The organism is Rhabdobacter roseus (genome assembly GCF_014202275.1).
GTDB classification, from domain to species: domain Bacteria; phylum Bacteroidota; class Bacteroidia; order Cytophagales; family Spirosomataceae; genus Rhabdobacter; species Rhabdobacter roseus.
In genome coordinates this window covers 253,614-309,802 of sequence record NZ_JACHGF010000004.1, presented here as the reverse complement: position 1 = coordinate 309,802, position 56,189 = coordinate 253,614, and the positions used below count along the sequence as shown (strand labels likewise).

The window sequence follows — 56,189 nt, the reverse complement described above, 5'->3', positions numbered from 1 at the left end:
CGGCGTGACGGGGACCGTCCACCTCAACTACTACCAGCAAGTACCCCAGCGGCGCTACGAATATACCTTTGAGCGGGCGCTCGTGGTGCTCGACTATTACGCAAGTACCCTCACCGTGCAGACGCCCGAAGGAAAAGAGGAATACGTGGCTGCCGACTTTGAGCGCAACGACCTGTTCCGGGAGCAACTGCTGGACTTTTTTAGACAAACCCAACTACCCCACCGCGCCGTCCTTTCCCAAAGGTACCTGCGCGAGTCGGAGGTACTTATTACCCAATGTACCCAATGAGCCATTCTGTAAGAGACAAAGTCATCTTTTTTACCGGTGCCTTCGGCCTCATTGGCCAGGAGGTGGCTACCTACTTCATGGAGCAGGGCGCGCGCGTGGTCTGGGCCGACCTGCGCCCTCAGAACGAGGTGATCCGGGTACTTCACGAGCGCTTCGACGAAGCTTCGTTCCTGGTACTTCCGCTGGATATTACCTCGCCCGAAAGCTGCCAGCAAGCCGTGGAGCAAGCCACGGGGTACTTTGGGCGCATCGACGTACTCGTCAACTGCGCCGCCATCGACGCCAAGTACGACGCCGACGCGCCCATGAACCAGAGCCGCTTTGAAAACTACCCCCTGGAAGCCCTCCGGCAGTCGGTGGAGGTGAACGTCATCGGGACCATCGTCATCACGCAGGAAGTGTGCAAGCAGATGCTCCGGCAGGGGCACGGCAACATCATCAACGTGGCCTCGACCTACTCGCTGGTAGCGCCCAACCAGAGCCTGTACGACTTCGGCCAGGGTACCATTCACTACAAGCCCGTCGACTACGTGGCTTCCAAGTCGTTCATTCCTAACTTCACCAGGTACCTGGCTACCTTTTATGCTTCGGAGAACATCCGCTGCAACGCCATTGCGCCCCACGGGGTACTTCACAAGCACGGCGAGGCCTTCCTGGAAAACTTTGCCCGGCTCTCGCCGATGGGACGCATGTGCGAGCGCGAGGAGTTGCGGGGGCCCTTCGAGTTCCTGGCCTCCGACGCCTCCAGCTACATGACGGGCAGCGTACTTACCGTAGATGGAGGCTGGACGGCATGGTAAGCATCAAGCTCTTCCTGACCGACGTGGACGGGGTACTTACCGACGGCGGCATGTACTACACCGAAAGCGGCGACGAATTTAAGAAATTCAATACCCGCGACGGCATGGCCTTCGAGCTGCTGCGCCAGGCGGGCATCAAAACGGGCATGATCACCTCCGAAAACACGCAGATCGTGGCACGCCGGGCGGCCAAGCTCAAAGCCGACTACCTTTACCAGAGCCAGCGCGACGGCGGTAAGCTGGCCGCCGCCGAAGCGATTTGCGCACAGGAAGGCCTTACGCTCCGCGAAGTAGCCTACATCGGCGACGACCTCAACTGCCTCGGCTTACTCCAACGGGTCGGTCTGGCCGCCTGCCCGGCCGACGCCGTCGAGGCGGTAAAGCAAGTACCCGGTATTTTTATCCTGGACAAAAAAGGCGGCGAAGGCTGCGTGCGGGAATTGGTAGAAAGAATTTTGACGACGCTATGAAAAGTACCCCCAAAGAGGAAAAATGGGATCTGGAAATTGAGCCCCTATCCGGGCTGTTTGATATCAACTGGCGCGAGCTCTGGCAGTACCGCGACCTGCTGGGGCTTTTTGTGCGGCGCGACATCGTGTCTACGTACAAGCAAACGGTACTGGGGCCGCTCTGGTTTTTTATCCAACCCATTCTCACCACCCTTATTTACGTACTTATCTTTGGCAACATCGCCGGGATCTCCACGGGTGGCGTACCCAAGGTACTTTTCTACCTCAGCGGCATTACCCTCTGGAACTACTTTCAGGAATGCCTGCTGAAAACCGCCAGTACCTTTTCACTCAATCAGAACCTCTTCGGTAAGGTGTACTTTCCCCGTTTGATCGCCCCCCTATCCATCATTATTTCCAACCTTTTCAAGTTCTTTGTCCAGCTCACGTTGTTCCTGGTTACCTGGGTTTATTTCTTAGTTAAGCCCACGAGTGATATAAACCCTAATAGTACCTTGCTGCTATTCCCGATTTACCTGTTGCTACTCTCGGGCCTGGGGCTAAGTTTTGGTTTACTCATTTCGTCTATGACTACCAAATACCGCGATTTGAGGTACCTGATTCAATTTGGCGTGCAGCTTCTCATGTACGCCACTCCGATCGTGTACCCGCTGTCCATCGCGCCCGAAAAGTACCGCTGGCTCATCCAGCTCAACCCCATCACTAGCATTGTAGAAGCTTTTAAATATTCTTTTCTGGGCGAAGGGTACTTTTCGGTAAGTGGTTTAGTTTATAGCTTTGTATGCATGCTCGTGACCCTGGCCGTCAGTATTTTGGTATTTAACCGGGTAGAAAAATCCTTTATGGATACGGTATAAAGGCCACGTAAAAAATCAACTCACAAAAAGGGCTATGCGGTTAATACGGCATAAACCCACAAAGAAATGTCAGATACGGTTATTCAGGTAGATACCATTTCCAAACTTTACCAACTGGGTGAAATCTCAACGGGTACCCTTAGTCGGGATGTATCCCGCTGGTGGGCGCGCGTACGAGGGCAGGAAGACCCCTTCCAGAAAATTGGCGAAGCCAACGATCGTACTATCAAAGGCACCAGCGACTACGTATGGGCGCTCAAGGACATTTCATTTGAAGTAAAGCAGGGCGAGGTACTTGGCATCATTGGCCGAAACGGCGCTGGCAAATCCACTTTTCTGAAAATTCTTTCCCGCATTACCAAGCCCACCAGTGGTCGTATCCGGGTCAAGGGCCGCATTGCTTCCCTGCTGGAAGTGGGAACAGGCTTTCATCCGGAGCTAACGGGCCGGGAAAACATCTTCCTGAACGGTGCCATACTAGGCATGACTAAGGCCGAAATCCGGGCTAAATTTGACGAGATCGTCGACTTTGCGGGCATTGAGCGCTATATCGATACCCCCGTAAAGCGGTATTCGTCGGGTATGTACGTGCGGCTGGCCTTTGCCGTAGCAGCTCACCTTGAGCCCGAAATCCTGGTCATTGACGAAGTACTGGCCGTAGGCGACGCCGAATTTCAGAAAAAATGCCTGGGCAAAATGAAGGACGTCAGCGAGCGAGAGGGGCGGACAATCCTCTTTGTAAGCCATGACATGAGCGCCATATCTACCCTTACGCAGCGAGCGATCCTGATGGACCACGGACAGGTGTCACACATAGGTACTACTCCAGAAACCATCAATGCCTACCTGAATCGCTATGTAAAAAAGAATCTTATCTACACCGCTCCACCCTCCGATAGCCGCCCCCAGATAATCCGGGCAGAAGTAAAAACCAATTTACCAAATAACCACCATACCTGCCTGGCTCCCCTGGTAGTAGAGATAGACGTTCATACGCCTTTTCCCCTGCGAGGGGCCAGTATTTCTTTTCAGGTAGTTAACAATCGTGATCAGCCAATCACCCACCTGTGGACGTTCGATTCGGAACGTCCTATGTGTCGGGAAGCCGGGATATATCAATTACGGTGCGATATTCAAGCTTTTCGAGTTTACATGGGCAATTATACGCTCAAAGTATACTTTTCAGGCCCCCCTGGCGGTGAAACTTACCAGATATTGGAATATATTTGCCCCTTTACCGTTGAAATGTTTGAACTGTACCGGGAATTCAAGTGGTACCCAGGCACCTGTACGTATCTGGAAAATGCAGAATGGGTTGTAAAAAAATCAGCAACAGGCTCTTCCCATTATCTCCTATGAAAAAATTGACAAAAAAAGTTCTGGAATTAATAAATTATCCGGTAGAAGAAAGCAAACCAATCCAAGAGCCAGTAGAGAATGAAACATCAGACCAAGAAAAAGATTATTGGTACTGGCTCTATTCTGATTTTACCTCTTTCGAAAAAGATATTATTCAGCAGGCTTTACCCTATACGATGACGAGCCAGGAGCGTCTAGTAAATTTAATTAGGGCTATAGAATACTTGGTAAAGCAAAAAATCGAAGGCGATTTTGTGGAATGTGGGGTGTGGAAAGGGGGTAGTTCTATGGTTATGGCTCTTACTCTGGCTAACCTCGGGGAAAAGACGAGAAATCTTCATCTATACGATACCTTCGATGGCATGAGCACGCCATCCGAAAAGGATGAATCCATAGATGGACAAAAAGCGGAAATCCAATTAAATGCTAGCTCTAAATCTATTTCCGACAGTGTTTGGTGTTACTCTGCTTTAGAAGAAGTTCAACAAAATTTGCTATCAACTGAATATCCTAAAGAAAATATACACTTTATCGAAGGGAAGGTAGAAGACACCATTCCCCATCATTTGCCCGATAAAATCGCTTTGCTAAGACTAGATACTGATTGGTATGAATCAACTAAACACGAGTTAAATCATCTATTTCCAAGATTAGTCCCAGGAGGCATCTTGATTATTGATGACTATGGCCATTGGAAAGGCTGTAGACAGGCAGTAGACGAATATTTTCAAGAGAATAATATACCTATTTTTTTAATGCGCATTGATTACACAGGCCGTATGGCCATAAAGATATAATATGGAAAATATCGATAAAGAAGTATTTTTAGCCCCCTCCATCCGGAAGCATTATATTTTGTATGTCATCCGGAAAGCCCTACTCAATGCTGTAACAGAAACTCTCCCCGTCTTAAAGGGAACATTGGTAGATATAGGATGTGGGATAAAGCCGTATCGCGAATATATTTTAGAAAATTCGTCTGTTACTAACTACATTGGCGTAGAATGGGAAGGAACTTCATATCATTTAAGGGTGAAGCCAGAGAAATATTGGGATGGCAAAACACTACCTTTTGACAACGAAAGCGTAGAAAGTTGTATGGCTACCGAGGTATTTGAACATTTATCAAACCCTGTGCAGGTTGGAAAAGAAGCCTACCGCATATTGAAGCCCGAGGGTGTTTTATTTTTAACCGTTCCCTTTTTATGGCCTCTTCATGAAGTACCCTATGATGAATATCGGTACACACCATTTTCAATAAAACGCATACTGATGGAAGCAGGCTTTGAAGAAAATAGCATATCTGTTAAAGCAACTGGAGGCTGGTATGCTTGTTTAGGGCAAATGATTTCCCACGTGTTTGGCATATACTTGCCGAAAGGATTATATAGAAAATGGCTCATACGGTTTAGTGTCCCATTGATAGAATGGCTTCAAAAAAAAGATCGTCCGCCCAAAAAATTCACAGATCATGTTATGCCGCTTGGGTTTAGTGTTATAGCAACTAAATAATTTTTGTCAGGGTAAGAGATGAATATACTTTTTGTAATTGACTGCTTAAACCTTGGCGGAGCACAAACTTTCTTGCTGCGCCTTGTAAGAGCCCTAGCTCCTAATCATAATATTATAATTTATGTGCTATACCCTAACGAGCGCGACAAGCAACTAGAGCAATCCTTTTTAAATGGCTTAAATGTAAAAATAGTATCTGTTTTCACCTATACTAAAATCTCGAATTGGCTTGTAGGAAAAGTAGGTAACGCCTTGTATAGATTGGGCTACAAAACTTTCCGAAAGGATATAACCGATAGACTTATCGTTAACCGCCTTAAGTTTATTATCCTATCTGAAAAAATAAATGTTATAAACTCTCATTTATTTGCGAGTGATTGGATGGTCTTTCAAATTATAAAAAATACAAACATTCGTTGGTTTGTATCTATGCATGGCTGCTATGAAACTTTTCTGCACGGTGGTTACTATGAAAAGTTTAAATTAGATTATATAGACCATGATTTTATTGAAAAATCCGAATGTGTTTTCAAAAGGGCCAATGGTATTATACTAGCATCCGATAAAAACAAAAAAATAAACAGCTACCTTTCTCAGGAAACAGTTAATAATGTCAAACAAAAAAAAATATACTATGGGTTTCAGCCAAACCATTTTGTAAAAAAAGAAAGAAGCGAATATAATATTCCAGGCGACAGGTTGATTTTCGGAATGGTAGCTCGAGGAATTAAGGAAAAAGGATGGAAATTTTTGCTTAATTCCTTTATGGGATTAATAAATGAAGGGTTTAGTAATATACATTTAATTTTGGTGTGCGATCGTACCCCATACATTGATGGCCTCAAGGAGGAATATACCCATGACAATATTCTATTTACGGGCCCCAGCTATAGCCCTTTAGAGTGGGTCCATTTGATGGATGTTACGATACTTCCTACCTATTTTTCTGGCGAAAGCCTACCTAATTCTGTAATTGAGTACTTATACGCAAACAAACCAGTCATTGCCTGTAATACGGGCGATATTAGTACTATGGTTTCTGATCAGGATGAAAAAGCTGGCTTTCTAATACCCCTTACCGAATCAAATAGACCTGACCAAGAGGCTTTAACGAGCGCTATGAGGGCCTATATTCTAGATCCTAATTTAAAAATAAAGCACGGGGAAATAGCTAAGGCGGCCTTTCAGAAATTTGATATGAATTATTGCGTAGAATCATACCTGAATTTTTTTCAGGATAAATAAATTTTCTATTCCATATCCAAGCGCAATTGGATGTTGAATTAAAGCGCAATCAATAGCTAAACTACTTCGAAAGAAGCCGGTCAAAGCTTTTCTGTCGAGCAACCAGGCTCGGCGGCAAATTTTATCTGCGTAAGTACTTATGTCTCAGCGCTCTTCCAAAAAAAAGATTCTACTTATTTTGTCCCACACGGGCGCTGGTGGTGATACCCAGGTACTTTTCAATCTCTTATCAGCCTTAGCGGCTTCTTCGTTAGAGTTTCATATACTCAGTCATCAACGTGGGGCTAAGCACGAATCATTTAGACAGTTTGGGGTACTTTATACTTTTCCGCTGGACGAGACATCCTGGCTTCGACGCCTTCTGCGGCGCTTCTTTATGCCCATTTTTGTAAGTCTGAAAAAGGTATATTGTCAGTTTCTTATAAAAAGGATAAATCCGGCCGCTATCTACATCAATACCATCAACGAACACGAATTTAGTCTGGCAGCCGTCCATTCAGGCAGAAAATTAGTAGTACATATTCACGAAATGGGATTTGTGGTTACTCAGCGTATGCGCAGCGAATGGGTAGATTTACTTTTGCACAAAGCCGATGTCATAATAAGTCCGGCACAGGCCGCTTTAAAATTTTACAGCACTGTATACGGCGTTGACGAGAATAAAATGACGATCGTACATGAAACGGTACATGATAGCCATGTTCGTCCCTCTCAACTTACTAAAAATACACTTTTAAAAGAGGGCATTGAAGCTGATACCCTCCTCATTGGCGGAGCGGGCTCCCTTATTTACCGGAAAGGTATAGATACCTTTATCCAAGCTTGCGCTTTATTAAAAGGAAAAGTACCTCACCAACCGTTTCAGTTTTTATGGCTCGGCGGTCAGCCAGGGGCCTCTCAAAACCACCCTTACTACCGGGCTTTGCTAAAAACGATTGAGCGCGAAGGGCTATCTTCCTACTTTCAGTTTTTGCCTTATACCTCAGAAGTTAATGATTTCTATAGCCAGCTGGATATATTTGTCCTGCCTTCCCGTATGGAAGCTTTTCCATTGGTGGTATTAGAAGCTTTTTTAGTGGAAAAACCCGTAGTAGCCATGGACGTAGCCGGCGTACGCGAGGTAGTAGATGCCGAGACGGGGTACCTGGTTAAAGACCGCACGCCCGAAGGGCTGGCAGAGGGGATTCTGTATTTTCTGGAAAGCGAGGAGCGGCGGCGGGAAGCGGGCCGCAAAGGCCGACAGCGCGTGCTGGAAAACTTCGAGGCACAGGTACAGGTAAAAAAGTGGTTTGACATTTTGAATCAGTTATGAAAATCGCCTTCGTCGTTTCTTTTTTCGATTTCCGTAACGATGTTCGGCGCGTGATTGCCGAAGTAGCCGCTCAACAGGAGGTCGTTGTGTTTTCCAAGGCCGAGCAGGCCGGAGTTATCCAAAAGTACATCCCTCCCCAGGTCGAATTTCGCCTCATTCAAGAACGCCAAAGTACCCCTTGGAATCGTTTTTGGGAGCGATTTTATTTGCTATTCAAACGATTACCCCAAAGTCGCTCCAACTTTTTTCTCATGGAGCTTTTCAAGGTTAGTAATAATCCCGACCCGGTCCAGCAAGCCAAAGGCCGACGGCTCCTCCAATGGATACAGCGGCTCCCTAAATTCCTTTCGTACGATACCTACCTGCGGCAACTGCGCTACCAGCAAGGTACTTTACTAGACGACATCGATCACTTTATCTGCTTTACGGCCATTGCTGATGACTACCTGCTGGCCCGCCTCATCCGCGAAAAAAAAGCCGTGCGGGTCTACGTGTACAGTTGGGATCATCCCTGCAAGCACACGTGTTTTTCCAAAAAAGTAAAGTACCTCTGCTGGTCGGAAGGGATTCGGGCGGATGTCGTTTCGCTCCAAGGAATTGAGCCAGCCCAAGTAAAGGTACTTGGTGCCAGCCAGTTTGGGTATATTAATGAGTACAAACGCCACGCCCCAATGCCAGCGCCCAAGTACCCCTTTCCCTACGTGTATTTTGGCTGTGCCATTGGCATCACGGACCTGGTACCGGATGAGCTTCGGCGGGTGAAGGTACTTGCCCAGGTACTTGCCCAGGCTCAACCTACTTGGCGGCTGGTAGTGCGGCCTTACCCGGTGCTGACCAACTGGACTTACTATGAAGAGCTAAGGCAGCTCCCTAATCTGGTACTTGATGATGACTTCCGGGGCAGTGATACGTCGGTTAGCGAGGTACATATTCACCAAAAGTACGCTACCATCGAGCAGGCAGAGGCGTTTTTTCACCTGGGTACTACCATGGGCCTGGAGGCCTGTTTTACCGGTACGCCCTCCTTCATCCTGGACTTTGGGTACAGCACGCAGGAAGGTCTAAGCCTCTACAACTTCATTCACCAGTACCAAAACGACAGGCATTTGATTAACTTAGCTCCGCAAAATGCGGTTAAGTCCGAAGAGGCGCTCCGGGCCGTGCTGGAAGATCCAACGCAGCCCAAATACCAGGAGCTTAACCAGCTAGTGCAACAGCAATACCCGTTGAAATCTTTTACGGAATTAGTACAAGGGCTTATCTAAAAAATAGCACAGCTACAAAATGGAATATTCCCAAGCCAAAAAGGCCTATCAAAATATAAATAAAATTGCCGGATGGTTTTCAGAGGAAGCCGCGATGGCTCTCGCTTTATTTGATGAAGTACAGAAACAAAACCAATATTCAGGAGATATATTTGAAATTGGTGTCCACCATGGAAAAAGTGCCCTATTTCTTCATCAGTTTTTAAGTGACACTGAGGACCTACGCATTTGTGATCTTTTCAACTATCAAACGCAAAATATTTCTACTTCTGGAAAAGGAGACAAGGTGATTTTCTTAAATCACCTCCATAGGGTACTTAAAAGATCAGATATTACCCTATTTGAAAAATCTTCTAATCACCTTTCTGTCAAAGAAATTGGCCGTTCTTACCGCATGTTTCATATTGATGGTGGGCATTCGTGCCAGGAAGCCCTAAGTGATTTAGAACTAGCCGCAGAAGCCGTTCATCCCTATGGAGTAATTATTCTAGACGATCCTTTTCGAAGCGAATGGCCGGGGGTTACCGAAGCGCTTATAGCGTTTTTAAAAAAATCGTCAAATTTCTCTGCTCTACTTATCGGTTTCAACAAATTATTTATTGTCCATAATAACTATTACAATTTATACGCAAGTGCCTTTGACAATGTAGCGCATCGATCAAACTATGCTTTGGGATTTCCCTTAGCCTATAAAACGGTTTCCTTCTTAGAAAAAGACCTGCGCTGTTTCTACATTCCGACTTATATACATAAGCCTTCTCTAAAACAACGTATTTATATACAGTTAAAAAAGTGGGGATTAAAATAGAACCGCTATTGGATTTATGAAGTCGTTGCTAGTTGTTTTTTTTAGCTTTAGGAACTACTTGTTCCAGGAATGGATCATGTATATTCCATTCTTTTTCGTTAGAAAGTTTTTCCTTAAAAGGGTACTTGGCCAAATGGATGTCCGCTGCTTTGTAGCTATGGGAGTGGATATCAGAAACGGCAAAAATATAAGCTTAGGCGAGGGCAGTGTGATCAACAAGAAAGTACTCCTAGATGGAAGAGGGGGGCAAATCCAATTAGGAAAAAACGTAGATATAGCCCAAGAGGTAAATATCTGGACTCTCTCCCATGACCCCCATGATGACTACTACGCCGATAAAGGTGGCGATGTTTTCATTGAAGATTATGTATGGATCGCTTCTAGGGCCACCATTTTACCTAGGGTCAGGCTAGGAAGAGGGTGTGTGATTGCTGCCGGCAGCGTTGTAACTAAAGATGTCCCTCCCATGACCATTGTAGCCGGGGTACCTGCCAGAAAAATTGGCCAACGCGGGAGTCAACTAAAATACACTTTTAATTACCAGCCTTGGTTTCGGTAAAACGCACAAGAATAGCCTGCCTGCCCGTAGCCGGGCCTGATAACCCCTACCAGCACCTGATGATGGAAGGCCTGAACGAATCCGGCACGCTATGGGCGTTCAACGGTGCGGATGATAAGTTTCTGGGGGTACTTCGCACGGTACTGAAGCACAAACCCGACTACCTGCATTTCGACTGGATTGTGTCGTACTACTACCGGCGGTGGCGCTGGCTCACGTACTTGAGCGTGCCGTTGTTTTGCCTACAGATTTTGATTATAAAGTACCTCTTTCGGGTTAAACTCGTCTGGACGCTGCACAACATCCTGCCGCACGACCTGGATCTGGTGCCCGTCCACCGGTTTTGTCAGCGGTTTATGGCTGGGCATTGCGTGTGGATACGGGTTTTCTCCGGTACTTCCGTGGCAAAGGCCGCCCAAGAGCTACAGGTACCTGCTACGAGGTTTCGGGTTGTACCTGAGGGCGATTACACGACGTATTACCCTACCCATAGTCAACAAGAAGAAGCGCGCAAGTACCTGGGCATACCGTCCTCCGGTAGGGTACTTCTCTACCTGGGGTTGATCAAGCCCTACAAAGGCGTGCTGGAGCTCCTTGAAGCTTTTCAACAAATAGACCCGCCGGATACCTGCCTGCTGGTGGCGGGGAAGATCATGGATCAGGCCTACGGCGAGGCGATCAAAAAAGTACCTAGCGAGCGCATCCGGCTCGTGGATGCGTTCATCCCCCCTTCTGAACTTCACTACTACCTCAGCGCGGCCGATCTGGTGGTACTTCCTTTTAAGCAAATCGAAAATTCGGGCTCGGTGATTCTGGCCATGGGTTTTTCTAAGCCGATCGTAGCCCCCGCCCTGGGCGCGGTGCAGGAGCGCCTGGCCCAACAGAGCCAATTGCTGTACCAGCCGGGCGAAACCTTAAAAGAAAAACTACAAATGGTACTTGCTATGCCTAAAGACGTACTAGAAAGCGCAGGAAATCGTAATTTTAGGGCTTTGTCCAACTACCACTGGGGAGATTTTGCGGCCCTTTTTCTATGAAAGTACTCACCGTATTCGGTACCCGTCCCGAAGCCATCAAGATGGCCCCCTTGGTTCGATTGCTCAATCACACACCGGGTATTGAGCACCGGCTCTGCTCAACGGGGCAACACCGCCAAATGCTCGAGCAGGTGATGGCTTTTTTTGAAATCAAAACCGACTTTGACCTAGCCATCATGCAGCCGGGGCAAGACCTCACCGGCATTACCTGCCGAATCCTGGAAGGCATGCGGGACGTATTCGCGCAATTCCGGCCCGACTGGGTACTTGTCCACGGCGACACCACCACTTGCCTGGCCGCTACCCTGGCGGCTTTTTATGCCGGGATAAAAGTAGGACACGTAGAGGCGGGCTTACGTACCGGCGACTTACAGGCCCCCTTTCCCGAAGAAGCCAACCGCCTGCTGGTGGACCGGCTCGCTTCGGCTTACTTTGCGCCTACCCAGCGCAATGTGGACAATCTCCTAAAAGAAGGAATAAAGCCCGAGCGCATCGTAATGACCGGCAATACCGTCATCGACGCGCTACTCTGGGCCAGGGAAAAAGTACTTGGATTTTCGGCTCAAGTACCCCCGGACGTGCAGAAAGTATTTTTGGAAAACCGGCGCGTGCTGCTGGTTACGGGGCACCGGCGCGAGAACTTCGGCGCGGGCTTTGAGCAGATCTGTCGGGCCCTCCAAACGCTGGCCGGGCGCCTGCCGGAGCTCACCATTGTGTACCCGGTGCACCTCAATCCCAACGTACAGCAACCCGTCAGAAAGTACCTGTCGGGCATTCCCAACCTCCTGCTTACGGCTCCCCTCAACTACCCTGATTTTGTGTACGCCATGAACAAAAGCTGGATGATCCTGACCGACTCGGGAGGCGTACAGGAAGAAGCTCCCTCCCTGGGCAAACCCGTACTCGTGATGCGCGATACCACCGAGCGCCCCGAAGCCGTAGAGGCCGGTACCGTACGCCTGGTGGGAGCCAGTACCCAACGAATTGTGGAAGCGGTGGAGGCCTACTGGGCCCAGCCCATTCCAACGCCTACCTACAACCCCTACGGCGACGGACAAGCCAGCAAACGGATTGTTTCTTACCTGACTAAAAAAGCGACATGAAACCTCAAGCCTTGATTCAACGCAAAAATGCCTTGCTTCTGGCCGCGGTTATTTTAATGGTAGCTGCTTTAAGTTGGTCATTTTACCAGTGGCGGGGGCAGCGCATGAGTTCCAATTGGATGGGCCCCTTTCTATCCGCCGCGCAAAACCTTATGCCCGGCCAGCGGGTATTTTTAATCGACATTGACGATGTAAAGCACTTCAAAGCGCTAGCAAGCGTCGCCGAGGAAGATGCGTATGTCTTTCGCCAAAGTACTATCCTAGTCCCCTATATCTACGATCCGATTGGGTACCCCTACCTCATCCGGGCAGCTACAACTCTTTTTCCTTTCGTAGGGCATCAGTTGGCCATCATCTTATTCCAAAGTTTGGTGCATCTCATCCTGTGTTACAGTCTGCTTTCTTCCCAGCATCTCTCAGCTAGCTTCCGAATACTCTTTTTGGTACTTTACGCTCTCAATCCCCTAGTCCTACGATTTGTTACGTTCAACCATTACTATTTCTGGCAGGTAATACCCTCGTTTTGGTTACTGTTTATCAGTCTCAAAATTAGTCACCGCGTAGGTTGGGGGGTACTTTGGTTCGTACTGCCTTTTGTACTTTTAGCTCGTCCTACTACCTTATTTGCCGTGCTGGTCTGTATCGTGTATTGGTATAAGTTTAAATCGAAAAAATGGGCCATAGGATACACCGTATGGTTGGCCTTACTAGGGAGCTGGCTCTACGTACCCAATCAGAAAAATCCCTGGCATACCATGTACGTAGGCGTAGGAGCTTATAGCAATCCGTATGGCATCAACCTTAGTGACGACGACGCCTACGCGCTCTACGAGCAGCATACGGGGATACCGCTCAACCCCTCTACCGGTGGAAATTACTTTGAATTACCTGTACAAAGACAGTACCGCGACATTACTCAACATACCTTTTTAACCATTTGGCAGGATAAGCCCTTCCTACTGCTAAAAAATGCTGTCATCAATTTTTTTGGCGGCTTTAGCATCGGTTACGTCAACAAAGCGCCCGATTGGCTTAACTACCTGGTTTCATTCAGCGGCTTACTTTTTGTTGGGGTACTTTGGTACTTTAAGAAATTTAAAATCTTGCTTTTCGTCGTTCTTAGTATGGCTGGCTATGTACTTTATTATCCCCCCATCCAAGCCTATATGTATGGAAACTACCTTCTGCTGGTATGGGGGCTCATCGAAGTACTCGAAGCAATGCGCCGCAAGTACCCCCACGCTGTTAAAATAACGTGATGCCAACCATCCTTTACCTTTCCTTCAACGATGGCTCCGACATGCGGATTACGAAAGAAGTCCGAACGCTCAGCCACTACGCCGCGGTGGAGCTGGTAGCGGTAGGTACCGACCCCTCCCTGTGCTATGCCGCCGCGTACGCCCACAAGCTACACTACATCCCGGGGGCCAGGGCCTCTACAGGTACCTTGCTGAGGTACTTTCTTCGCTGCGCCTGGCTGCTGCTTACGCGTCGCTACCACTCGGTCCATATCATCAACGAGCCTCAGCTCATGGTACTTTGGCCCTTGCTGTGGTTTCAAAAGCAGGTAGTTTTGGATATTTTTGATTCTATCTTTTTACGAAAAAACCGCCCCGGCAACCAGGTACTTTGGCTAAAAAAGCTCGTTTATGCGCCCATTCATCGCGCAATTGTAACGGACGAAAACCGCCTGACCCTGCTCCCCGATTTTTTGAAAAAGAAGGCCCATATTGTTCCTAACTACCCCTACACCCTATCAGCCCTACCGCCCAAGGTACGTACGTCTGGCCTCACGATCATGTATTACGGCTGGCTGGGTGAGCAACGCGGCACCGCCACGGCCCGAAATCTCCTGGCCGCCGACCCAAACGTGCGCCTGCTGATGGCTGGCTGGCTGGCCGATGAGCCTTCCCGTACGCTGACACAGCACCCGCAGGTGGAGTGGCTAGGGGTACTTCCGCAGGCCGAGGCCCTTCAGCTGGCTGCCCGCCGGGCCGACTACATCCTGTGCGTCTACGCGCCCATCAATGCCAATAACATCAACGCCAGTCCCAACAAAATTTATGACGCCATCCAGACCCGCACGCCCGTTATTATCAACGCGGAGGTACAAGTGGCCCGCTGGGTGCAGCAGCACCGGCTTGGGCACGTACTACCTCAGTATGCTCCTATAAACTACCCCCAACTAGCCCAGGAACTGCAAACACAACGGGAAGCCTATACTTTTGATGAATCACTGCGGCGAAACTGTACCTGGGAAACCGCAGAAAGCGAATTAGTCAACGCTCACGGATTCTTACAAGCATGAAAATTCTGTTTTGTACCAATGTCTTCGAGGTAGTAGAAAACGGCCCCGTGAAGTTTGCGAATCTGCTCCTGCAGCTCAATGAGCTGTATCCTCAGCACGAGCTCCGTATCCTGACGGAAGACATTAGCGCGCCACGCCCCTACGTACACCAAGTACCCATGCCGCCACGCTGGAAAGCCTCTCTATTTAGCCAGTTGATACGCATGTGGGTCTACCACCGGGAAGCGATGCGCCTTCGGCACCAGTACCCTTTCGACGTACTGGTCTATAATAATGCCCTGGTGGGGCTGTGGAGCGCGCATCGCTTCCGCCGTACCGTGGGTATGATCAATGACGATAACCTGGTGGAGGATTCCTCCGAAGCGCTGGGTTCTGTTTCTTTAAAAAACTACCTCAAGCACCTGGCCTTCCGCCTGGCCGAAAAGCGCATGGCGCACCGGGCCAGCCAGATCATTGTCAATTCCGACTACCTGAAAAATAAAATAATAACCGCCTACCAAGTACCCCCAGCAAAAATTCAGCGCCTTTACAAAGGCATTGAGCTGGTTCAACCCTCGCTCCCGGCCGCCGATAAGTACCAGAGCCCCGTCCGTATTTTATTTGTTAAAAATGATTACAGACGAGGCGGCCTGGCAGTACTCGCTCAAGCCTTGCAAGTACTTCCGTTTCGGTTTGAGCTGGTCGTCATTGGCTCCAATCCACGGGACCAGCCCGCCATCGAACTTTTATTTAAAAATACCGAAAATACGACCCTGACCGTTTTAGGGAAGCAACCACAAGAGATTGTGTTTCGGGAAATGGAAGCCTGCGCACTATTTTGCGTACCTTCGTACAAAGAAGCTTTGGGAGTAGCCAACCTGGAAGCGCTGGCCCGGGCCAGGCCGGTTATCACTACCCAGGTGGGCGGAATCCCGGAGGTACTTGATCAAGGTACCTGCGGCTGGATGGTTCCACCGGGGAACGCCTCCGCCCTGGCCCGCGCCATTGAAGAGTGCCTAAAAAACCCTGCGCTGCGTACGAAGAAAATTCAGGCTGGGCTGCAGCAAACCCAGCGGTTTTCTAAAGAACAATTGCTGACTAATTTTCTTTCCTTGCTTGCTTCTTGAAAGAACGTACCAACCATAGCATCTACCAGAATACCCTGTTCAGACTACTGGTTCTGAATATGGCTCTCGTAATTGTGGGCTACGCGTTGGCGGTATTGTCGGGGATGGCCAGCGTAGGGCCCATGCGGCTTATCAAGTACGGCGTCCTTGCGTTTTCGTTGATCTACCTGATTAGGCTAAATATCCATTTACTCCGCTTGGTTGTACACTATGCCCAGTCGGTATTCATTTTATCCCTCGTTCTTTTTCTTTTCTCCGTATTCACGCCGGAGCCCCTTATTTCTATGGTTCGGGCGCTCACGTTTATTGTTCCCTTTTTATACGTAGCGCTTACGGTCGGGAGCTTACTCCTTAGCTACCCTATCAAAGAAATTCTGGGGGCCTTTCTGAGTAGTATCAACTGGGTGTATATGATTCCGCTCGTCAGCTTTTTTCTTACCGGAGGTAGCCTTAGCAACACCAACATCTATTTCATCTCCTCCGAAAACGAAGGGAATGCCTTTGTGTCTAACCACTACGGCTGGTCGGGAACCATCTTTTTGGTTACCGGAATCGATCTTTTACGCTCGCAGTCGCTCCCTTTTTGGCGACGCTGGTTGATCATCGCCTTTTGCGGCGTAGCCATGTACCTGGTCCTCATTTCTGGCAACCGGACCTCCTGGTTAAGCTTGTCCTTTGTGGCGCTCCTTTTCACCTTTCGCTATCAGCGGTTTCCCATTTATTACAAGTTTTTACTAGCCCTGCTTCCGCTGGGGCTTATTATTTTTCTGCTTAAAGATCCTAAATCAGCGCTAAATGCCCGGGTAAAAAAGACCGAAGTACAAGCCAAAAAAGGGGAAGCCCGAGCCGGTGTCGCCCGATCCATGATTACTCACTTCAAGAGCCAACCCTCCTTGTGGGTTACCGGAATCGGGATTTTTAATAAGCGAAAAATAAAGTCAATTACCTCCTGGGGGGGCTACCATAATTCCTATTTTGAGGTACTTTTTGGCACCGGGCTACTGATGTTCTCGTTCTTCTTTTACCTCATCGTGATCCGCCCCGGCTGGAACTTCATGCGTTTTTTCTCGGAACAGTATCTTTTCCTCCCCCCTTTCATGATCATCCCCTACTTTGAAAGCAACCTTACGGGCGGGCAATTTCTGTTTTTCCCCTGGTTTATGATGATATTGCTCATGGGATATGCGCGCATTTTCGCCAAGCTTAAGATTCAGATCAAGCAATGGCAAAAGACTTCACTTCCTGCTGCCACCCCCTAACAAAACAAAAGCACGGACATACATCCATGCTCTGTTCCACACTATACACACACTATGTTTTAACTATCGTTACGCCCTCTTCGAGGGAAGGATCTCATATCTTGCGCCAGGACCTTCTGTAGTATTTGTAACCGGAAAATTACTTTCTGATGTCACAAAAAAGTACAAATTCTGTGCCAGCCCTACATGGGCTCACCTGAAAAGTTTGCAAAACAACTAATAAAAAAGAAGATTGCTATCTACAGCGCTGAGAATTAATTTATTTTTAACCTATCACCGTAGATTATATCCCCTTAGTCCGGCCTCATGGACCTACTCCTTACTACGGATGCAGTTATTAGTTTACGCACCCAGGCGCTTCTGGAGGTAGGACCGGGTAGCAACAACATTATTTTTACCATCGCTATATCAACAAAACTACCTGAAAATCAGCAGATATAGATTTAGAAGTATGCTCTTCTCATCGCTCTGGAACTTCCCATAGCCTTGCTCTTTTCTATATCCTGGAGCATCGTCTTGGAAGAAAACCAGACCACGGTGCTTGAGCACGGCCTTAGCAGCCGGGATCTGATACTACTGGGTGGGGGGGATGTCTGCTTTACAGCACCACGTGAGAAATCTACCACAAGCTCGAAAGTGAGACCCAACACCTGTCTCAGGACAACGGCGGGGGCAAAGCCAGGCGCTCGTTCGGTCAGGATTTAGTACAAATTACACTCCTGAATACCATCTTCTCTTTCGACTCCGTTCTGACGGCCGTAGGCCTGGTTAAGCAAGTGACAATCATGATCCTAGCTTTAGTAATTTCTACTTTCATCATGATCATTTCGGCCGCCAGAATCGAGGCTTTTGCCAACAAGCATTTGTCAATCAAAATCCTCCCCTTATCGTTTCTACTGATAATCGGTACCTGGCTGGTAGCGGAGGCTTTCCACGACGAAAGCCCCGAAGGGTACGCCTACTTTGCGATGGCGTTTTCGTTTGTGGTAGAGCTGCTGAATAGGCGCTACGAAAAAAAACAGGCACTCGTACAGCCCTGCGATTGGATGGAGTAGCGGGTCGCCACTATGACGAAACTTATCTCAAACTGTTGTATTTTTCAACAGCTTGTCTCCTAAGTACTTTCCCTGGGTCTGGGTTTTAGTGCGTACCGGGTCTGGTACTTTCACGAAAAAGCCGCTTGATGATGGGCGGCTTTTTCTACCTTTGCTTTACGGTCGGTCTGTAGACTTACCTTGGCATTTATAGTAACCATGCGAATCAATCCCGAAACCGTAGAGCGTATCAAGCAGGCCGCCGACATCGTGGAGGTAGTGGGGGACTTTGTGTCGCTGAAAAAGCGGGGCTCCAACTACACGGCTTGCTGTCCTTTTCATAACGAAAAAACGCCTTCGTTCAACGTCAATCCGGCCCGGCAGATTTTTAAATGCTTCGGCTGCGGCGCGGCGGGTGACCCCGTGAAGTTCGTAATGGACATCGACAACGTGGGCTACGGGGAGGCCCTCCGCTACCTGGCCCAAAAGTACCATATCGAGATCCAGGAAGAGGAGGTGACTGACGAAGAGGCCCTGCGCCAAAACGAGCGCGAAAGCCTGTACATTGTGCTTAACTACGCCAAGAGCTTCTACCAGGAGCAGCTCCTGCGCACCGACGAAGGCCAGGCCATCGGCCTCAGCTACTTCCGGGAGCGCGGCTTCAACGATACCATCCTGAAGAAATTCGAGCTGGGGTATAGTCCCGACGTCTGGGATGCCTTCACGCAGGCCGCCTTGGCCAAAGGCTACCAGGCCGATGTGCTCGAAAAAGCGGGCTTGCTGATCCGGAAGGAAGGTAGCAGTACCGTGGGCTACGACCGTTTCCGGGGCCGGGTGATTTTTCCGATCCATAACGTAGCCGGGAAAGTCATTGCCTTTGGCGCGCGCATTCTTAAGGTAGATAAGAGCAAAGCCGCCCACCAGCCTAAGTACCTCAATTCTCCCGAAACGTCCGTATACCACAAGAGTGAGGTACTTTACGGCATCTTCCAGGCCAAGAACGCCATCCGGCAGCAGGACGTCTGCTACTTGGTGGAGGGCTACACCGACGTAGTGTCACTGCACCAGGCCGGTATCGAAAACGTGGTGGCTTCCTCGGGTACTTCGCTCACGGTGGAGCAGATCCGGCTTATTGGCCGCTTCACACCCAACGTCACCATTCTGTACGACGGCGACCCGGCGGGGATCAAAGCGGCCCTGCGCGGACTGGATCTGGTGCTGGAAGAAGGCCTCAACGTGAACGTCGTGACCTTTCCCGAAGGTGAAGACCCCGACAGCTACGTACAGCGCGTGGGCGCGCAGGCTTTTAAGGAGTACCTGGGCCGCGCCGCCCGGGACTTCATTACCTTCAAGGCCGAAACCCTCCTGCTCGACGCGGGCCAGGACCCCTTCCGGCGCGCCGAGGTCATCAGCGAGGTAGTGGGTAGTATCGTCAAGATCCCCGACGCCATCAAGCGGCAGATCTTTTTCCGACGTACCTCCGAAATGCTGAAGGTGGAGGAGCAAATGCTCATCTCGGAAGGCAATAAGCTGCTGCGCAAGCAGCAGGGCCAAAAACAGCGCGATCACGACCGCACCGAAGCGCGCACTCCCAGTGGTCCGCAGGAAATAAGTACCTCTCCCGAGCCCGGCCCGGATTTCTTTGCCGACCCGCCCGCCCGAACCGTACCCCAGCGCGAGCTGATTTCCTACCACGAAGAAGAATGCATCCGGCTCCTGGTGAGCCACGGCAGGCGGGAGCTGGAGCCGGGTATTTCCCTCTGCCACTACATGCTGAGCGAGCTCGCCGGCCTGGAGTTTCATACGCCCCTGTACAATCATTTGCTGCTGGTTTTTCGGCAGGCTTTTAGCCGCGGCGAAGTACCCGATACGGATTATTTTCTCAACCACCTCGACCCGGAAATTCAGTCCGAGGCGATCGGCATGGTGACGCCACGCCACCACCTGAGTGAGCAGTGGTCGCAGAAGTACGAGATTTACGTACCTACCGAGCTGGACAAGCTACACGATTTGGCCTATACGAACATCCTTCGCCTCAAAAAAGGGCATAATGATTTGATCATGAAAAATATCCGGGAAAAACTCATGCACGCATCGACCGCGGACGAAACCGATTCACTTTTACAACAATTCATGCAGCACAAAATCATTGAAAAAGAAATCGCACAGCTACTGGGTACGGTCGTATCCTGAAAATCAACTTTAATTTTTCGTTGTTTCAATCCCTTTTCTACCCGATCAATTCTATGAAGAACAATTTCTTACAACGCAGCGCGCTGGGCTTATTCCTGGCCTTCAGCATCACCCTGGCCCAGGCCCAAATCCAGACTCCTCAACCAAGCCCGGCGGCCACCATTTCGCAGGCGGTAGGGCTGGGCAAAGTGACCGTCGAGTACAGCCGCCCGGCCCTCAAAGGCCGCACCATGTTTGGTACGCAGGTACCTTACGGCAAGGTATGGCGCACCGGCGCCAACAAGATCACCAACCTGATCCTGTCGGACGAGATGCTGGTCAACGGCCAGAAAGTGGCCGCAGGTACCTACGGGCTCTTCACCATTCCGAATCAGAACGAGTGGACGATCATCCTGAGCAAGGATGCCAACATATGGGGAGCTTACACCTACAAGCCCGAGAACGACGTGCTGCGCTTCAACGTGAAGGCTCAAAAGCTCGCCAAACCCGAAGAGTACTTCACCATTGAGTTTACGGACTTCACCGCCTCCGAAACGGCCGTGGCCATCCGCTGGGAGAATGTACAGGCCAAGTTTAGCATCAAGCACGACTCGGAGGCCAAAATCCTGGCCGAGATCCAGGAAAAAACCACCGCCAGCGACGCAAACATAGGCACGCTCTCCGCCGCCGCTAACTACTACTACGATACCAACCGTGACCTCAAAAAGGCCTACGAGTGGGCTACTAAAGTGGTAGAGCAAGACCAAAAGTACTGGACCTACTACCTACGCGGCAAGATTGCCGCCAAAATAGGACAGTGCGACGTAGCCGTAGCCGACGCCCAGAAAGGTCTAAAGCTGGCTCAGGAAGCGGGCGACGACGCCTACATCCTCAATCATCAGAAGCTCCTCAAGCAGTGTGGTAAGTAAGGGGCAACCCCCTATGACACAACAAAGCGGAGCAGCCTGTATGACCAGACTGCTCCGCTTTGTTTATAAGGCTCTTGTGAGGCGCTACGCTTAGTAGGTGGCGTTCTGTACGGCTTTTTTACCGTTTTCGCTCGCCGTTTTGGCCAGGCCATCGGCTTTATCTTTGGCCAGATCCAGGCTATGGAGCACTCCTTCTTTGAGGCGCTCGGTCAAAGTAGCTAGTTCTTTAATTCCTTTTTCGTAGGTATCTTTGGCGTTGCCCGACAGGTCGTTGGCCTTGTCTTTGATCAAATTACGGGTGTCAGCACCTTTCTTAGGGGCTACCAGCATACCTACTGCTACACCTGCTGCCGCCGCTCCCAGCGTACCTAGCAGAAATTTTTGATTTCCGTTCATGGAGATTTTTCTTGTTTAAGTGATTTGTAACAATTACGCTAGCTATCTTTTTAAAAAAATCGGACCATTTCGTTCATCAGCCCGTCATCATGCCTTCTTTAACGCTCCGGCTCCTGCCCATTGTCCTGCTTTTTTCCGCTCCACTCGCCGCGCAGTGGCACCTCCTGGATGTTAAAACCACGGCCAGCTTTCGCACCGTACACGCTCTCAGCAGCACAACTTGCTGGATAGGAGGCACTAAGGGTACCATAGTGCACACAACCGACGGCGGGCAGTCGTGGAATGTCATGCAGGTACCTGGGGCAGATTCGCTGGATTTTCGCTGTGTGCGGGCCTTCGATCAGCGTACTGCCCTGGCCATGAGCGCCGGGCTGGCCGAGGAAGGAAAAGCCCGGATCTACCGTACCCAAGACGGAGGTACCTCGTGGCAATTAGTGTATCAAACTACCCAAAAAGGGGTATTCCTGGACGGAATGGATTTTTGGGACGCAGGCCGGGGCATCGGTTTTGGTGATCCGATTGACGGGCGCTTTTTTATCCTTACCACCCAAGACGGCGGACGTACCTGGCAGGAAGTACCCCTGGCCCAACGCCCCGAGGCGCTCCCCGGCGAAGCCGCCTTTGCCGCCAGTGGTACTTCACTCGTAGTGGTGGGTAAAAAGCAAGTCCTGATCGGGACGGGCGGCGGTAAAGTAGCGCGGGTACTGCGGTCGGAAGACTCGGGGCAGTCGTGGCAGGCAGTCGAGACGCCCCTGGCGGCTGGACCTACCAGCGGTATCTTCGGGCTGCGCTTTTGGGACGAAAAACACGGCCTGGCCGTAGGGGGCGACTACCGCAACTACCTCGACGCCACCCCCAACGTGCTGCTGACGCAAGACGGCGGCGCTACCTGGCAGCGCGGCGGAGACGCCCGGCCCAACGGACTCAAAGAAGCCGTGGGCTTATACCGCGTAAACAAGAAAGAAAAACGGCTCCACCCGGCTGCGGTCCGGCAGTGGTTGCTGGTGATAGGGGCGTCGGGCAGCGGCTACTCTCCCAACTACGGCCAAACCTGGGTTGTCCTGGACCAGCACCCGTTTCACGCCGTAAGCGTGGCCGGTAACGTTGGTTACGCCGTGGGCGGTCAGGGGCTGGTCGGGAAGTTTGAGGGCTTTTTTACGCCCCCACCCAAAGAGTGAAGGTACCTAGCCAATGAGCCTTTTTCCGGCTTTTCTGACGATGGCGTCTTCCACCAAACCCAGGAGCGGATCGGGGAGGTTGGTGCGTTGTGCTATTTTTTTGCGTAAAAAGAAACTGCCAAAGCCCGCAGCGGCGGCCACGATGCCTCCTAACAACGCCCCCTGAATGTCGCTGCCGCCGTGGGCTTTAAAAATAGCGGCTCCCAGTAGTGCCCCCGCCAGCGTGCGGCCCGCCAGGCCCAGCGGCGCGATGCGGTTAGGGGCCGTGGGTAGTTTGTCCCCGGCCATTTCGGCGTTGGCAGCTACGGACAGCGCCGAAGCGACAAAAGGCGATTGCAAAAAACTGTAGCGAGTGCCGCCCAGGTAGTACAGGCTTTGCTGTTTGCTGAGTGAGTTGCTCACCGCCGACAGCCCCGACACGGCACGCATACCCGTCAGAGCGCCTAAGCCCACGGTTTTCAGAACGGCAGAAGATGTACTTTTCATGGTGGTTATAGGTAGTTAAGTGGCAAACAAAAAGTTGAATCGGCTTCTAACCTTCAACAAAGCTGTGCCACCCTGCTTGGCCCTAAATTCGGTCGAGTAGCTCCTTGACTTTGCGGACCGGACGCCCCAGCACGTGGTCGATAATGGCCGCCGCGTGGTCGCGGCCGTTCTCGATAAATACTTTTTCGGTAAATACCCCCGCCATCACCGTGCCGCATAGGTACAGGCCGGGTACGTTGGTTTCGAACGTATCTGGATCATACGTAGGTACTTTGCTCACCGGGTCGAGCGCCACGCCGCAGCGCTGCAGCAGGTACTCGTCGGGAATGTACCCAATGAGCAGGTACACAAAATCGGCCGGTAGCCACTCCTCTTCGCCCGTGTTGAGGTCCTGGATCAGGAGGCGGCCCGGCTCAATGGCCCGCGCCAAACTACCGAAGCGCGTGTGGATTTTCCCTTCCTTGACGCGGTTCTTGACGTCCGGCACGAGCCAGTACTTCACCGTGCGGCGAAAATCTTCGCCCTTATGGACAATCGTCACGTGCGCGTCGTGCCGGTAGAGCTCCATGGCGGCCTCCACCGCCGAGTTGGACCCACCCACGATCACGACATTGGTAAACGACGCCAGAAAAGGCTCGTCGTAGTAGTGCGACACGTGCGGCAGGTCTTCGCCGGGAATCCCCAGCTGCCGCGGCACGTCGAAGTAACCCGTAGCCAGCACTACCTTCCGGGCGTGGTAGGTATCGCCCGCGGTCGTATGTACCTGAAAGGTACCGTCGGCTTGCTGCTCGGCGCGGTCCACTTCAGTAAAGAGCTTGAAATTCAACTTAAAGTACCCCGCTACTTTGCGGTAGTACTGCAGGGCCTCGTTGCGGTTGGCCTTCACGTCCGACACCGGAAAGGGGATGTCGCCAATCTGAATGTTTTCGGCCGTGGAGAAAAACCGCATCCGCTTGGGGTACTTGCGGATGGACTCCGTGAGGCTCCCTTTTTCCAGAATAATATGATCGAGCCCGTTGCGGGCGGCTTCGATGCCCATCGCCAGGCCGCAGGGGCCGCCACCAATAATGAGTAAGTCGTAAATAGGCATAGGTAGTTAATAGAACTGCGTCGGAAGTACTTCTTCCCTACAACTCCAAAAGCAGGGGTTGCTGTTCCGGGAAGCAAAAAAAGGTACGTACCAGGCAGCCCCCTTATCCCAACACCCGCCTATTTTACCGAACTTTGCGGCCCAGGTACCTGTTTTCCCAAAACCAAAGTACCCCGTAAAGTACCTTTATGCGTGAGCCCGTTCTTTCCGAAGCTAAATTTACGTCGCACCTCAACGAATGGGGACGGCGCAAGGTGCCTTTTGTGTTCATCAGCGATTTTCTGGGCCAGCAGCACGAAGCCTGGCGGCTCGACGAAGCGGACCCCACCGAGGTACTTTTCGATTTGAACGGCTTCACAAACGACCTACCCGAGCCGACCGCCATCCCGGATTTTTATTTCCACAAGTACCCCCTTTCGTTCGAAAAGTACCTCCCGAAGTTTGACTACGTGGTGCGGCAGATCCGGGCCGGCAACTCCTTCCTGACCAACCTCTCGGCTCCCACACCGGTAGCGACTGACCTGAGCCTGCACGCTATTTTCCGGCACAGCCAGGCGCGGTACCGCCTGTGGCGAAAGGATCGGTTCGTGTGTTTTTCGCCCGAGATTTTTGTGAAGATCCAAGGTACCCGCATTGCGTCGTATCCCATGAAAGGTACCCTCGACGCCGCCCGGCCCAACGCCGAGCAGGTACTGCTCAGCGACCCCAAGGAGGCCGCCGAGCACGCCACCATCGTGGACCTGATCCGGAACGACCTGAGCATGGTGGCCCGCCGGGTGGTGGTGGAGCGCTACCGCTACCTCGACCGCCTGCTCACGAACGATAAAACCCTGCTTCAGGTAAGCTCGGAGATCACCGGCCAGCTCCCACCCGACTTCGACGGGGCCTACGGCGACCTGCTCCGCAAGCTCCTGCCCGCGGGCTCCATCAGCGGCGCGCCCAAGCCCAGTACTTTGCGGATTATCCGGGAAGCCGAAGGCTACGAGCGGGGCTACTACACCGGCGTGATGGGGTACTTTGACGGAAGTACCTTCGAGAGCGCCGTCATGATCCGGTACATCGAAAACCAGGAAGGGAAATTGGTTTTCAAAAGTGGCGGCGGCATTACGGCCCGCAGCCAGGCCCAGCTCGAATACCAGGAATTGATCGACAAAGTGTACCTGCCCTTTACCCATGAACCTACCCTGCATCGAGACCATCTGCCTGCGCAACCGCCAGCTGCAGCACCTAGCCTACCATGAGCAGCGCCTGCACCGCACCCGCGCCGCCCTGGGCTGGGGCACCGACCACTGGCCGCTGGCCCAGCTCCTGAAAGTACCCGAAGCCCTGGGCCCAGGTACCTACAAATGCCGCCTCACCTACGCGCAGGAGGTAGAAAACGTGGAGTGGGAGTCCTACGCGCCGCGCCCGATCAGGAGCCTGCGGCTGGTCTACGACGACGCCCTCAAGTACCCCTACAAGTACCTCGACCGCGCGGCCCTGCGGCACCTTTTCGACCAGCGAGGTACCTGCGACGACGTGTTGATTGTGCAAAAGGGGTGCCTGACCGATACTTCCTACTGCAACCTGGCCCTCTTTGACGGCACCCGCTGGTGCACGCCCGCCACGCCGCTGCTGCCCGGTACCCAGCGCCAGTACCTACTGGACCAAGGGGTACTTTCCGAGGACACCATCCGCGTGGAGGATTTACGCCAATTTCAACAAATAAGGCTCTTTAACGCCATGCTGCCTTGGGAAGAAGGGCCAACGCTCAGCACCGAGCAGGTGGTGGGGTAGCTGGTAGGTAGCAGAAAGTCAGGGAACAATCAGCTCAATGAGGGGGACGTACAAGCCAAACTTTTCGTCGGCTGAGATGATAGGTACCCGTTCGGCCAGCGCCGTGGCAATCAGCAGCCGATCGAAGGGATCGCGATGGGCTGGCAGTAGAGGTACCTGTTCGTAGGCGGGCTATGTGGGCCGTTTTGAGGGGTAGCAGTTCGAAACCATCCTGAACAAGTACGAAAGCAATATCACGGATGCTGACGGGAAACTCAGGCAATTTTCCCGTTTTTTATTTGATCGCTATTTCAAATAAGTTGATCTGACTCACATAAATTTGATTCTGCCTATCGCTAAGTAAATCATAAAGACGCGGAGACAGCCGGTTTTCATTTAGTTGAAACCATATCAAGATTTGCGTATCAATTAAGTACCTCATCCTTACATGTAGTCTTTGAGATCGTCCAGAGGTTCGTTAAAATCGGGGGGAATGGAAATAGTTTTATCCGCCAGATGACTTAAGCGACGCAGCCCGCCCAATACACGCTTTTTCTGTGTTGGGTCAACAGGCGTTTCTTCCTGCAAAAAGGTAATCAGTACCTCCGCTTTCTCGACGTCCGGGGCGGGTTCGAGCAGGGTTAGTTTTCCGTTTTCGTAAATCCCTTTGATGGAAGTGTACATGGCTGGGCGTGTTTTGGTTGTAAACTATAAAACTGAACGTAGCTGTTTTTAGTGCGTGGGCACGGGGGTACTTGCCTCGTGCGAGTCCAGGCTCGTTCTACCACTGACAGCAAACGCTACAGCAAGTTATTCATTTTTACGGCCATCTGAAAACGCCCCCCTGCCGCTCCCTGGTTCTTGCGCCAAAGCCCGCAGAAAAAGCGTAACTTGCCACGCTGTAATAATGAACATGGCCCAATACCCCGCATGAGCTCGTATACTGCCTCTCTGTTCGAAGAAGAGGTTACCTACTTCGCCGATCTGATCCTGCCCGTTCCCGTGCCCAACCTGTTTACGTACCGGGTACCGCGCGGCATGGACGAGCTCATCAAGGTAGGCGCGCGGGTGATCGTTCAGTTTGGCAAAAACCGCGTCATCACGGCCGTTGTGAGCCGCTTGCACACCCAGCCGCCCGTTAAGTACCAGGCCAAGTACATCCTGGAGCTGCTCGACGAAGAGCCCCTCGTGACGGCGCACCAGCTGGAGCTTTTCCGCTGGATGGCCGACTACTACCTCTGCCACCTCGGGGAGGTACTAAACGTGGCGCTGCCCTCGGGCCTGAAGATCACGAGCCAGTCCAAGGTACAGTACAACCCCGACTTCGACCACCCCGACCTGCTGACGGAACAAGAGGTGATGATTCTGGAAGAAATCCAGAAGCACCAGGCGCTGTCGTACGAGGAAATAGCCCGGTTGGTGGAGCAAACCAACGTGACGGGGATCATCAAGTCGCTGGTGGGCAAGCGTGCGGTAATTCTTTTCGAAGAAGTACGGGAAAAGTACAAGCCCAAGATCGTGCGAAAGGTACGGCTGGCGAGCGAGTACGCCTCGCGCGAGGCCGTGAATGCGCTGATGGTGGCGCTGGAAAAGTACCCCAAGCAACAGGAGATTTTGCTAAGGTACCTGAGCTACGTACCCGTACAGAACAACCCCGACCTGAACCAAAACGGCCTCGACAAGAGCGTCTATTCGCAGGACGACGGCCTGTCGGATTCGTCTTTGCAAACATTACTCAAGAAAGGAATTTTCGAGACTTTCGAGGTAGTGGTGTCGCGCTTTGCCGACCTGCCCGCCGCGCCCGCCGTAGAAATCAAGCTCACGGAGTCGCAGCAGCTGGCCGTCCGGCAGATCCAGACGTACTTTCAGGAAAAAGAGGTGGTGCTGCTGCACGGTATTACGGGCAGCGGCAAGACCGAAGTGTACATCAACCTCATCCAGCAGGCGCTCGACAGCGGCACGCAGGTACTTTACCTGCTGCCCGAAATAGCCCTCACGACGCAGATCGTGGTGCGGCTGCGCAAAGTATTCGGCGACCGCATGGGGATTTACCACTCCAAGTTTTCGGACAATGAGCGCGTGGAGGTCTGGAAGGGTATCATCGAGGGCAAGTACCAGTTTGTGGTGGGTGTGCGCTCGGCGGTGTTTTTGCCCTTCGACAGCCTGGGCCTCATCATCGTGGACGAAGAGCACGAAACCTCCTACAAGCAGTACGACCCCGCCCCCCGCTACCACGCCCGCGACGTGGCCGTGATGATGGCCTACCTGCATGGGGGCAAAACCCTGCTGGGCTCGGCCACGCCCTCGCTGGAAAGCTACTACCACGCCCGCAACGGCCGCTACGGACTGGTGGAGATGCTGCAGCGCTTTGGCGAGGCCGCCCTGCCCGAATTCCTGCTGATTGATACCAAGCTGGAAAAAAAACAGCGCAAGATGAAGAACGAGTTTTCGTCGGTACTGATGGAGTACCTCAGCTATAATTTACAAAATAGCGAGCAAACGATCCTGTTTCAGAACCGGCGCGGCTATTCGCCCTACATCCAGTGCGAAGAGTGCAGCTGGATTGCGGGCTGCAATAACTGCGACGTGAGCCTGACCTACCACATGCGGGCCGCCGAGCTGCGCTGCCACTACTGCGGCCACAAGGAAGAAGTACCCCGCACCTGCCCCGCCTGCGGCTCCACGAAGGTCAGGACCATCGGCTTCGGCACCGAGAAAATCGAAGACGAGCTGCAGCTGCACTTTCCGCAGGCGCGCATTCAGCGCATGGACCTGGATACCACCCGCGCCAAGAATGCCTACCAGCAGATTATCCAGGAGTTTGAAACCGAGCAGATTGACATTCTGGTAGGTACCCAGATGATCAGCAAGGGCCTGGACTTCGGCAACGTGAGCGTGGTGGGAATTTTCGACGCCGACCGCATGATCAACTTCCCGGAGTTTCGGGCTTCGGAGCGGGCGTTCCAGATGCTCACCCAGGTGAGTGGCCGGGCGGGCCGCCGCGCGGGCAGGCCCGGCAAGGTACTTATCCAAACCGCCAACCCCAGCCAGGTACTTTTGCAGCGGGTGGTACAAAACGACTACCTGGGCATGTACGAAGCCGAAATAACGGAACGCCAACAGTATAACTACCCGCCTTTTACGCGGCTCATCAAGCTCACCGTGAAGCATACCGACGACGAAACCTCGCGCCGCGCGGCTACGCAGCTGGCCGACAAACTCATCGCCGAGATGGGCCGAAGCCGGGTACTTGGACCCGAGCCGCCGCTGGTCGAGCGGGTCCGGAATCAGTTTTTGTTTGATATTCTCATCAAACTTGAGCGAGAAAAGATTAATTTTAAGGCCGCAAAGACATTCATTCAAGAAAAAGTCACGGATATTCTGACCGACAAAACCTTGAAAAACATCCAGGTCGTGATCGACGTTGACTGCACGTAATGCCCTGGCTAAGCTAGTTGTAATCTGCTATTTACTTATTAAATCACCTATGTCTTCCAAAAAAACCAAAATTGTTGCTACCGTAGGACCCGCTTCTGAAAGCAAGGAAACGCTGCTGGCGTTGGCCAAAGCCGGCGTAAATGTATTTCGGCTTAACTTTTCACACGGTACTCACCAGGATCACCTCGAACGACTCACCCGGATTCGGGAAATAAACGAAGAACACGGCCTGAACCTCTGCATTCTTCAGGATTTGCAAGGACCCAAAATCCGGATCGGAAACGTAGAAGGCAAAGACGGCGTGCTGATCGAAGCCGGGAACCGGCTGATCCTGAGCAACACCGAAGTACTAGGTACCGCCGAGCGCGTAAGTACCCCCTACGACGGCATGTACAACGACGTACACGTGGGCGACCGCATCCTGATGGACGACGGCAAGCTGGAAGTCAAGGTGGTGGACATTGAAGGCTCCGACGTGATCACGGAGGTGGTGTACGGCGGGTACCTGAAGTCCAAGAAAGGCGTGAACCTACCCAACACGCGGGTATCCATGCCGTCGGTTACGGATAAAGACTACGAAGACCTGGACTTTGGCCTGGAGCACAACGTGGAGTGGATCGCGCTGTCGTTTGTGCGGGAGGCAATGGACATCGAGAAAGTGAAGGATTACATCCGCCGCAAGGGCAAAAATACCCGCGTGGTGGCGAAGCTCGAAAAACCCGAGGCGATTGACAACCTGGACGAGATCATCGCCGCTACGGACGCCGTGATGGTGGCCCGCGGTGACCTGGGCGTGGAGCTTCCCGCCGAGGAGGTACCTATGATCCAGAAGCTAATCGTGGAGAAATGCAATAAAGCGGGCAAGCCGGTTATTGTGGCTACGCAGATGCTCGAAAGCATGATCGACAGCCCCCGCCCTACCCGCGCGGAAGTCAATGACGTGGCCAACTCGGTACTGGACGGCGCGGATGCCGTGATGCTGAGCGCCGAAACGGCCTCGGGCAAGTACCCCCTGCTGGCGGTCGAAAACATGACGCGCACCATCGAGCGTGTGGAGGCCAATACGGACAAGATTTACTTCAAGTACCACGCTTTCGTGAACGAAAACCCCGGCGCGGATCAGCTCAACGACAACGTGGTGATGAGCGCCTGCCGCCTGGCCCGCGACACCAAGGCCAAGGCGCTGATCGGCATCACGCGCTCGGGCTACACGTCGTTCCGGCTGTCGCACCACCGCCCCAAAGCCAACCTGCTGATCTTTACCTCCAACCGCGAGCTCATGAATACGCTGGGCCTCTACTGGGGCACGAAGGTATTCTTCTACGACCGCGACGATAATGTATCGACCGACGAGCTCATCGACGACATCAAGCGGATTCTGATCGAAAAGGGCGAGCTATCCAAGGGCGACATCTTCATCAACACGCTGAGTATGCCGGTTTCCAAGCACCGCAAAACCAACGCCCTGAAGCTAAACGTGGTGGAGTAATTCTTCCCGCTTCCTTTTTTATATATTAAAAATAAAAAGCGCCACCAGGTACCTGGCGGTGCTTTTTATTTAACACATACGAAATAACTAACAAAATAGTTTTGAAACTAATTAAATAGTATTATCTTTGAATTAAAATTCATTCAGTATACCCAAAATAGCGTATAAATATGGAAATGAGATCCCTAACTCGGGCCGAAGAAGAAATCATGCGTATTCTCTGGCAATTGGGAAAAGGCTTTGTCAAGGACGTACTGGCCGAGATGCCCGAGCCCAAGCCCGCCTACAATACCGTTTCGACCATCATCCGGATTCTGGAAAAGAAGGGCGTGGTGGGCTACACGGCTTACGGCAAAACCCACGAATACTACCCCCTGATCACCGAGGTGGAATACAAACGCTTCGAAATGAATCAGCTGCTCAGCAACTACTTTGACAGCTCGCTGCCCAAGCTCGTTTCCTTCTTTGTAAAAGACCACGATCTGAACACCAAGGACCTGGATGAGATCATCAAGATGATGCAAAACCAGAAAGACAGCGAGTAGCAAGCCGCTACGCGTTCCGACCTGTATTCATACCATTTTTTTTACCTAAACCTACCTGAAAATCATGGAACTACTTACCTATATTGGCAAGGTGAGCCTGTACTGGGTACTGCTCTACGCTTGTTACTGGCTGCTGCTGCGCCAGCACACCTTCTTCCGCTGGAACCGCGCCTACCTGCTGGGCGCGCTGTTGCTGGCCTTTGTGCTGCCGCTGGTGGTGTACCCCGCCTCGGCCCCGCCCCTGCCGGTAGTCTACGAAGTCACGGCCACCACGGTAGTCGTATCGGCCCAGGTACCTACCGCACCCTTTCCGTGGCTCAAGCTCCTGGCGCTGCTCTACGCGGCGGGCGTGGGCGTGATGCTGGTAAAACTAGCCGGGTACCTGCGTCAGCTCGTCGTGTTCATTCGCCAGGGAGAAACCATCGAGCTGGACGAATGTACCCTGGTCCTGATGGATTCCGACCGCGTGGGTTCTTTCTCCTTTCTAAAGTGGGTGGTCGTCAGCCGTACCGACTACGAGCAGCACTTCGACGCCATCCTGCGCCACGAGCTCGTGCACGTGCAGCAGCGCCACAGCTTCGACATCCTGCTCGTGGAGGTACTTCGGGTTCTTTTCTGGTTCAACCCCGTACTTATCTTTTATAAAAACTCCCTCCAGCAGGTACACGAGTACCTGGCCGACGAAGAAGCCCCCGAGCGCGATCGCTACGCCGAGTTTCTGGTGTCGTACGCGCTAGGTACCCCCGTGGCGGTGTTGACCAACCACTTCTTCAACGCCTCGCTGCTCAAGGAGCGCATCAAGATGCTCTACAAAGCCCGCAACTCGCGCTGGTCGCTGGGCAAGTACGGCGCGGTGGCGCTGCTGATTGGTCTGGTAGCGATAGTGGCCGCGGGCTGCGAGCGCGAAGGCCTTATCAGTACCCAAAACCAGCGCCCCACCCAGGAAGTACCCGCCGGGCAAGCGGTACCGATTGAAGGTATCGTAACCGGCCCCAACGGAGCGCCCCTACCCGGCGCGTCCATTGTCCTAAAAGATGGCCAGAGCGGTACTACCACCGACGCGGCGGGCCGGTTCCAGTTCAACGCTCCCGCGGGTGGCGAATTAGAAATTTCCTTTGTGGGCCACAAACCTGTGTCGCTCCAGGTACTGGCCAAAAAAGCCATGCGCTACGAAGTCACGCTCTCCGACGGCAAGGCGGGCTCGGTAGACGTGAAGCCAAGTACCCACACCATTTCCTCGCTGAACGCCGATACGGTGCGGGTGATCGTTCAGCCCGCTGCCACGGCCGACGGCAAGCCCATCTTTGGGGTGGTGGAAAAACAGCCGGAATTTCCCGGAGGAACCACCGAAATGTACAAGTACCTGAGCAATAACATCAAGTACCCCGATGCCGCCGCGCGGGCTTCGGTAGAGGGTAAGGTGTTCGTGAACTTCGTGGTGACGGATCAGGGCGAAATCAAGGATATTAAAATCCTGAAGGGACGGGGCTTCGGCCTCGACGAGGAGGCCGTGCGCGTCGTATCTACCATGCCGCGCTGGAAGCCCGGCTCGGAAGGCGGACAGCCCGTCAACGTGCGGTTCAACCTACCCATTGGCTTTTCGTTGAATCCTGACTCGCCCATTAACCAACCGGCCAACCAGGAGGCGAAATTAGACATCTGGAATTCGAATAGTCCCAATCAACCGCTCTTCATCATCGACGGCGTGAAGCAGGAGAAGAATGTGAACCTTCAGGACAAAGTACAGCCCAACGACATCAAGAGCATCAATGTACTGAAAAACAAATCCGCCACCGACATCTACGGCGAGCAGGGGAAAAACGGAGTCATCCTGATCACCACCAAGAAAAATTAGAGACATGGAAGCGCTCGTCTACCTCGGCAAAGTGAGCCTGTACTGGGTACTGCTCTACGCCTGCTACTGGCTCTTGCTGCGCCACCACACCTTCTTCCGTTGGAACCGCGCCTACCTGCTGGGCGCGCTGCTGCTGGCCTTCGTGCTGCCGCTGGTAGTGTACCCCGCCTCGGCTCCGCCGCTGCCGGTGGTCTACGAGGTCACGGCTGCGCCCTTGGTGATTTCCGCCCAGGTACCTACCGCACCCTTTCCCTGGCTCAAGCTCCTGGCGCTCCTCTACCTGAGCGGAGCCTTGGTCATGGCCTACCGGCTCTACCACTACCTGCTAGAACTTTTTAGTTTCATTCGCCAGGGAGAAACCATTGAGCTGGATGAATGTACCCTGGTGCTGATGGATTCCGACCGCGTGGGTTCTTTCTCCTTTCTAAAGTGGGTGGTCGTCAGCCGTACCGACTACGAGCAGCACTTCGACGCCATCCTGCGCCACGAGCTGGTGCACGTACAGCAGCGCCATAGCTTTGATATCCTGCTCGTGGAGGTACTTCGGGTCCTTTTCTGGTTCAACCCCATTCTTATTTTTTACAAAAATTCCCTCCAGCAAGTACACGAGTACCTGGCCGACGAAGAAGCGCCCGAGCGCGATCGCTACGCCGAGTTTCTGGTGTCGTACGCGCTAGGTACCCCCGTGGCGGCTTTGACCAACCATTTCTTCAACGCTTCGCTGCTCAAGGAGCGCATCAAGATGCTCTACCGGCAGCGCAACTCCCGCTGGTCGCTGGGTAAGTACGGGGCGGTGGCGCTGCTCATTGGTCTGGTGGCGGTACTGGTAGCCGGTTGCGAGCGCGAAGTACCTACCACCGACCTCCCGGAAGTGGTAGCCTCAGATTCCCAAGAAGACATCCTGGTGGAAGGACTCGTGGTGGATAACGAAAATGTTGCTTTGCCGGGCGTTAGTATAATAATAAAAGGCACGACCAAAGGTACCACTACCAATGGAGAAGGAAAATTCAAGCTCAGCGCCCCCAAAGGAAGTGAGCTTGACGTGGAATTTGTGGGGTATCAAGGTACCTCCGTGAAAGTAGTGGGTCAAAAAAGAATGTCCGCTCGCTTCATGCTTCCCGAAGAAGAGGAAGGTACTCCCAGAACCTTCAAGCCACCGGTGGTCGTGAGCCAGTCCGAAGCGCCGCTTACCCTGCCTGAGCCGGCCTTAGATACCCCCGAACGTATCTTCACCGTCGTGGAGAAACAGCCGGAATTTCCCGGCGGGGCGCGAGCCATGTACGACTTCATCAGGCGTGAACTCAAGTACCCGGTGCCCGCTCAGCGCGCCTTTGTAGAAGGGAAGGTATTCCTGACCTTCATCGTAACCACCGAGGGTGATATCAAAGACATCCAGATCCTGAAAGGACTCGGCTTTGGTATGGACGAAGAGTCGATCCGGTTGATCAAAGCGATGCCCCGCTGGGTACCCGGCGCCCAGAGCGGAAGGCCGGTCAACGTGAAGTTTAACCTACCGATCACCTTTGAGCTGGCGGAGCATACGAAGACCAGCGAGGAGTAGGCCACCCGCTGTCAGATCCCATGCTTTGTAACACCTTATTTACCACCCTTAAACGCGAATCACCATGCCGCATACCACTCGACATTCATACAAGACACTGGGTAAGTACCTCGCTGCTGTACTCTTCATCGCGTCAGGGCTGCTCTTCATGACGAGCTGCGAGCGCGAGCTCAAGACCAACGATCAGCCCGACCTCGGGCAACTCACGGAGGTAGAAGGTATGGTACTCTTCCCGGACGGAGACCCCTTCCCAGCTGCGCTCATTCGGGTAGAAGGGCAGGACATCGAAACCCTGACGAATGCCGAAGGGAAATTTAAGCTTAGAGCGCCTAGCCGGGGAAAGCTGGTCATCGGGTTTGAGGGGTACCGCTCCATGACGATCCCTTTGCTGGAAAACGAAGTAAAAAATGCGGCGATTTCGATTACCCTCCACAAGCAAACGGAGGCCGAAGCGCGAAGTACCCAAGATCCCGCCCTAAAAGCCGTGGCCGGTCGGGATAGTATTTTCACCGTAATCGAAAAGCATCCCGAGTTTCCGGGCGGCGTAAAGGCCATGTATTCCTATGTCAAGCAGCATTTAAAGTACCCCCAAAGGGCCATTGATGCGCAGGTGGAAGGAAAAGTCTTTTTACGATTCGTAGTGGGTGCCGATGGCCAGATCCGGGACATCCAGGTCCAGAAAGGCCTCGGCTTCGGTATGGACGAAGAAGCAATCCGTCTCGTATCAACCATGCCGCACTGGAAGCCCGGCTCGCAGGATGGCCAGGCAAAAAACGTGCGGTTTAACCTACCGATTACCTTCCAGCTAGGAGAACTTCGGACTAACTAGGGTTCACCATGGAAGCATTCATCTATCTCGGGAAAGTGAGCCTGTACTGGGTACTGCTCTACGCCTGCTACTGGTTCCTGCTGCGCCAGCACACCTTCTTCCGCTGGAACCGCACCTACCTGCTCGGCGCGCTGCTGCTGGCCTTTGTGCTGCCGCTGATCAAGTACCCCGAGCGCATACCCGTGATGCCCACGGCCGTCTACGCCGTAGCCAAAGTACCCGTGGTGGTGGTAGCGCCGGAGGCCGTGGTGTACACGGCTGCCCAAACGACCCATTGGAGCCAGTTCCTGTGGGTGGTGTACGGCCTGGGCGTGCTCCTGATGGCCGGGCGGCTCTACAACTACCTACGCGATCTCTTTAACTACCTCCACCAGGGCGAAACCATCGAGCTCGACGAATGTACCCTGGTCCTGATGAATACTGACGAGGTAGGTTCGTTCTCGTTCTGGAAGTGGGTAGTTGTGAGCCGCAGCGACTACGAGCAACACTTCGACGCCATTCTGCGCCACGAGCTGGTGCACGTACAGCAGCGCCATAGCTTCGACATCCTGCTCGTGGAGGTACTTCGGGTACTTTTCTGGTTCAACCCTGTGCTTATTTTTTACAAAAATTCCCTCCAACAGGTACACGAGTACCTGGCCGACGAGGAAGCGCCCGAGCGGGATCGCTACGCCGCGTTTTTGGTTTCCTACGCGCTGGGTGCGCCGCTGGCTACGCTCACCAATCACTTTTTCACTTCATCACTCTTAAAACAACGGATCAAGATGTTGTATAAAAACAGAAATTCGCCCTGGACGCTGGGTAGGTACCTGGCCGTTGTGCCGCTGATCGGGCTGGTGCTGATGCTCACCGCCGCCCGCCAGCGGCTCATTACCGCCATCGAAAAAGGCAAGTACGTACCCAAAGGTACTTTGTCAGACGCAAGTACCTCTCTGAGTGAGCGCCTGGAAACCTTCCTGGAAGAACCCCTGGCCCTCCTCACGGCTTCCGAAGAAAAAACCACCGTAACCGGTACTGTCACTAATCAAGACGGCCAGCCGCTACCGAGCGCCGCGATCATAGCCAAAGGTACCACTGCGGGTACCACCACCAACCAGCAGGGTACTTTTGAGCTGAAAGATGTACCGCTCAACAGCACAATCGTCATTAGCTTTGTGGGGTACCAGCCGCAAGAGATTCGCATCACGGAGAAAAATCAAACGATCAATGCCCGGCTTCTGCGCCAGAAACAGTCGCTGGAGGAGGTCGTAGTAGTAGGATATGGCTCTATAAAACCGGCCTCTACCGACACGGCGCGGGCAACGACCCCGGAAGGTACTTTCACCATCGTGGAGCAAATGCCCGAGTTTCCCGGTGGGACAAGTGAGCTCTACAAGTACCTGGCCCGGAACATCATGTACCCCACCGAAGCCAGCCGTAAGGAGGTGCAGGGGCGGGTACTGGTGAGCTTCCTGGTGAGTGAGGAGGGAGCTATTCGTGAGCCTAAAATCGTGAACGGGCTGGGCGCGGGGATCGACGAAGAGGCCCTGCGCGTGGTGCTGAGTATGCCCAGGTGGAAACCCGCCCGGCAAAACGGCCGTCCCGTGGCGATGCTGTACCAGCTACCGATTCAGTTTATGTTAGAAAAAGACGAAGTCCCGCTGAAAGCCCCGCTGGAAGCTCCGAAGGAAGATAAAGAAAAACGGACGGGCCTGGTACTGCCTAAATTCCGGTTTGAAGACGCCGTCGATATGGATGCTACGGCCAAGGGCAAGCCCGTCGACGAGTCGGAGTACCGGTATTCTGTTCCTTTTAAAAAGGCCAACTTAGGTATACTCAAGGTACCTGCTGACGATTCGTTAGAATCCATCCAGTTTATTGGTGATAAAGAGTATCAGCCCCTGTATCTGTTGGATAATGTACCGGTGGACCAGAAAACCTTTTTGGATCTACCTCCGGATACTATTCATAGTATAGAGATTAAAAAAGGGGACCACTCCCCTATGTATGGTAAAAAAGGCAAAAATGGAGTAGTGCTTATTAGCACGAAGAAAGGCAAAAAGTAAAGTACCTCTCTTTTCTTCCTAAGCTCTCCTCGTTAATCGTTGATAAAGATGAAATTAGCCGTGCTTACCCTGGCGAGCTTCGTAAGCCTCCAGGCTTTTTCGCAAACCCGATTCGTCACGATCGACAGTACGGCTATGGCGGTGAACGTCGTCGGCATGGACGCGCGCCAGGAAGGTCAGCCGGTATTGGTGTTTGAAAGCGGCTACGGAACGCCCATGGGCCACTGGGACCGAATGGTACAAGGAGCTGCGGCCCTGGCTCCCTTGGTTATCTACGACCGGCCGGGCATTGGTGCCTCCGAGCCCGATGATCAGGCACCGACCATCAAACATGTTTCGGATCGGTTGGTCAGGCTATTGAATCATCTCCACATAAAGCCTCCCTATGTGCTCGTGGGGCATTCCCTGGGTGGGCTTTACGTCCGGGGCTTTGCTGTGTACTACCCCCAACTACTAGCCGGGCTCGTCATCATTGATCCGGCTGATTTCACCGAAACCAACCAAAACCAACGCGACTACTACACAGCGCTGGGATGGGACGATGAGAAAATTGACCGGACAATTGCAGAGCTCGCCGCTGGCTTGGCCAACCGAAACAAGGATGCGCCAAGAGCCATTCGTGAGGAGGGTAGAGTACTGGGTGAATTACGGGAATCGGAATTTAAAGAACTCAAGGGAAGCCCGCTTCCGAATATTCCCGTCCATATCATTACGGGTGGGCGATTTGACGCACCCCCAGCCCTAAAGACTCCGGAGAATGAAGCCATTTTTAGATCAAAAACCCGGCACCGAATAGCCCGCTGGATCGACGTGGTGCAGTCTGTCGACAAGGGGATGTTCTTATACAGCGGAGACGCGGGGCATTTTGTGCACCATGATGACCCCGAGCTGGTACTTTCCAGCCTAAAAATGGTCTTGCAGGATTACCAGGTTATACAGAGAGAATCTAAAAAATAACCTTCGGGCGAAGTCACTATTCTGATGGAAATTTACACAAAAAAAATCCCCGCAGCTCGTCGAGTAGCGGGGATTTTTTTTGTGTAAAGAGGTGCTTACTTGGCCGTGGCCATCACCATTTTGATGTCCAGCCGGGCACCTACTTCCAGCACGTCCACCAGGCCCTGCACGGGTAGTTCTTTGTCCACCCGAAGTACTATGGTGCGTTCGTCGGCGTTGGCAAAGATCGTCTGCAGCTCGGTTTCGAGGTTATCGGCCGGGATTTGCTGCTTGTCGATGAAGTAGTTGCGTTCGGCATCCACCGACAGCGTAACCTGCTTTTTATAAACCTGCTGCGCGGTAGAGGACTTGGGAAGCATCAGCTTGATGACGTTCGGATTGGACATCGTGGAGATGATCAAAAAGAACAGCAGCAAGAAAAACATAATATCGTTGAGCGAGTGCGTGAATACCTCCGGGGCAAACCGACTCTTCCGACGTATCTTCATGGTATGACTAGCGTTATACGTGTATAAACTTGAGGGAACCTTTTACGCTACTCCTACCTAGCGAGACGCAACGGGCTTTTGCAGCACGTCCAGGTAGTCCGAAGCGGCCATCTGAATTTTGAGCGCAAAGCGGTCGATCTGCATGTTGAGCATGTGGTAGCCCGCATAGGCAATGAGCCCGATGATCAGACCCGAGCCGGAGGTAATCATTTTTTCGTACATACCGCCCGAAATGGTGCTGATGTTGAAGTCGTTGGAGATGGAGATGTCGTAGAAGATCCGGATGATCCCGGCGATGGTACCCACAAACCCGAGCATGGGCGCGATCCCGGCGATGACCCCCAGGTACGGCAAGTTGCCTTCCATGCGCTGCATTTCGATCTGGCTGGCGTTTTCGATGGTCGTCTCGATGTCTTTGATGGGGTACCCGATCCGGCTCGTGGCGCGCTCCAAAATGCGCCCGACGGCGTTGCGCTGGTTGCGGCAAAGCGACTCGGCGGCTTTGAGGTTGCCCTGCTGGATGAAATCCTTCACGTTATCCACAAATCCCTGCTCAATTTTGGCGTTGGCTTTGATACCCAGGTAGCGCTCGATGATTATAAACACGGTAACCAGAAACAGAAACCCGAGGGGAAGCATTACCCAGCCCCCTTTCATGAGTAAATCTATAACGGATAGGCCTTCGTTGGCAGCGGGAGCCACCAGGGTCGTGTCGGTAAGTGCTTGCAGAAGCATCATAAGAGGAACTAGAAAAAGTGAATGATTATACGTGAATGAATGGGAGATTTTTATTGGCAAATAACATTTGACAATAAACGGACTTGCGTCCGGCTTATTGTTTAAAAGCCAAAGATAGGGAATTTACGACTTCGAGGAAACACTGATTTCGGGTACTTCGTCGGTTCCTTCGTAGAGATCGGCCAGTGCCAGGCTGGCTTCCAGCGACTGTAGGTAGAGGGAGCCCGTGAGTGCGTAGGCTTCGTCGGCCAGGAGCCAATGATCATCGGGCGTGCGGCGAAACACTTCTGCCCCGATGGCCAGGGAGTTCAGGAGCACGTACTCCTGGAGGCTGGGCAGGTCGCGGTAGAGGCGGAACTTGGTACCCCGGTCGTAGGCCGCAGTACTTTCCGAAAGTACCTCCACGATGAGTGTGGGGTTGGTAAGGGTATTTTTATCCTTTTCGGCGTAGCGGTTGGGCCCGCACACCACCACGAGGTCGGGGTAGGTATAGAGGCCGTTGGCAGGGATGTACACACGCTGATCGCTCGAATAACTCCGACAGGATTTTCGCTTTTTGAGAAGGGCATGAATCTCTCCAGACGCATTCTCCTTGATGCGGTTGTGATTGGGCGTACCGCCCGCCATCATGAATACCTCTCCCCGGAAGTACTCCGACCGGTACTCGGCCTGGGCTTCCTGCTGGAGGTAGTCTTCTTCGGTAAGGTAGGTTTGGGGCTGGGCTGCCATGTGGTAAGTACCTTTTGGAAATGAACAAAAATAGTAAAAACCGGGCGCAAAGGGGTACTTTTACAAACTTTGTTCGCTAACCCTCGTTTCATAAAGTATGAATTCGATCTTCACGCCCAGTCTTCTCCGCCAACTACCCCTCGCGCTGCTGAGTGGGGTGGTGCTTACCGTGCTCAATTTCAAGAGCGAAACGGTCCATATGCCGTTCTTGCTCAACGTCGTCTTTAGTTTCGGGCTGGGCTGGCTGCAACCGCAGCGCGGCTGGGTACTGGCCACGCTCCAGGTACTTACGATTGTGTTGCTTTATCTGCTGCTGCTCTCGACCGAGTGGCTGGTACCTACCCGTCCCGACATCGCTGATTTTACCACCTACCTCGCCATTTTTCCTACCCTGGCTGGTAGCTTCATGGGGGCTTTCCTGCGTCGGGCCATTCTGAAGGGGTAGTTGGGGCTTAGCCAGGTACCCTGGCTCGTTTTCTTTTTTAGCGTAGATTTCTAAAAAAGATTTGCTGAAAAGTATTCGCCTAGGTATTTTAGCGGGAACCTTGTTTTTTGTCCCTCCATTTGACACACCATGCCCAAACCTATTTTACTACTGGCTCTGCTGAGCCTGGCGCTATCCGGCTGTTTTCGCGACTGTGGTTGGCAGGAAGAGCCCCTGGTCCATATTGAGTACAGCGGCCCGAAGACCTTCCGATCGGTATCAGCCCTGGGTGCCCGCGACCTGACGGCGTTTGAGCCTTTACCAGCGCCCAAGCCTGGTTCGGATAGTAGCTATCACCGAACTTCCTACAGCTTTCCTTTATCACTCCTGGCCGACAGCACCACTTACCTTTTCTTTTCCGATACACGGGTCGATACCCTCACCATTCACTACCAGCGGTACTTTTATCCTAAGCGTGGCTGTGATTTTGTAGCCAAGATCCGAGCAAATTGGGCTAAGCAAGTACATTCCTCTACTTTCAAAGAGGTCACGGTAGAATTCTATGACTACTACCCTAAAGTATCCATCAAAGATTTTTAACCTAAATCCATGCCCTCTTCTCTACGAACTTTTGGACTAATCCCGCTGCTCCTTTGCGGCCTTAGCATCCACCTCTGTGCGGGCCAAAGTACCCCTACGCCAGACACGGTAGCGCAACGCCCCTACCTCCACCAGCTATCCCTGGGCCTGGACGTGTTCAAAAGCGTACCCAGCGTGGTACTGGGTAAGTACTACTTCATCACGAATGCGGCCATCATTGAGCCCGTGCTGCGGCACCGCACGCGGCGCGGCCACTACAACCAGCTGCTGCTCGGCTACGTGCGGGGTACCTCTATCGAGCCCTCCGAGACCATAGCCCGGCAGCAGGTGCAGGGCTGGTACCTCAAAGCCGGGCCCGACTGGGACATTACGCGTCGGCGGGGCTACGGGTACTTTGGCCTGTCGGCGGTGGTGGCGGGGGCTTCCTACCGGGGTACGTTCCGCATACCGGGCCGCACCTTCGGCGACTACGAGGGGCCGTTTCGGGAGCGCGGCAACCTGGCCTGGGGCGGGGAGTTCACCCTGGCGCGCAACTTCTACCTCTCCGACCGCTGGATGCTACGCTGGCTGTTTCGGGGTACGGTACTTCGGCGCACGCAGGGCGAGCTACGCCCCCATTATTATCCCGGCGCGGGGTATACACTTGGTATGTATCGGCGGTTGTTTTCCTACGGAAGTACCCTACAGCTGCACTACCGCCTACGCTAGGGGTACCTGGCCGAAAGTTCTTGAGAGGACTATAAGAACCGTTTTTTCAAAGTACCCCATTTGCTATTTTGTTCAGCGCTCAATTTTGCTCGTTTTATTCCTGTACTAACCTCTCGCCCCCCTCGCTTGTAGTGAAACATACCATGTACAAAGTAATCCTTTTGTTCGCCGGACTGAGCCTGGCTCTGAGCAGTTGCAAAGAATGCGGCCCCCAGGCCGAGCCTATGGTCTCGGTACAACACATCGGGCGTAGAACCTTTCAGTCCATTACAGCTCTGGGCGCCGTGAACGATTCGGTGTTCCGACGCATCGATTCAGACCATTACAGCTATCAGCTTCCCTTGTCGCTCCTAGCAGACAGCACGACCTACCTTTTCGTTTCCGAGACTCGGGTCGATACCCTCACGATCCGTTACCGGCGGCTGTTTTACGACGAAAAGGGTTGCGGCTTTGTAGTAGATGTAGCCCCGCCCGAAGAGCGTTATTCCAATTCCGATTTTCAAACTATTTTCAAAGGGAAATACACCACCTTTGAAGAGGTATGGATTAAGTATGGGTCATACGTGGGCGAATACAGAAACTACGCAGACCGACCACAGGGTGTTGTAGTAACCATCTACGATAAATAACTAAGCTTAAGCCCATGTATTCCTCCAAACGATTTTTCGGAATAGCCCGGCTGCTGGTACTATCGTTGGCGGCCCACTTCTGCCTTGGTCAGGGTACTTTACCCGATACCCTCTCCGCCAAGCCATTCCGGCGCGACGCCTCGATCGGTTTGGATGTATTCAAAAATATTCCGCCGTTGCTACTCGGTAAGCGTTACTACCTCCAGGAAGCATTCATCGTCGAAGCCATAACCCGGCACCGGACACACCGGGGCCACTACGCGCAGTTTCTGGTGGGCTACACCCAGGGAGCCATTCTGGAGCGACTGAACCACATTGCCCGGCAGGAACTACACGGCTGGTACCTGAAAGGCGGCACCGAGTGGGACATCACCGGCCAGCGGGGCTACGGGTACTTTGGCGTGGCGGGGGTGGTAGCGTCAGTCACCAACAGGGGTACCTACCATTTTCCGGGAAGAACCTTTGGCGACTACGTAGCTGACTACGATGAACGGAACAACCTGGGCTTTGGCGCGGAGCTCAGCCTCACGCGTAACTTCTACCTTTCCGACCGCTGGCTGCTCCGCTGGGTATTTCGGGGTACGCTGGTGTTTCGTATGGCAGGTGATGTACAACCCTACTACTACCCCGGCGTAGGCTACGCTCCTAATCAGTATAATTCGATTTTGTCGGGCGGAAGTACCCTGCAGCTGCACTACCGCCTACGCTAGGACGAGCTACGTTGGTATTGCTTTTTTGGCTATCTTTCGGTGGTTCAACCCCTTTCCGACCTTACTACTCACATGACCCCCGATCTCGTTTTTCAAATCGCCACAAACCTGGTACTATCCCAATGGCTCCTGATGCTCGTGGCTCCGCGCTGGAAAGTGACCCGCTGGCTCGTGCAGTCGTACCTGATCCCGGTGGTGCTGGGGGTACTCTACATCTGCTACCTGTTTAGCGGCGGTCCGGTAGATTTTGCGGCCTTTGGTACCTTGGCGGGGGTGAAGAACCTCTTCCAGAACGGCGGCGACGGCGTGATGCTGGCGGGCTGGATTCACTACCTGGCCTTCGATTTGGTGGCGGGTAGCGTGGTACTGCGCAACGCCCAGGAAAATGCCATTCCGCACGGGTTCATTGTCATCCCGCTGTTTTTTTGTTTTATGCTCGGCCCCGTGGGGCTGCTGCTGTACTGGATTATACGCACGCTGAAAACCAAATCATTAGTAGGGTACTTGGCGGAACCAAACACGAAATCCTGAACAAAAAGCGCTCATACCGGGTATAGCAATGGGTTTCTGCCGTACCTTTGTGCCATGTATCGTCGCGTCCTTGCCTTATTGCTTTTGGTAGTGCTGAACGTCTCGCTGTTCAGCAAATGGGGCGTGGTAGCCTATTACCACGTCAACAAAGCATACATTGCCAGGGTACTTTGCGAAAACCGTGACCAACCGCAGCTCCATTGCGACGGGCAATGCTACCTGGCCAAAAAACTACAAGCGGCCGAAGAACAGGAACGCAAGAGCACGGCCGAACGCCTCGAAAAACTCCCCGAGTTGGTACTCTACTGCGCCGAGGTACTTCCTTGCTTCACGAGCTATCTGCTACTACCTCAGAAACAGTCCGCTACTCCGCACTACCAGGGTAGCCTTTTTCGTTCTCCTATCGCGGACATCTTTCATCCGCCCCGAGCCTGATGGGCCCGGGATCCTTCTTGGCCGGATCGCCTCCTTTTTTGTGTTCGTAGGTCAATCCGCGTTTCCTCGCTGTGTGCTATGAAGAAATACGGTACGCTATTCATTTGTCTGTGGATTTTTGCTTGTCAGGATCGTACAAAGCCTGAGCCGGTGAAGCCCGAGGTACTTTTTGAAGTACCTGCCAACTTCCCCGCTCCCGTGTACCTGCTGGATCAAAACCCGATTACGGAAGAAGGTTTCACGCTGGGCAAAACGCTGTTCTACGACGGTATCCTGTCGCGCGACAGTACCATTGCCTGCGGGGAGTGCCACCGCCAGTACTTTGGCTTCACGCACCACCTGCACGACCTCAGCCACGGCATCAACGACCGTACCGGCCTGCGCAACGCCCTGGGCCTGCAAAACCTGGCCTGGCTGCGGCGGTTTCAGTGGGATGGGGAGATTGAAAGCCTGGATGAGCAGCCGGTTTTCCCCATCGAGCACGCCGACGAAATGGACGACACCATGGACAACGTACTGCGAAAACTGCGGGCCAGCGCCAACTACCCGAAGCTGTTCAAAGCGGCCTACGGCTCTGAAGAGATCACCTCCGAAAAAATGCTAAAAGCGCTGTCGCAATTTATGCTCACGCTGGTATCGGCCAATTCGCGCTACGACAAGTACGTGCGGCAGGAAAGTGGAGGTACCCTCACGGCGGCGGAGCTGGAAGGTAAGGCGCTTTTTGCGACCAAAGGCTGCCAAGGCTGCCACGCGGGCGAGCTCTTCACCGACCAGAGCTTTCGGAACAACGGCCTGCCCAAGTTTGAACGGACCAAGGTTGTGTACGTAGACGGCCGACCCACGGTGCAGCTGGTGGTGGACGAGGGGCGCTTCCGTGTCACGGGCAATCCCGCCGACCGGTTCACGTTCCGGGTACCGAGCCTGCGCAACGTGGAGGCTACCCTACCCTACATGCACGACGGGCGCTTTACGACCCTGGAGCAGGTACTTGACTACTACGCCAGCGGCGTACAAGACACGCCCAATCTGGATCCTATTTTTAAACAGGCGGACGGGAGCCTGGGTATTCCGCTCACGGCGGACGAAAAAGCCAAGATCATTGCTTTTTTGAAAACCCTGACCGACACTGATTTTCTAAAAGACAAACGCTTCGCCGAGCCGCCGGGCTTTCCGGTACGGTGAGCTTCTAAAAAATACTTTTTCCGTATGAAATCGATTTTCAATTCTATACTTTCTGCTCTCTTTCTTTTGGCCCTCATGCTGGCCTGTAATCCAAAAGAAGTTGATCCTAGTGAAACCAGCTCCGTAATTCTGGAGTTCGACAACCGCGTGGGCGCGCAAAAGCTGGCGCTGGGTACTACTACCTACCAAAATGCCGGGGGCGAAGCTTTCACCGTCACTACGCTTAACTACTTCATCAGCAATGTAGCCCTGCGCAAAGCCGACGGCAGCGTGATCCAATTCCCCGACCAGTACTTTCTCATTCGCCAGGCCGACGCCGCTACCTGGGAGCCGGAGCTGAAAGACGTACCCCTGGGCGACTACAACGCCATTACCTTCACCATCGGGGTCGATAGCGCCCGCAGCGCTTCGGAAATCGACGCCCGCACGGGGGTACTTGACATTACTTCCTACGGTACCGATGGCATGTACTGGTCGTGGAACTCGGGCTATATTTTCATGAAGCTGGAAGGTACCTCGCCGGTCGCTCCGCTCAACTCCGCCGGTCAGCGGGCGTTCCAATACCACGTGGGCGGCTACGGCGGCTACACCAGCCCGGCCCCTAATAACCTACGCACCGTCACGCTCCCCATCACGGACGCACTGAAAGTCAGTGCCAATAAAAAGCCTACGGTACACCTGATCGCGAATTTGCTCAAGGTATTTGACGGAAGTACCCCTCTGCGGCTGGCCCAAACGCACTCGGTGCACAGCCCGGCGGCGGCGGGGCCCATCGCCAACAACTACGTCCAGATGTTCAGCGTGGATCACGTACATAACTAAACCAGGCGCGGGCCGGAAGCAGGTACTTTCCCTACCTCCGGCCCGGCTACCCACGGCCATGCGATACGGTTATTACCTGGTTTTACTCGGGCTCCTTGGGAGCTGCACGGCACCGGAAAGTACCGCGCCAAAAGTGGCGTTTGAAGTACCTGCCAACTTCCCCGCGCCTACCTATGACTTCAGCCGCAACCCCATCACGCAAGATGGTTTTGAGCTGGGCAAAGCACTTTTTAACGACCCCATTCTCTCTCGCGATCTCACGATCTCCTGCGCCGAGTGCCACACCCAGCCCCACGGCTTCACGCACCACGGGCACGACGTCAGCCACGGCATCGACAACCGCAAAGGTACCCGCAACTCGCTCCCCATCCAGAACATGGCCTGGGAGTCGGAATTTTTCTGGGATGGCGGCGTGGGCGACCTGGACTTTGTGCCCATCGTGCCCATCGAGAACCCGGTGGAGATGGACGAAAATACCGGCAACGTGCTGGAAAAACTACGCCAGACCAGGCGCTACCCGCTGCTTTTCAAGAAAGCCTTTGGCAGCGAGGAAATCACCAGCCAGCGTTTTTTGAAGGCGCTTTCGCAGTTTATGCTCACGCTGGTATCGGCCAACTCCCGCTACGATAAGTACGTGCGCCAAGAGGGCGAGGTACTTACGCAGGAAGAGCGGGCGGGCCTGGCGCTCTTTAAGCAAAACTGCGCCTCCTGCCACGCGGGAGAGCTCTTTACGGATAAAAGCTACCGCAACAACGGCCTCACGCTCCAAGGTACCCCCGACGAAGGCAGGTACCTGATCACGGCCAACCCCGCCGACAAGTACCGCTTCCGGGTACCTAGCCTGCGCAACGTGGCCGTTACGGCCCCCTACATGCACGACGGCCGCTTCTATACCCTGGAGGCCGTGCTGGACCACTACGCCAGCGGCGTGCAGGATACGCCCAACCTCGACCCGCTGCTTCAACAGAACGGCCGACGGGGTATTCCGCTCACGGCGCAGGAGAAAGCACAGCTCGTGGCTTTCCTAGGCACCTTAACGGACACCGATTTTCTGACCGACAAACGATTTTCAAGCCATTGATCCATGAAAAAATTAGCTATACTTTTTCTACTCCTAGGTACCTTCCCGGCCCACGCCTGCGACGTATGCGGCTGCGCCAACAGCGGGGCCTACTTCGGGCTGCTGCCGCAGTCGCATCGCTCCATGCTGGGCGTGCGCTACCAGCAGCTGCGGTTTGTGACGCATCCGGCTAGCGAGGTACTTCGCACGGAGGAGACCTTCCAGATCACCGAGCTCTACGGACGCTTCTTTCCGGTGAAGCGGGTGCAGGTACTGGCGTTTCTGCCCTTCCGCTCCGACCGCCAGCAAACGACCTACGACGAAAAGCGGCAGAACGCCCTGGGCGACGCCACCGTCCTGGCCAACTACAATGTGCTGAATACCTTCATGGATCGCGACGAAGCCACGCGCTTCAACCACTCGCTGCTGCTGGGTGGTGGCGTAAAACTACCCACGGGCCGCTTCCGCTACGACGAGAAGGACCCACTGGCGGTGGCCAATGCCAACTTTCAGCCCGGCACGGGTAGTACCGATTTCATCCTGAATGCTTTTTATAATCTCAATTACGCCGGTTGGGGGCTGGCGGTTAATCTTTCCCGGAAATTCAATACCACCAACGACCGTGGCTACCGCTTCGGCAACCAGTGGTACGGCACGGCCGATTTCTTCCGCTCCTTTGAGCTGGGGAAACTCTCGCTGGTACCTAGCGTGGGGCTCTACGGCGAATACGGCGCGCACGGCCAGCAAGACGGCACCCTGCTTACTGAGACCGGGGGTACTTTGCTCAACGGCACGGCGGGCCTCACGCTTTTTGCCAACCGCTGGACTCTGGGCCTGAACGCGCAGCGCCCTCTGGCCCAGAATCTCTCCGACGGCCACGTGGTAGCGAAGTCGCGGGGGCTGGTGCAGCTGGCGTGGCTGTTCTAATATAGTAGAAAGTGGAGCCAGAACGAAGCAGGGTACTTCGTTCTGGCTCCACTTTTTGAAAATAGTAAAGTACCCTAGCGCTTGGTGACGTCACCACCGCCGGAGGTACTTTTGCTTACTTTTTTGGGGTTGCCGTAGTAGTACACACTGGCCCCGCCGGAGGCGTGAGCCGCCAGCTCCAGGTCGGCGTAGACGTAGGCGTCGGAGCCGCCGCTGGCCTCTACCACCACTTTGTCGCTGCGGAGGTCTTTGCCTTTGAAGTCGCTACCGCCCGAGGTAGACACCGTCACGGTACCGGCCAGGCCCTTCAGGATGGCGTCGGAGCCGCCGGAGGTAGATACCGTCAGGTCTTTTACATCCAACTCCAGCTTGATGTCGCTGCCGCCACTGGCCGAGCAGTACATTTTATCGGCCCGAAGTACCGTTTGGGAGTACACATCCGAGCCGCCGCCCGCCTCCAGCCGCCGGAGCGTGCGCATCGTTACGTATACCTTCAGGCTTTTTGATTTAATAAAATTGCGCTCGTGCGAAATCACCAGCGTCCCGTTTTTTACGTCCGTAGTGATATACTCCAGCAAGTTTTCGTCGGCCTCCACGGTCACTTTCTCATTATTTCCCTGCGAAAGGTATAGGTCGATGCCCCGCTCCACCCGCACGCCGGTGAAGGTACCTACGGAGCGGTTCTGGGTCTTGACGTCGCCATTGCCGCGCACCGGCGAAAATTGGGCGTAAGAAGCCAGGCCTGATCCGAGAATCAGTAGCAAAAGGATGATTTTGGGATAGTACTTCATGGCAAAGATTCGTTTAGTTTTTTCACAAGATGGCGGAGTACCCGGAAAGGTTGCACGCCGTCACTAATTTATTAGTAACTTTGTAAATTCAACCAGTAGATCATTAGCGACATCCCATGTTTGAGAGCTTACAGGATAAACTCAACGGTGCCTTTCGTACGCTGAAAGGAAAGGACCGTATTTCGGATATTAACGTAGCCGCCACCACCAAGGAGGTACGCCGTGCCCTGGTCGATGCGGACGTAAACTTCAAAGTAGCGAAAGATATTACCGACCGGATCAGGGAAAAAGCGTTGGATCGTAAAATCCTGATCTCGGTGGAGCCCGGCCAGATGTTTGTCAAGATTGTGCAGGAAGAGCTGACCGAGCTCATGGGCGGTCAGGCCGAAAGCATCAACATCAAAGGCGACCCGGCGGTGATCTTGATAGCCGGGCTACAAGGGTCCGGAAAAACGACCTTCTCGGGTAAGCTCGCGTCTTTGCTCAAAAAGCAGGGACGGCAGGTACTTCTGGCAGCTTGTGATATTTACCGCCCGGCGGCCATCGACCAGCTGAAGGTACTTGGCGAGCAGATTGGCGTGGAAGTATACGCCGAGCCCGACAGCAAAGACGCCGTGAGTATTGCGCAGAACGCCATCGCCCACGCCCGGAAAATAGGCAAGAAAATCGTGATCGTGGATACGGCGGGGCGTCTGGCCGTGGACGAGGTGATGATGAAAGAGGTAGAGGACATCAAGTCGGCCGTGAAGCCCAGCGAGATCCTTTTTGTGGTGGACTCCATGACCGGGCAAGACGCCGTCAATACCGCCCGAACCTTTAACCAGCGCCTCAACTTCGATGGCGTGGTGCTGACCAAGCTCGACGGCGACTCGCGCGGAGGAGCGGCACTTTCCATTCGGCAGGTGGTAGAGAAGCCCATTAAGTACATCAGCACGGGTGAAAAAATGGAAGCGCTCGATAGCTTCTATCCCGACCGGATGGCGAGCCGGATTCTGGGGATGGGGGACGTGATTTCGCTCGTAGAGCGCGCGCAGCAGGCCTTTGACGAAGACGAAGCCAAGCGCATCAACGCCAAGATGCGTCAGAATAAATTTGACTTTGACGACTTCCTGGGGCAGTTGCAGCAGATCAAAAAAATGGGGAACGTCAAAGACCTCATCGGGATGATTCCCGGTATGGGCAGCGCCATGAAAGACCTGGACATCGACAACGATTCGTTCAAACCCATCGAGGCCATTATCCAATCCATGACCAAAAAGGAGCGCGAAAACCCTGACCTGATCGACGGCAGCCGCAAACGCCGGATCGCCGGGGGAAGTGGTACTTCCATTCAGCAGGTTAACAACCTCCTGAAGCAGTTTGACGAGATGCGCCGCATGATGAAAAAAATGAATACCATGCAGGCTCCGGGCCAAATGAAAAAGGCCCTGCGTCGGTAAGCCAAAGTACCAAACCTATAAACTACACACTAACCTTGAAACCTCCGGTGCCGCCCGCTACGGAGGTTTCCTTATGCTCCTCGCCATGAAAAAGTACCTTTTCGTTGCTGTCTTTGCACTACTCGGGGCTCAAAAAGCCCAGGCCCAAGCCTCGGTGGCCTACTACCCCTGGAGCGGCTTGCTGACGGTCAGTACCAATCCGCAGCGCGTGCTGTGGCTAGATACCCGTTTCCAGACCAACTCCCTCTTTAGCAGCCTCAGCGTAGACCTGCTGCCGCTGCTGAACGTGCGGCGGGGCGAGGTAGCGCAGTGGTACCTGGGCGGCGGCGTACGCCTCAACCCGCTTTACCGCATTGCCGACCCCAAGGCCGACCTCATTACGCTGGATGGGTACTCCATCAACCTGGGCGTACGGGTGTCGCCTTTTGCGCAGAACCGTCAGGTACAGCTGGCTCTGGAGCTCAACCCCTACGTCAAGAACGACCTGGCCAGCGGGGTACTTAAAAGCCATTTTGGGGTGGTGTACGTATTTCGTAAAAAAGACGCTACCCTTTGAGCTAACAGGTACTTTTTATCATCCCCAACAGGTACCTTCAGGGCACCTTCTTTTTTTGCGTCGACCTATGAGTTGGATTTATTTAATCGTAGCGGGCCTTTTTGAGGTAGGATTCACGACTTGCCTCAAGCTCTCTCACAACTTCACAAACGTTCGCTGGAGCGTTGGCTTTTTTCTGTGCATTTCCCTGAGTTTTCACTTTCTTAACAAAGCCATCCAGACGCTCCCCATCGGTACCGCCTACGGCGTCTGGACCGGCATTGGAGCGGTAGGTACCGTGCTGGTGGGTATCCTGCTCTTTGGAGAAACGACCAGCTTCTGGCGTCTTTTCTTCATTTTTACCCTCATTGCCTCCATTGTAGGGCTGAAGGTAGTCTCCTAAAAAAGGACTAGCCTAGTAACACAAACCCCCGCCGGAGCGCTCCGGCGGGGGTTTGTGTTGTTTATTGAGCCTATAAATGGTAACTATTTGGGAATCACATTCAGGCTGCTGAAATCGCCTTTCTCCAGGGCGGAGGCTTTGCTAAACTGATTCAGGGCCTCGCGATACACGTTGTCCAGCGGATTAAGTACCTGGAACAATTCATTGCTAAGGCCGTCTTTGCGCTCGCGCCCCCAAATGTACCGGCCGATCATCGCCTTGGTCTGCGCCAGAATGATGGGTCTCGAACGGCTGAGGTCTTTGTCGCTGGGTTTGATTCCCGCCTTGGTGGCGTCCTTGATCAGGTCGTCCAGCATGGCATCAGTCACCGTAAAGGTATCCAGGTACTGCTTAAAGGGCTGTTTTTCCAACTGCTTGCTATTGGCGTTGGCGTACTTGAGCGCATACTCCCGAATGATATTCTTGGAATACAGCTCAAAGAGGTACTTGCTGTTGTAGGACGTATCGCGGGGCACGAACACATCCGGCATGATGCCCCCGCCTCCGTAGACGGTACGCCCGCCCTCGGTTTTGTAGCGTAGGTTCGGATCAAACTTGATGCTGTCGGCTGAGAAGTACTCCCCACTGTTGAAGCGCTTGGTCAGGTCTTCGTTGTAGTTTTCGCCCTTGCCTAGTTCGTAGGGCTTCTGGATGCTCCGCCCGCTGGGGGTGTAGTAGCGTGAGATGGTAAGGCGCAGTTCGGAGCCGTCGGAGAGCTTGATGGGCATTTGCACCAATCCTTTGCCGAAGGTACGGCGGCCTACCACCAGCGCCCGGTCGTGGTCTTGCAGGGCACCGGCCACGATTTCGGAGGCCGAGGCACTACCTTCGTCGACGAGCACAATCACGGGCCCTTCTTCAAACATACCCGGAATGCGCGCCCGCGTTTGGCGGTCAAAACGGCTGTCTTTGCCGTCGGTGTAGACGAGTAGTTTATTACCAGCGATCAGTTCATCCGCAATGCTAGTGGCCCGTTCCATGTACCCGCCGGGGTTTCCGCGCAGATCCAGTACCAGTTTTTTCAGACCCGTAGCCTTCAGCGAGCTCAGGGCCGATTTGAATTCGGTATAGGTGGTTTCGGAAAAACGGCTCACCTTGATGTACCCAATCTCCTCATCTACCATGTAGGCGGCATCTACCGAGTAGGTTGGGATGCGGTCGCGCAGGACGGTAAAATTAAGATTCTCCTCCACACCCACGCGCTGGATCTTCATGTTTACTTCCGAGCCGCGTTTGCCGCGCAGTAGTTTGTATACTTTGGCGTTGGTAGCTCCCGGCCCCGACAGCGACTCGCCGTTGACCGTCAGGATGCGGTCGCCGCTCTGGATACCTACCTTTTCGGAAGGGCCTCCGCTGAGGGGCGATACTACGAAGACGGTATCGTTGTACAGGTTAAATTCCACCCCGATGCCATCAAAACCCGAGTCAAGCTGGGAGCGCGCGGCCAGGGCTTCGTCGGCGTTAAAATAGGACGTATGAGGGTCCAGTTTTTCCAGCATTTTTTCGATGGAGTAGTCTACCAGTTCCTCGGTATTGACCGAATCTACGTAGTTGTTTTCGATCAACATCAGGATTTCCCGGTACTTGGCGTAGCCCTTGGCCAGGTCTGTGAGTTTTTTTCCGCCGCTAAAAAAGGTAGCTCCTAGCAGGAGGCCGGCCGATAGAGTGAGGCTCAATACGATGGGCAAACGTACCATAGTACGTGAGTTTTGTATTGGCTTTTCGGGCATAGATTGGTTCATGTCTTCTTCTTTTCCTTTCGTCATTTCGCTAATTTCCAAAAACTATCCGGTTCCATAACGAGAAAAAGGCAGAATTCGTTGCGTCAAACGGCAAGTTCTCCTACTGATTATTCATTTTTAACCGCCAGGCGTTTTTTTCTAAATAAGCGAACTCAATTAACAAAAAAATCTGGTTCATACCAAGCCTTTAGGGGCCATCATCCCCACAAAACGATCCAGGGCCGCGGGGTTGCGCAGGGTATCGCGGCTCACTACGCGGGCGACGTCCTGCCCCATGAGAATTTTTTTGACGGGGGCTTCCACCTTTTTTCCACTCATCGTATAAGGTACCTCCGAGATGGCCACGATGGCGTCGGGTACGTGCCGGGGGCTGTACTGGTTTCGCAGGCTTTCGTTAATACGGGCCTTGAGTTCATCAGTAAGCGACACTCCCTCGGCCAGGACCACAAACAAGGGCATGAAGCCGCTGCCGTCTTCGCGCTCCAGGTACACCACGAGGCTATCTTTCACTTCCTCAATAGCCTCTACAGCATTGTACACTTCGGCCGTCCCAATGCGCACGCCTCCCCGATTGAGGGTGGCGTCGGAGCGTCCATAGATGATTACGGAGCCCCGCGCGCTGATCTTGATCCAGTCGCCGTGCCGCCACTGGCCGGGGTACATGGCAAAGTAGCTGCTGCGGTACCTTTCGTGATCCGGGTCGTTCCAGAAGTAGATGGGCATGGAAGGCATGGGCTGCGTAATGACCATCTCGCCGAGTTGGCCCCTGACCGACTTTCCTTCTTCGTCGAAGGCTTCCAGGCGGCAGCCCAACATCCGGCACTGGATCTCGCCCGCGTACACCGGCAGCAGCGGGCAGCCCCCTACGAAAGCACTGCATACGTCGGTACCGCCGCTTAGCGAGATCAGCCACACGTCTTTTTTGACGCGCTGGTAGATCCACTCGTAGGCGTCGGGCGTGAGGGGAGAGCCCGTGGAGCCAATGGTCTGTACATGCCGCAGGCGCTCGGTAGGTACGCTCAGCTCGGCTTTCATGCAGGCAATGAAGTAGGCGGCTCCTCCACCGAAGTGATTAATTTTGGCTTTCTCGGCCAGCGTCCAAAGTACCTGTAGGTTAGGGAAAGCCGCGGCTCCGTCGTAAAGTACCAGCGTAGCGCCCACCAGCAGCGAAGCCAGCGAGTAGTTCCACATCATCCAGCCGGTTGTGGAGTACCAGAAGTACCGCTCGCCCGGCTGGACGTTCTGATGCAGGGCGAGCGCTTTATAATGTTCCAGCAAACAACCGCCTACGCTATGCGTAATGGCCTTGGGCTTGCCCGTGGTGCCCGAAGAGTAAAGTACCCACAAGGGGTGCTCGAAGGGCAGGGGCTCGAATTCCAGCGGAACGGCGGGCGAGTACTGAATGTCGTCCCAGGAGGTGGTACCTTCCACGCTGGCGTCGCTATCCAGGTAAGGTACCAGTACTGCATGATTCACCGATGGCAGGGCGTTCAGCAAATCGCGCAGGGCAGCGGTTTTATCGTAGGTTTTTCCGTTATAGGTGTAGCCATCGGCCGCCAAAAGTACCTTGGGCTCGATTTGCCGGAAGCGCTCCACGATGCTCGCGTGACCAAAATCGGGCGAGCAACTCGACCATACGGCCCCAATAGCGTTGGTAGCCAGAAAGGCCACTACGGCCTGCGGGATGTTGGGCAGTACCGCCGCTACCCGATCGCCCGGCCGGATACCCTTCCGCCGGAGCCAGGCCGCCAGGGCCGCTACCTGCTCCTCGAGCTCCTCCCAGCTTAGCTCGGTGAGGGGCTGCCGCTCACTCTGAAAAATGAGCGCGGGCCGGTCGCGGGTCTTATTCCGAAAAATGTGCTCGGCGTAGTTGAGTGTAGAGCGTGAAAACCAGCGGGTACCGATCATGTCCGGCCCATCGGCACGCCGAAGTACCTCCAGGTAGAGATCGTGGGACTTGATCTGAAAAAAATGCCACAAGGTTTCCCAGAAATCTTCCACGTCCGTCACCGACCATTCCCACAGATCGTGGTAGTCGCGGAAGTACAGGCCTTTCTTAACAAACAACCAATCCAGGTACTTTTTCAGGTTCGATTGTTCCATCAAGGCCCGGCTGGGTTTCCAGAGGGGCTGTTGCGTTAGGTTAGAAGACATAGGTAGTGTTATGAGCCAGGCTTAGGGTCCCCTCTTTCATTTTCAGTATTTACTA

56 protein-coding genes (1 of these 56 only partly in view) are annotated in these 56,189 nt (G+C 53.4%); 46 read left to right on the top strand and 10 right to left on the bottom strand.

Translation table 11 applies throughout. The features are described from left to right. The 21 genes from HNQ92_RS15280 to HNQ92_RS15180 all read left to right on the top strand — a co-directional run. A protein-coding gene (locus HNQ92_RS15280) for a Gfo/Idh/MocA family protein (RefSeq protein WP_184174918.1) crosses the window boundary here: on the top strand, positions 1 to 289 show its end. The gene continues 677 nt to the left of window position 1, outside the view; 289 of the gene's 966 nt are visible here — the last part of the coding sequence; the start codon falls outside the window, past its left edge; it ends in the stop codon at positions 287 to 289. Further along, complete coding sequence (locus HNQ92_RS15275) at positions 286 to 1,089, top strand: SDR family oxidoreductase (RefSeq protein ID WP_184174917.1); 804 nt, start codon at positions 286 to 288, stop codon at positions 1,087 to 1,089. The genes HNQ92_RS15280 and HNQ92_RS15275 overlap by 4 nt, the downstream gene beginning before the upstream one ends. After that, positions 1,083 to 1,559, top strand: a complete 477-nt coding sequence (locus tag HNQ92_RS15270) for a KdsC family phosphatase (RefSeq protein WP_184174916.1) — start codon at positions 1,083 to 1,085, stop codon at positions 1,557 to 1,559. Before HNQ92_RS15275 ends, HNQ92_RS15270 begins: the two co-directional genes overlap by 7 nt. Further along, positions 1,556 to 2,416, top strand: coding sequence for an ABC transporter permease (locus tag HNQ92_RS15265; protein WP_184174915.1), 861 nt, complete (start codon positions 1,556 to 1,558; stop codon positions 2,414 to 2,416). Before HNQ92_RS15270 ends, HNQ92_RS15265 begins: the two co-directional genes overlap by 4 nt. A 66-nt stretch (positions 2,417 to 2,482) precedes the next feature. After that, on the top strand, positions 2,483 to 3,775 hold the full coding sequence (locus HNQ92_RS15260; protein ID WP_184174914.1) for an ABC transporter ATP-binding protein: 1,293 nt from the start codon (positions 2,483 to 2,485) through the stop codon (positions 3,773 to 3,775). After that, on the top strand, positions 3,772 to 4,572 hold the full coding sequence (locus HNQ92_RS15255; protein ID WP_184174913.1) for a TylF/MycF/NovP-related O-methyltransferase: 801 nt from the start codon (positions 3,772 to 3,774) through the stop codon (positions 4,570 to 4,572). Before HNQ92_RS15260 ends, HNQ92_RS15255 begins: the two co-directional genes overlap by 4 nt. Position 4,573: 1 nt before the next feature. Beyond that, a complete protein-coding gene (locus HNQ92_RS15250; protein ID WP_184174912.1) occupies positions 4,574 to 5,287 on the top strand; it encodes a class I SAM-dependent methyltransferase in 714 nt (237 codons plus the stop codon). 18 nt (positions 5,288 to 5,305) lie between these two features. Further along, positions 5,306 to 6,532: a glycosyltransferase family 4 protein gene (locus HNQ92_RS15245; protein WP_184174911.1), complete on the top strand. Its 1,227-nt coding sequence runs from the start codon at positions 5,306 to 5,308 to the stop codon at positions 6,530 to 6,532. 139 nt (positions 6,533 to 6,671) lie between these two features. Then, entirely contained in the window at positions 6,672 to 7,844 is a 1,173-nt protein-coding gene (locus HNQ92_RS29070) for a glycosyltransferase (RefSeq protein ID WP_184174910.1), read from the top strand. Next, the gene (locus HNQ92_RS15235) at positions 7,841 to 9,109 is read left to right on the top strand and encodes a glycosyltransferase family protein (protein ID WP_184174909.1); all 1,269 of its coding nucleotides are present in this window, start codon (positions 7,841 to 7,843) and stop codon (positions 9,107 to 9,109) included. The genes HNQ92_RS29070 and HNQ92_RS15235 overlap by 4 nt, the downstream gene beginning before the upstream one ends. Before the next feature lie 19 nt (positions 9,110 to 9,128). Continuing rightward, positions 9,129 to 9,917 carry a class I SAM-dependent methyltransferase gene (locus HNQ92_RS15230; protein WP_184174908.1) on the top strand — a complete coding sequence of 263 codons (789 nt, stop codon included), beginning with the start codon at positions 9,129 to 9,131 and terminating at the stop codon, positions 9,915 to 9,917. 16 nt (positions 9,918 to 9,933) lie between these two features. Then, positions 9,934 to 10,476, top strand: coding sequence for an acyltransferase (locus HNQ92_RS15225; RefSeq protein WP_184174907.1), 543 nt, complete (start codon positions 9,934 to 9,936; stop codon positions 10,474 to 10,476). Next, positions 10,464 to 11,513 (top strand): glycosyltransferase, encoded by a 1,050-nt coding sequence (locus HNQ92_RS15220; RefSeq protein WP_184174906.1) that lies wholly within the window; start codon positions 10,464 to 10,466, stop codon positions 11,511 to 11,513. Before HNQ92_RS15225 ends, HNQ92_RS15220 begins: the two co-directional genes overlap by 13 nt. Further along, positions 11,510 to 12,616, top strand: coding sequence for a non-hydrolyzing UDP-N-acetylglucosamine 2-epimerase (wecB, locus tag HNQ92_RS15215; protein WP_184174905.1), 1,107 nt, complete (start codon positions 11,510 to 11,512; stop codon positions 12,614 to 12,616). The genes HNQ92_RS15220 and wecB overlap by 4 nt, the downstream gene beginning before the upstream one ends. Then, entirely contained in the window at positions 12,613 to 13,875 is a 1,263-nt protein-coding gene (locus HNQ92_RS15210) for a hypothetical protein (RefSeq protein ID WP_184174904.1), read from the top strand. Before wecB ends, HNQ92_RS15210 begins: the two co-directional genes overlap by 4 nt. Continuing rightward, positions 13,875 to 14,924 (top strand): glycosyltransferase family protein, encoded by a 1,050-nt coding sequence (locus HNQ92_RS15205; protein ID WP_184174903.1) that lies wholly within the window; start codon positions 13,875 to 13,877, stop codon positions 14,922 to 14,924. Before HNQ92_RS15210 ends, HNQ92_RS15205 begins: the two co-directional genes overlap by 1 nt. Continuing rightward, positions 14,921 to 16,030: a glycosyltransferase family 4 protein gene (locus tag HNQ92_RS15200; protein WP_184174902.1), complete on the top strand. Its 1,110-nt coding sequence runs from the start codon at positions 14,921 to 14,923 to the stop codon at positions 16,028 to 16,030. Before HNQ92_RS15205 ends, HNQ92_RS15200 begins: the two co-directional genes overlap by 4 nt. A gap of 59 nt (positions 16,031 to 16,089) precedes the next feature. Continuing rightward, on the top strand, positions 16,090 to 17,289 hold the full coding sequence (locus HNQ92_RS15195) for an O-antigen ligase family protein (protein ID WP_184174901.1): 1,200 nt from the start codon (positions 16,090 to 16,092) through the stop codon (positions 17,287 to 17,289). Between the two features lie 617 nt (positions 17,290 to 17,906). After that, on the top strand, positions 17,907 to 18,344 hold the full coding sequence (locus HNQ92_RS15190) for a TerC family protein (protein ID WP_184175140.1): 438 nt from the start codon (positions 17,907 to 17,909) through the stop codon (positions 18,342 to 18,344). 198 nt (positions 18,345 to 18,542) lie between these two features. Then, positions 18,543 to 20,516 (top strand): DNA primase, encoded by a 1,974-nt coding sequence (gene dnaG, locus HNQ92_RS15185; RefSeq protein ID WP_184174900.1) that lies wholly within the window; start codon positions 18,543 to 18,545, stop codon positions 20,514 to 20,516. A 53-nt stretch (positions 20,517 to 20,569) separates the two neighbouring features. After that, positions 20,570 to 21,424 (top strand): DUF2911 domain-containing protein, encoded by an 855-nt coding sequence (locus tag HNQ92_RS15180; RefSeq protein WP_184174899.1) that lies wholly within the window; start codon positions 20,570 to 20,572, stop codon positions 21,422 to 21,424. A gap of 90 nt (positions 21,425 to 21,514) precedes the next feature. Here the strand turns inward: HNQ92_RS15180 and HNQ92_RS15175 are convergent, their stop codons facing one another. Further along, entirely contained in the window at positions 21,515 to 21,820 is a 306-nt protein-coding gene (locus HNQ92_RS15175) for a YtxH domain-containing protein (protein WP_184174898.1), read from the bottom strand. An 89-nt stretch (positions 21,821 to 21,909) separates the two neighbouring features. On the opposite strand from HNQ92_RS15175, the gene HNQ92_RS15170 reads away from it, so the two are divergent. Next, positions 21,910 to 22,998, top strand: coding sequence for a WD40/YVTN/BNR-like repeat-containing protein (locus HNQ92_RS15170; protein WP_184174897.1), 1,089 nt, complete (start codon positions 21,910 to 21,912; stop codon positions 22,996 to 22,998). 6 nt (positions 22,999 to 23,004) lie between these two features. Here HNQ92_RS15170 and HNQ92_RS15165 read toward each other — a convergent pair whose 3' ends face one another. Together HNQ92_RS15165 and HNQ92_RS15160 are read right to left on the bottom strand one after the other, a co-directional pair. Further along, positions 23,005 to 23,484 carry a DUF4126 family protein gene (locus HNQ92_RS15165; RefSeq protein WP_184174896.1) on the bottom strand — a complete coding sequence of 160 codons (480 nt, stop codon included), beginning with the start codon at positions 23,482 to 23,484 and terminating at the stop codon, positions 23,005 to 23,007. A gap of 82 nt (positions 23,485 to 23,566) precedes the next feature. Further along, complete coding sequence (locus HNQ92_RS15160; protein ID WP_184174895.1) at positions 23,567 to 24,574, bottom strand: YpdA family putative bacillithiol disulfide reductase; 1,008 nt, start codon at positions 24,572 to 24,574, stop codon at positions 23,567 to 23,569. A 188-nt stretch (positions 24,575 to 24,762) separates the two neighbouring features. Here HNQ92_RS15160 and HNQ92_RS15155 point away from each other — a divergent pair, with 188 nt between their 5' ends. Both HNQ92_RS15155 and HNQ92_RS15150 read left to right on the top strand, forming a co-directional pair. After that, positions 24,763 to 25,815 carry an aminodeoxychorismate synthase component I gene (locus HNQ92_RS15155; protein WP_184174894.1) on the top strand — a complete coding sequence of 351 codons (1,053 nt, stop codon included), beginning with the start codon at positions 24,763 to 24,765 and terminating at the stop codon, positions 25,813 to 25,815. Further along, positions 25,748 to 26,350: an aminotransferase class IV family protein gene (locus HNQ92_RS15150; protein WP_184174893.1), complete on the top strand. Its 603-nt coding sequence runs from the start codon at positions 25,748 to 25,750 to the stop codon at positions 26,348 to 26,350. Before HNQ92_RS15155 ends, HNQ92_RS15150 begins: the two co-directional genes overlap by 68 nt. A gap of 423 nt (positions 26,351 to 26,773) precedes the next feature. Here HNQ92_RS15150 and HNQ92_RS15145 read toward each other — a convergent pair whose 3' ends face one another. Continuing rightward, the gene (locus tag HNQ92_RS15145) at positions 26,774 to 27,013 is read right to left on the bottom strand and encodes a hypothetical protein (RefSeq protein WP_184174892.1); all 240 of its coding nucleotides are present in this window, start codon (positions 27,011 to 27,013) and stop codon (positions 26,774 to 26,776) included. Between the two features lie 246 nt (positions 27,014 to 27,259). Between HNQ92_RS15145 and priA the strand changes: the two genes are divergently transcribed. The 8 genes from priA (at position 27,260) to HNQ92_RS15105 (ending at position 39,048) form a co-directional block, all read left to right on the top strand. Further along, complete coding sequence (gene priA, locus HNQ92_RS15140) at positions 27,260 to 29,767, top strand: replication restart helicase PriA (protein WP_184174891.1); 2,508 nt, start codon at positions 27,260 to 27,262, stop codon at positions 29,765 to 29,767. Positions 29,768 to 29,816: 49 nt separating this feature from the next. Further along, complete coding sequence (gene pyk / locus HNQ92_RS15135) at positions 29,817 to 31,256, top strand: pyruvate kinase (RefSeq protein ID WP_184174890.1); 1,440 nt, start codon at positions 29,817 to 29,819, stop codon at positions 31,254 to 31,256. A 170-nt stretch (positions 31,257 to 31,426) separates the two neighbouring features. Then, positions 31,427 to 31,801, top strand: coding sequence for a BlaI/MecI/CopY family transcriptional regulator (locus HNQ92_RS15130; protein ID WP_184174889.1), 375 nt, complete (start codon positions 31,427 to 31,429; stop codon positions 31,799 to 31,801). A 64-nt stretch (positions 31,802 to 31,865) separates the two neighbouring features. Next, positions 31,866 to 33,656: a M56 family metallopeptidase gene (locus HNQ92_RS15125; RefSeq protein ID WP_184174888.1), complete on the top strand. Its 1,791-nt coding sequence runs from the start codon at positions 31,866 to 31,868 to the stop codon at positions 33,654 to 33,656. 4 nt (positions 33,657 to 33,660) lie between these two features. Beyond that, a complete protein-coding gene (locus HNQ92_RS15120; RefSeq protein WP_184174887.1) occupies positions 33,661 to 35,217 on the top strand; it encodes a M56 family metallopeptidase in 1,557 nt (518 codons plus the stop codon). A gap of 64 nt (positions 35,218 to 35,281) precedes the next feature. Next, the gene (locus HNQ92_RS15115) at positions 35,282 to 36,046 is read left to right on the top strand and encodes a TonB family protein (protein ID WP_184174886.1); all 765 of its coding nucleotides are present in this window, start codon (positions 35,282 to 35,284) and stop codon (positions 36,044 to 36,046) included. 8 nt (positions 36,047 to 36,054) lie between these two features. Further along, positions 36,055 to 38,091 (top strand): M56 family metallopeptidase, encoded by a 2,037-nt coding sequence (locus tag HNQ92_RS15110; protein ID WP_184174885.1) that lies wholly within the window; start codon positions 36,055 to 36,057, stop codon positions 38,089 to 38,091. Between the two features lie 48 nt (positions 38,092 to 38,139). Beyond that, the gene (locus HNQ92_RS15105) at positions 38,140 to 39,048 is read left to right on the top strand and encodes an alpha/beta fold hydrolase (protein ID WP_184174884.1); all 909 of its coding nucleotides are present in this window, start codon (positions 38,140 to 38,142) and stop codon (positions 39,046 to 39,048) included. 95 nt (positions 39,049 to 39,143) lie between these two features. On the opposite strand, the gene HNQ92_RS15100 is transcribed toward HNQ92_RS15105, so the two are convergent. From HNQ92_RS15100 to HNQ92_RS15090, 3 genes are all read right to left on the bottom strand, one after another. Continuing rightward, positions 39,144 to 39,536, bottom strand: coding sequence for an ExbD/TolR family protein (locus HNQ92_RS15100; RefSeq protein ID WP_184174883.1), 393 nt, complete (start codon positions 39,534 to 39,536; stop codon positions 39,144 to 39,146). Positions 39,537 to 39,593: 57 nt separating this feature from the next. Continuing rightward, positions 39,594 to 40,274 carry a MotA/TolQ/ExbB proton channel family protein gene (locus HNQ92_RS15095; RefSeq protein ID WP_184174882.1) on the bottom strand — a complete coding sequence of 227 codons (681 nt, stop codon included), beginning with the start codon at positions 40,272 to 40,274 and terminating at the stop codon, positions 39,594 to 39,596. Positions 40,275 to 40,397: 123 nt separating this feature from the next. Continuing rightward, positions 40,398 to 41,003: a Uma2 family endonuclease gene (locus tag HNQ92_RS15090; RefSeq protein WP_184174881.1), complete on the bottom strand. Its 606-nt coding sequence runs from the start codon at positions 41,001 to 41,003 to the stop codon at positions 40,398 to 40,400. A gap of 97 nt (positions 41,004 to 41,100) precedes the next feature. Here HNQ92_RS15090 and HNQ92_RS15085 point away from each other — a divergent pair, with 97 nt between their 5' ends. From HNQ92_RS15085 to HNQ92_RS15035, 11 genes are all read left to right on the top strand, one after another. Continuing rightward, complete coding sequence (locus tag HNQ92_RS15085; RefSeq protein WP_184174880.1) at positions 41,101 to 41,448, top strand: hypothetical protein; 348 nt, start codon at positions 41,101 to 41,103, stop codon at positions 41,446 to 41,448. 129 nt (positions 41,449 to 41,577) lie between these two features. Then, on the top strand, positions 41,578 to 42,027 hold the full coding sequence (locus HNQ92_RS15080) for a hypothetical protein (protein WP_184174879.1): 450 nt from the start codon (positions 41,578 to 41,580) through the stop codon (positions 42,025 to 42,027). Between the two features lie 9 nt (positions 42,028 to 42,036). Further along, entirely contained in the window at positions 42,037 to 42,735 is a 699-nt protein-coding gene (locus HNQ92_RS15075; protein ID WP_184174878.1) for a hypothetical protein, read from the top strand. A 143-nt stretch (positions 42,736 to 42,878) separates the two neighbouring features. Further along, complete coding sequence (locus tag HNQ92_RS15070; protein WP_184174877.1) at positions 42,879 to 43,364, top strand: hypothetical protein; 486 nt, start codon at positions 42,879 to 42,881, stop codon at positions 43,362 to 43,364. Between the two features lie 14 nt (positions 43,365 to 43,378). After that, the gene (locus HNQ92_RS15065) at positions 43,379 to 44,074 is read left to right on the top strand and encodes a hypothetical protein (protein ID WP_184174876.1); all 696 of its coding nucleotides are present in this window, start codon (positions 43,379 to 43,381) and stop codon (positions 44,072 to 44,074) included. Positions 44,075 to 44,146: 72 nt separating this feature from the next. Beyond that, positions 44,147 to 44,605, top strand: coding sequence for an ABA4-like family protein (locus HNQ92_RS15060; protein ID WP_184174875.1), 459 nt, complete (start codon positions 44,147 to 44,149; stop codon positions 44,603 to 44,605). Between the two features lie 54 nt (positions 44,606 to 44,659). Next, a complete protein-coding gene (locus HNQ92_RS15055) occupies positions 44,660 to 45,040 on the top strand; it encodes a hypothetical protein (RefSeq protein WP_184174874.1) in 381 nt (126 codons plus the stop codon). A 78-nt stretch (positions 45,041 to 45,118) separates the two neighbouring features. Then, positions 45,119 to 46,222 carry a cytochrome-c peroxidase gene (locus HNQ92_RS15050; protein ID WP_184174873.1) on the top strand — a complete coding sequence of 368 codons (1,104 nt, stop codon included), beginning with the start codon at positions 45,119 to 45,121 and terminating at the stop codon, positions 46,220 to 46,222. Between the two features lie 24 nt (positions 46,223 to 46,246). After that, positions 46,247 to 47,044, top strand: coding sequence for an MbnP family protein (locus HNQ92_RS15045; protein ID WP_184174872.1), 798 nt, complete (start codon positions 46,247 to 46,249; stop codon positions 47,042 to 47,044). A 58-nt stretch (positions 47,045 to 47,102) separates the two neighbouring features. Further along, a complete protein-coding gene (locus HNQ92_RS15040) occupies positions 47,103 to 48,125 on the top strand; it encodes a cytochrome-c peroxidase (protein WP_184174871.1) in 1,023 nt (340 codons plus the stop codon). 3 nt (positions 48,126 to 48,128) lie between these two features. Next, the gene (locus tag HNQ92_RS15035; protein WP_184174870.1) at positions 48,129 to 49,031 is read left to right on the top strand and encodes a transporter family protein; all 903 of its coding nucleotides are present in this window, start codon (positions 48,129 to 48,131) and stop codon (positions 49,029 to 49,031) included. Between the two features lie 74 nt (positions 49,032 to 49,105). Here the strand turns inward: HNQ92_RS15035 and HNQ92_RS15030 are convergent, their stop codons facing one another. Further along, a complete protein-coding gene (locus HNQ92_RS15030) occupies positions 49,106 to 49,822 on the bottom strand; it encodes a head GIN domain-containing protein (RefSeq protein WP_184174869.1) in 717 nt (238 codons plus the stop codon). A 116-nt stretch (positions 49,823 to 49,938) separates the two neighbouring features. Here HNQ92_RS15030 and ffh point away from each other — a divergent pair, with 116 nt between their 5' ends. From ffh to HNQ92_RS15015, 3 genes are all read left to right on the top strand, one after another. After that, positions 49,939 to 51,261, top strand: coding sequence for a signal recognition particle protein (ffh, locus tag HNQ92_RS15025; protein ID WP_184174868.1), 1,323 nt, complete (start codon positions 49,939 to 49,941; stop codon positions 51,259 to 51,261). 85 nt (positions 51,262 to 51,346) lie between these two features. Continuing rightward, positions 51,347 to 51,817, top strand: a complete 471-nt coding sequence (locus tag HNQ92_RS15020) for a hypothetical protein (protein ID WP_184174867.1) — start codon at positions 51,347 to 51,349, stop codon at positions 51,815 to 51,817. Between the two features lie 67 nt (positions 51,818 to 51,884). After that, positions 51,885 to 52,199: a DMT family transporter gene (locus HNQ92_RS15015; protein ID WP_184174866.1), complete on the top strand. Its 315-nt coding sequence runs from the start codon at positions 51,885 to 51,887 to the stop codon at positions 52,197 to 52,199. A gap of 83 nt (positions 52,200 to 52,282) precedes the next feature. Here HNQ92_RS15015 and HNQ92_RS15010 read toward each other — a convergent pair whose 3' ends face one another. Both HNQ92_RS15010 and HNQ92_RS15005 read right to left on the bottom strand, forming a co-directional pair. Continuing rightward, entirely contained in the window at positions 52,283 to 53,935 is a 1,653-nt protein-coding gene (locus tag HNQ92_RS15010; RefSeq protein WP_425504290.1) for a S41 family peptidase, read from the bottom strand. Positions 53,936 to 54,154: 219 nt separating this feature from the next. After that, positions 54,155 to 56,134 carry an acetoacetate--CoA ligase gene (locus tag HNQ92_RS15005; RefSeq protein ID WP_184174865.1) on the bottom strand — a complete coding sequence of 660 codons (1,980 nt, stop codon included), beginning with the start codon at positions 56,132 to 56,134 and terminating at the stop codon, positions 54,155 to 54,157. Positions 56,135 to 56,189 lie beyond the last annotated feature (55 nt).

What these genes read in the sequence shown, in the direction of transcription:
- HNQ92_RS15275 (WP_184174917.1), top strand. Translation starts at nt 286, where the DNA reads ATGAGCCATTCTGTAAGAGACAAAGTCATCTTTTTTACCGGTGCCTTC.
- HNQ92_RS15270 (WP_184174916.1), top strand. Translation starts at nt 1,083, where the DNA reads ATGGTAAGCATCAAGCTCTTCCTGACCGACGTGGACGGGGTACTTACC.
- HNQ92_RS15265 (WP_184174915.1), top strand. Translation starts at nt 1,556, where the DNA reads ATGAAAAGTACCCCCAAAGAGGAAAAATGGGATCTGGAAATTGAGCCC.
- HNQ92_RS15260 (WP_184174914.1), top strand. Translation starts at nt 2,483, where the DNA reads ATGTCAGATACGGTTATTCAGGTAGATACCATTTCCAAACTTTACCAA.
- HNQ92_RS15255 (WP_184174913.1), top strand. Translation starts at nt 3,772, where the DNA reads ATGAAAAAATTGACAAAAAAAGTTCTGGAATTAATAAATTATCCGGTA.
- HNQ92_RS15250 (WP_184174912.1), top strand. Translation starts at nt 4,574, where the DNA reads ATGGAAAATATCGATAAAGAAGTATTTTTAGCCCCCTCCATCCGGAAG.
- HNQ92_RS15245 (WP_184174911.1), top strand. Translation starts at nt 5,306, where the DNA reads ATGAATATACTTTTTGTAATTGACTGCTTAAACCTTGGCGGAGCACAA.
- HNQ92_RS29070 (WP_184174910.1), top strand. Translation starts at nt 6,672, where the DNA reads ATGTCTCAGCGCTCTTCCAAAAAAAAGATTCTACTTATTTTGTCCCAC.
- HNQ92_RS15235 (WP_184174909.1), top strand. Translation starts at nt 7,841, where the DNA reads ATGAAAATCGCCTTCGTCGTTTCTTTTTTCGATTTCCGTAACGATGTT.
- HNQ92_RS15230 (WP_184174908.1), top strand. Translation starts at nt 9,129, where the DNA reads ATGGAATATTCCCAAGCCAAAAAGGCCTATCAAAATATAAATAAAATT.
- HNQ92_RS15225 (WP_184174907.1), top strand. Translation starts at nt 9,934, where the DNA reads ATGAAGTCGTTGCTAGTTGTTTTTTTTAGCTTTAGGAACTACTTGTTC.
- wecB (WP_184174905.1), top strand. Translation starts at nt 11,510, where the DNA reads ATGAAAGTACTCACCGTATTCGGTACCCGTCCCGAAGCCATCAAGATG.
- HNQ92_RS15210 (WP_184174904.1), top strand. Translation starts at nt 12,613, where the DNA reads ATGAAACCTCAAGCCTTGATTCAACGCAAAAATGCCTTGCTTCTGGCC.
- HNQ92_RS15205 (WP_184174903.1), top strand. Translation starts at nt 13,875, where the DNA reads ATGCCAACCATCCTTTACCTTTCCTTCAACGATGGCTCCGACATGCGG.
- HNQ92_RS15200 (WP_184174902.1), top strand. Translation starts at nt 14,921, where the DNA reads ATGAAAATTCTGTTTTGTACCAATGTCTTCGAGGTAGTAGAAAACGGC.
- HNQ92_RS15195 (WP_184174901.1), top strand. Translation starts at nt 16,090, where the DNA reads ATGGCTCTCGTAATTGTGGGCTACGCGTTGGCGGTATTGTCGGGGATG.
- dnaG (WP_184174900.1), top strand. Translation starts at nt 18,543, where the DNA reads ATGCGAATCAATCCCGAAACCGTAGAGCGTATCAAGCAGGCCGCCGAC.
- HNQ92_RS15180 (WP_184174899.1), top strand. Translation starts at nt 20,570, where the DNA reads ATGAAGAACAATTTCTTACAACGCAGCGCGCTGGGCTTATTCCTGGCC.
- HNQ92_RS15175 (WP_184174898.1), bottom strand. Translation starts at nt 21,820, where the DNA reads ATGAACGGAAATCAAAAATTTCTGCTAGGTACGCTGGGAGCGGCGGCA.
- HNQ92_RS15170 (WP_184174897.1), top strand. Translation starts at nt 21,910, where the DNA reads ATGCCTTCTTTAACGCTCCGGCTCCTGCCCATTGTCCTGCTTTTTTCC.
- HNQ92_RS15165 (WP_184174896.1), bottom strand. Translation starts at nt 23,484, where the DNA reads ATGAAAAGTACATCTTCTGCCGTTCTGAAAACCGTGGGCTTAGGCGCT.
- HNQ92_RS15160 (WP_184174895.1), bottom strand. Translation starts at nt 24,574, where the DNA reads ATGCCTATTTACGACTTACTCATTATTGGTGGCGGCCCCTGCGGCCTG.
- HNQ92_RS15155 (WP_184174894.1), top strand. Translation starts at nt 24,763, where the DNA reads ATGCGTGAGCCCGTTCTTTCCGAAGCTAAATTTACGTCGCACCTCAAC.
- HNQ92_RS15150 (WP_184174893.1), top strand. Translation starts at nt 25,748, where the DNA reads ATGAACCTACCCTGCATCGAGACCATCTGCCTGCGCAACCGCCAGCTG.
- HNQ92_RS15145 (WP_184174892.1), bottom strand. Translation starts at nt 27,013, where the DNA reads ATGTACACTTCCATCAAAGGGATTTACGAAAACGGAAAACTAACCCTG.
- priA (WP_184174891.1), top strand. Translation starts at nt 27,260, where the DNA reads ATGAGCTCGTATACTGCCTCTCTGTTCGAAGAAGAGGTTACCTACTTC.
- pyk (WP_184174890.1), top strand. Translation starts at nt 29,817, where the DNA reads ATGTCTTCCAAAAAAACCAAAATTGTTGCTACCGTAGGACCCGCTTCT.
- HNQ92_RS15130 (WP_184174889.1), top strand. Translation starts at nt 31,427, where the DNA reads ATGGAAATGAGATCCCTAACTCGGGCCGAAGAAGAAATCATGCGTATT.
- HNQ92_RS15125 (WP_184174888.1), top strand. Translation starts at nt 31,866, where the DNA reads ATGGAACTACTTACCTATATTGGCAAGGTGAGCCTGTACTGGGTACTG.
- HNQ92_RS15120 (WP_184174887.1), top strand. Translation starts at nt 33,661, where the DNA reads ATGGAAGCGCTCGTCTACCTCGGCAAAGTGAGCCTGTACTGGGTACTG.
- HNQ92_RS15115 (WP_184174886.1), top strand. Translation starts at nt 35,282, where the DNA reads ATGCCGCATACCACTCGACATTCATACAAGACACTGGGTAAGTACCTC.
- HNQ92_RS15110 (WP_184174885.1), top strand. Translation starts at nt 36,055, where the DNA reads ATGGAAGCATTCATCTATCTCGGGAAAGTGAGCCTGTACTGGGTACTG.
- HNQ92_RS15105 (WP_184174884.1), top strand. Translation starts at nt 38,140, where the DNA reads ATGAAATTAGCCGTGCTTACCCTGGCGAGCTTCGTAAGCCTCCAGGCT.
- HNQ92_RS15100 (WP_184174883.1), bottom strand. Translation starts at nt 39,536, where the DNA reads ATGAAGATACGTCGGAAGAGTCGGTTTGCCCCGGAGGTATTCACGCAC.
- HNQ92_RS15095 (WP_184174882.1), bottom strand. Translation starts at nt 40,274, where the DNA reads ATGATGCTTCTGCAAGCACTTACCGACACGACCCTGGTGGCTCCCGCT.
- HNQ92_RS15090 (WP_184174881.1), bottom strand. Translation starts at nt 41,003, where the DNA reads ATGGCAGCCCAGCCCCAAACCTACCTTACCGAAGAAGACTACCTCCAG.
- HNQ92_RS15085 (WP_184174880.1), top strand. Translation starts at nt 41,101, where the DNA reads ATGAATTCGATCTTCACGCCCAGTCTTCTCCGCCAACTACCCCTCGCG.
- HNQ92_RS15080 (WP_184174879.1), top strand. Translation starts at nt 41,578, where the DNA reads ATGCCCAAACCTATTTTACTACTGGCTCTGCTGAGCCTGGCGCTATCC.
- HNQ92_RS15075 (WP_184174878.1), top strand. Translation starts at nt 42,037, where the DNA reads ATGCCCTCTTCTCTACGAACTTTTGGACTAATCCCGCTGCTCCTTTGC.
- HNQ92_RS15070 (WP_184174877.1), top strand. Translation starts at nt 42,879, where the DNA reads ATGTACAAAGTAATCCTTTTGTTCGCCGGACTGAGCCTGGCTCTGAGC.
- HNQ92_RS15065 (WP_184174876.1), top strand. Translation starts at nt 43,379, where the DNA reads ATGTATTCCTCCAAACGATTTTTCGGAATAGCCCGGCTGCTGGTACTA.
- HNQ92_RS15060 (WP_184174875.1), top strand. Translation starts at nt 44,147, where the DNA reads ATGACCCCCGATCTCGTTTTTCAAATCGCCACAAACCTGGTACTATCC.
- HNQ92_RS15055 (WP_184174874.1), top strand. Translation starts at nt 44,660, where the DNA reads ATGTATCGTCGCGTCCTTGCCTTATTGCTTTTGGTAGTGCTGAACGTC.
- HNQ92_RS15050 (WP_184174873.1), top strand. Translation starts at nt 45,119, where the DNA reads ATGAAGAAATACGGTACGCTATTCATTTGTCTGTGGATTTTTGCTTGT.
- HNQ92_RS15045 (WP_184174872.1), top strand. Translation starts at nt 46,247, where the DNA reads ATGAAATCGATTTTCAATTCTATACTTTCTGCTCTCTTTCTTTTGGCC.
- HNQ92_RS15040 (WP_184174871.1), top strand. Translation starts at nt 47,103, where the DNA reads ATGCGATACGGTTATTACCTGGTTTTACTCGGGCTCCTTGGGAGCTGC.
- HNQ92_RS15035 (WP_184174870.1), top strand. Translation starts at nt 48,129, where the DNA reads ATGAAAAAATTAGCTATACTTTTTCTACTCCTAGGTACCTTCCCGGCC.
- HNQ92_RS15030 (WP_184174869.1), bottom strand. Translation starts at nt 49,822, where the DNA reads ATGAAGTACTATCCCAAAATCATCCTTTTGCTACTGATTCTCGGATCA.
- ffh (WP_184174868.1), top strand. Translation starts at nt 49,939, where the DNA reads ATGTTTGAGAGCTTACAGGATAAACTCAACGGTGCCTTTCGTACGCTG.
- HNQ92_RS15020 (WP_184174867.1), top strand. Translation starts at nt 51,347, where the DNA reads ATGAAAAAGTACCTTTTCGTTGCTGTCTTTGCACTACTCGGGGCTCAA.
- HNQ92_RS15015 (WP_184174866.1), top strand. Translation starts at nt 51,885, where the DNA reads ATGAGTTGGATTTATTTAATCGTAGCGGGCCTTTTTGAGGTAGGATTC.
- HNQ92_RS15010 (WP_425504290.1), bottom strand. Translation starts at nt 53,935, where the DNA reads ATGGTACGTTTGCCCATCGTATTGAGCCTCACTCTATCGGCCGGCCTC.
- HNQ92_RS15005 (WP_184174865.1), bottom strand. Translation starts at nt 56,134, where the DNA reads ATGTCTTCTAACCTAACGCAACAGCCCCTCTGGAAACCCAGCCGGGCC.